This is a genomic window from Candidatus Omnitrophota bacterium, from assembly GCA_041653595.1.
Classification (GTDB): domain Bacteria; phylum Omnitrophota; class Gorgyraeia; order Pluralincolimonadales; family Pluralincolimonadaceae; genus Pluralincolimonas.
Genome location: JBAZFB010000003.1, coordinates 1 through 57,671 on the forward strand (window position 1 = coordinate 1; position 57,671 = coordinate 57,671).

At 53.6% G+C, this 57,671-nt stretch carries 63 protein-coding genes (1 of these 63 running past the window's edge); 58 read left to right on the forward strand and 5 right to left on the reverse strand.

Annotation, left to right across the window (positions count from 1 at the left end):
- The 32 genes from WC317_01885 to WC317_02040 all read left to right on the forward strand — a co-directional run.
- The coding region (locus tag WC317_01885; GenBank protein MFA5338880.1) for an FtsW/RodA/SpoVE family cell cycle protein at window positions 1-454 on the forward strand (454 nt) is incomplete at its 5' end.
- Window positions 438-1,565, forward strand: coding sequence for an undecaprenyldiphospho-muramoylpentapeptide beta-N-acetylglucosaminyltransferase (gene murG / locus WC317_01890; GenBank protein MFA5338881.1), 1,128 nt, complete (start codon window positions 438-440; stop codon window positions 1,563-1,565). The genes WC317_01885 and murG, both read left to right, overlap by 17 nt.
- Window positions 1,566-1,683: 118 nt before the next feature.
- Window positions 1,684-3,084 (forward strand): UDP-N-acetylmuramate--L-alanine ligase, encoded by a 1,401-nt coding sequence (gene murC, locus WC317_01895; protein MFA5338882.1) that lies wholly within the window; start codon window positions 1,684-1,686, stop codon window positions 3,082-3,084.
- 35 nt (window positions 3,085-3,119) lie between these two features.
- Window positions 3,120-3,959: a UDP-N-acetylmuramate dehydrogenase gene (murB, locus tag WC317_01900; GenBank protein ID MFA5338883.1), complete on the forward strand. Its 840-nt coding sequence runs from the start codon at window positions 3,120-3,122 to the stop codon at window positions 3,957-3,959.
- A complete protein-coding gene (locus WC317_01905; protein MFA5338884.1) occupies window positions 3,959-4,861 on the forward strand; it encodes a D-alanine--D-alanine ligase in 903 nt (300 codons plus the stop codon). The genes murB and WC317_01905 overlap by 1 nt, the downstream gene beginning before the upstream one ends.
- Before the next feature lies 1 nt (window position 4,862).
- On the forward strand, window positions 4,863-5,660 hold the full coding sequence (locus WC317_01910; GenBank protein MFA5338885.1) for a cell division protein FtsQ/DivIB: 798 nt from the start codon (window positions 4,863-4,865) through the stop codon (window positions 5,658-5,660).
- Window positions 5,657-6,913: a cell division protein FtsA gene (gene ftsA, locus WC317_01915; protein MFA5338886.1), complete on the forward strand. Its 1,257-nt coding sequence runs from the start codon at window positions 5,657-5,659 to the stop codon at window positions 6,911-6,913. Before WC317_01910 ends, ftsA begins: the two co-directional genes overlap by 4 nt.
- A 3-nt stretch (window positions 6,914-6,916) precedes the next feature.
- The gene (locus tag WC317_01920; protein ID MFA5338887.1) at window positions 6,917-7,594 is read left to right on the forward strand and encodes a YggS family pyridoxal phosphate-dependent enzyme; all 678 of its coding nucleotides are present in this window, start codon (window positions 6,917-6,919) and stop codon (window positions 7,592-7,594) included.
- On the forward strand, window positions 7,575-8,399 hold the full coding sequence (gene proC, locus WC317_01925; protein MFA5338888.1) for a pyrroline-5-carboxylate reductase: 825 nt from the start codon (window positions 7,575-7,577) through the stop codon (window positions 8,397-8,399). The genes WC317_01920 and proC overlap by 20 nt, the downstream gene beginning before the upstream one ends.
- 12 nt (window positions 8,400-8,411) lie before the next feature.
- Window positions 8,412-8,702: a YggT family protein gene (locus WC317_01930; protein ID MFA5338889.1), complete on the forward strand. Its 291-nt coding sequence runs from the start codon at window positions 8,412-8,414 to the stop codon at window positions 8,700-8,702.
- 30 nt (window positions 8,703-8,732) lie between these two features.
- Complete coding sequence (locus tag WC317_01935) at window positions 8,733-9,560, forward strand: purine-nucleoside phosphorylase (GenBank protein MFA5338890.1); 828 nt, start codon at window positions 8,733-8,735, stop codon at window positions 9,558-9,560.
- Window positions 9,557-12,334 carry an isoleucine--tRNA ligase gene (ileS, locus tag WC317_01940; protein ID MFA5338891.1) on the forward strand — a complete coding sequence of 926 codons (2,778 nt, stop codon included), beginning with the start codon at window positions 9,557-9,559 and terminating at the stop codon, window positions 12,332-12,334. Before WC317_01935 ends, ileS begins: the two co-directional genes overlap by 4 nt.
- A gap of 1 nt (window position 12,335) precedes the next feature.
- Complete coding sequence (locus tag WC317_01945) at window positions 12,336-12,731, forward strand: TraR/DksA family transcriptional regulator (protein ID MFA5338892.1); 396 nt, start codon at window positions 12,336-12,338, stop codon at window positions 12,729-12,731.
- Entirely contained in the window at window positions 12,731-13,195 is a 465-nt protein-coding gene (gene lspA / locus WC317_01950; protein ID MFA5338893.1) for a signal peptidase II, read from the forward strand. The genes WC317_01945 and lspA overlap by 1 nt, the downstream gene beginning before the upstream one ends.
- The gene (gene lgt / locus WC317_01955) at window positions 13,176-13,898 is read left to right on the forward strand and encodes a prolipoprotein diacylglyceryl transferase (protein MFA5338894.1); all 723 of its coding nucleotides are present in this window, start codon (window positions 13,176-13,178) and stop codon (window positions 13,896-13,898) included. Before lspA ends, lgt begins: the two co-directional genes overlap by 20 nt.
- A complete protein-coding gene (locus WC317_01960; GenBank protein MFA5338895.1) occupies window positions 13,874-14,785 on the forward strand; it encodes an RluA family pseudouridine synthase in 912 nt (303 codons plus the stop codon). Before lgt ends, WC317_01960 begins: the two co-directional genes overlap by 25 nt.
- Before the next feature lie 51 nt (window positions 14,786-14,836).
- Window positions 14,837-15,607: a hypothetical protein gene (locus WC317_01965; protein MFA5338896.1), complete on the forward strand. Its 771-nt coding sequence runs from the start codon at window positions 14,837-14,839 to the stop codon at window positions 15,605-15,607.
- Window position 15,608: 1 nt separating this feature from the next.
- Window positions 15,609-16,895, forward strand: coding sequence for a 3-phosphoshikimate 1-carboxyvinyltransferase (gene aroA / locus WC317_01970; GenBank protein ID MFA5338897.1), 1,287 nt, complete (start codon window positions 15,609-15,611; stop codon window positions 16,893-16,895).
- A 76-nt stretch (window positions 16,896-16,971) separates the two neighbouring features.
- Window positions 16,972-18,048 (forward strand): rod shape-determining protein, encoded by a 1,077-nt coding sequence (locus WC317_01975; GenBank protein MFA5338898.1) that lies wholly within the window; start codon window positions 16,972-16,974, stop codon window positions 18,046-18,048.
- A gap of 5 nt (window positions 18,049-18,053) precedes the next feature.
- Entirely contained in the window at window positions 18,054-18,833 is a 780-nt protein-coding gene (gene mreC, locus WC317_01980; protein ID MFA5338899.1) for a rod shape-determining protein MreC, read from the forward strand.
- The gene (mreD, locus tag WC317_01985; GenBank protein MFA5338900.1) at window positions 18,830-19,360 is read left to right on the forward strand and encodes a rod shape-determining protein MreD; all 531 of its coding nucleotides are present in this window, start codon (window positions 18,830-18,832) and stop codon (window positions 19,358-19,360) included. The genes mreC and mreD overlap by 4 nt, the downstream gene beginning before the upstream one ends.
- A gap of 9 nt (window positions 19,361-19,369) precedes the next feature.
- Window positions 19,370-21,094, forward strand: coding sequence for a penicillin-binding protein 2 (mrdA, locus tag WC317_01990; protein MFA5338901.1), 1,725 nt, complete (start codon window positions 19,370-19,372; stop codon window positions 21,092-21,094).
- Complete coding sequence (rodA, locus tag WC317_01995; protein ID MFA5338902.1) at window positions 21,091-22,197, forward strand: rod shape-determining protein RodA; 1,107 nt, start codon at window positions 21,091-21,093, stop codon at window positions 22,195-22,197. Before mrdA ends, rodA begins: the two co-directional genes overlap by 4 nt.
- Window positions 22,197-23,831: a radical SAM protein gene (locus WC317_02000; GenBank protein ID MFA5338903.1), complete on the forward strand. Its 1,635-nt coding sequence runs from the start codon at window positions 22,197-22,199 to the stop codon at window positions 23,829-23,831. The genes rodA and WC317_02000 overlap by 1 nt, the downstream gene beginning before the upstream one ends.
- 68 nt (window positions 23,832-23,899) lie before the next feature.
- Entirely contained in the window at window positions 23,900-25,339 is a 1,440-nt protein-coding gene (locus WC317_02005; GenBank protein MFA5338904.1) for a diguanylate cyclase, read from the forward strand.
- A 15-nt stretch (window positions 25,340-25,354) separates the two neighbouring features.
- Window positions 25,355-26,422, forward strand: a complete 1,068-nt coding sequence (locus WC317_02010) for a type IV pilus twitching motility protein PilT (protein MFA5338905.1) — start codon at window positions 25,355-25,357, stop codon at window positions 26,420-26,422.
- A gap of 6 nt (window positions 26,423-26,428) precedes the next feature.
- A complete protein-coding gene (locus WC317_02015) occupies window positions 26,429-26,875 on the forward strand; it encodes a hypothetical protein (GenBank protein MFA5338906.1) in 447 nt (148 codons plus the stop codon).
- Window positions 26,876-26,891: 16 nt separating this feature from the next.
- Window positions 26,892-28,595, forward strand: a complete 1,704-nt coding sequence (locus WC317_02020) for an ATPase, T2SS/T4P/T4SS family (GenBank protein ID MFA5338907.1) — start codon at window positions 26,892-26,894, stop codon at window positions 28,593-28,595.
- 3 nt (window positions 28,596-28,598) lie between these two features.
- The gene (locus tag WC317_02025; GenBank protein ID MFA5338908.1) at window positions 28,599-30,344 is read left to right on the forward strand and encodes a GspE/PulE family protein; all 1,746 of its coding nucleotides are present in this window, start codon (window positions 28,599-28,601) and stop codon (window positions 30,342-30,344) included.
- A complete protein-coding gene (locus WC317_02030; GenBank protein MFA5338909.1) occupies window positions 30,345-31,553 on the forward strand; it encodes a type II secretion system F family protein in 1,209 nt (402 codons plus the stop codon).
- Between the two features lie 86 nt (window positions 31,554-31,639).
- Window positions 31,640-32,071, forward strand: a complete 432-nt coding sequence (locus tag WC317_02035; GenBank protein MFA5338910.1) for a prepilin-type N-terminal cleavage/methylation domain-containing protein — start codon at window positions 31,640-31,642, stop codon at window positions 32,069-32,071.
- Window positions 32,072-32,146: 75 nt separating this feature from the next.
- Window positions 32,147-32,569, forward strand: coding sequence for a type II secretion system protein (locus WC317_02040; protein MFA5338911.1), 423 nt, complete (start codon window positions 32,147-32,149; stop codon window positions 32,567-32,569).
- A 14-nt stretch (window positions 32,570-32,583) separates the two neighbouring features.
- Here the strand turns inward: WC317_02040 and WC317_02045 are convergent, their stop codons facing one another.
- The 4 genes from WC317_02045 to WC317_02060 are packed head-to-tail and all read right to left on the reverse strand — an operon-like array spanning window position 32,584 to window position 35,412.
- Window positions 32,584-33,015, reverse strand: coding sequence for a hypothetical protein (locus WC317_02045; GenBank protein ID MFA5338912.1), 432 nt, complete (start codon window positions 33,013-33,015; stop codon window positions 32,584-32,586).
- On the reverse strand, window positions 33,012-34,331 hold the full coding sequence (locus WC317_02050; protein ID MFA5338913.1) for a hypothetical protein: 1,320 nt from the start codon (window positions 34,329-34,331) through the stop codon (window positions 33,012-33,014). The genes WC317_02045 and WC317_02050 overlap by 4 nt, the downstream gene beginning before the upstream one ends.
- 2 nt (window positions 34,332-34,333) lie before the next feature.
- Window positions 34,334-34,936, reverse strand: a complete 603-nt coding sequence (locus tag WC317_02055) for a hypothetical protein (protein ID MFA5338914.1) — start codon at window positions 34,934-34,936, stop codon at window positions 34,334-34,336.
- Window positions 34,933-35,412: a prepilin-type N-terminal cleavage/methylation domain-containing protein gene (locus WC317_02060; protein MFA5338915.1), complete on the reverse strand. Its 480-nt coding sequence runs from the start codon at window positions 35,410-35,412 to the stop codon at window positions 34,933-34,935. The genes WC317_02055 and WC317_02060 overlap by 4 nt, the downstream gene beginning before the upstream one ends.
- A gap of 155 nt (window positions 35,413-35,567) precedes the next feature.
- On the opposite strand from WC317_02060, the gene WC317_02065 reads away from it, so the two are divergent.
- The 11 genes from WC317_02065 to WC317_02115 all read left to right on the forward strand — a co-directional run bounded on the left by WC317_02065 (window position 35,568) and on the right by WC317_02115 (window position 43,684).
- Complete coding sequence (locus WC317_02065; protein MFA5338916.1) at window positions 35,568-36,026, forward strand: prepilin-type N-terminal cleavage/methylation domain-containing protein; 459 nt, start codon at window positions 35,568-35,570, stop codon at window positions 36,024-36,026.
- A gap of 3 nt (window positions 36,027-36,029) precedes the next feature.
- On the forward strand, window positions 36,030-36,956 hold the full coding sequence (pilM, locus tag WC317_02070; GenBank protein ID MFA5338917.1) for a pilus assembly protein PilM: 927 nt from the start codon (window positions 36,030-36,032) through the stop codon (window positions 36,954-36,956).
- Window positions 36,957-36,959: 3 nt separating this feature from the next.
- Entirely contained in the window at window positions 36,960-37,574 is a 615-nt protein-coding gene (locus WC317_02075; protein ID MFA5338918.1) for a hypothetical protein, read from the forward strand.
- A 4-nt stretch (window positions 37,575-37,578) separates the two neighbouring features.
- Window positions 37,579-38,223 carry a type 4a pilus biogenesis protein PilO gene (gene pilO, locus WC317_02080; GenBank protein ID MFA5338919.1) on the forward strand — a complete coding sequence of 215 codons (645 nt, stop codon included), beginning with the start codon at window positions 37,579-37,581 and terminating at the stop codon, window positions 38,221-38,223.
- Window positions 38,220-38,576, forward strand: coding sequence for a hypothetical protein (locus WC317_02085; protein MFA5338920.1), 357 nt, complete (start codon window positions 38,220-38,222; stop codon window positions 38,574-38,576). Before pilO ends, WC317_02085 begins: the two co-directional genes overlap by 4 nt.
- A 1-nt stretch (window position 38,577) precedes the next feature.
- Window positions 38,578-40,344 carry a secretin and TonB N-terminal domain-containing protein gene (locus tag WC317_02090; GenBank protein ID MFA5338921.1) on the forward strand — a complete coding sequence of 589 codons (1,767 nt, stop codon included), beginning with the start codon at window positions 38,578-38,580 and terminating at the stop codon, window positions 40,342-40,344.
- A 20-nt stretch (window positions 40,345-40,364) separates the two neighbouring features.
- The gene (locus WC317_02095) at window positions 40,365-40,646 is read left to right on the forward strand and encodes a hypothetical protein (GenBank protein ID MFA5338922.1); all 282 of its coding nucleotides are present in this window, start codon (window positions 40,365-40,367) and stop codon (window positions 40,644-40,646) included.
- Window positions 40,639-40,941, forward strand: coding sequence for a TIGR03936 family radical SAM-associated protein (locus WC317_02100; GenBank protein ID MFA5338923.1), 303 nt, complete (start codon window positions 40,639-40,641; stop codon window positions 40,939-40,941). The genes WC317_02095 and WC317_02100 overlap by 8 nt, the downstream gene beginning before the upstream one ends.
- Window positions 40,941-42,434, forward strand: coding sequence for an Rne/Rng family ribonuclease (locus tag WC317_02105; GenBank protein MFA5338924.1), 1,494 nt, complete (start codon window positions 40,941-40,943; stop codon window positions 42,432-42,434). The genes WC317_02100 and WC317_02105 overlap by 1 nt, the downstream gene beginning before the upstream one ends.
- Before the next feature lie 133 nt (window positions 42,435-42,567).
- Window positions 42,568-43,089, forward strand: a complete 522-nt coding sequence (locus tag WC317_02110) for an O-acetyl-ADP-ribose deacetylase (GenBank protein ID MFA5338925.1) — start codon at window positions 42,568-42,570, stop codon at window positions 43,087-43,089.
- Between the two features lie 31 nt (window positions 43,090-43,120).
- Complete coding sequence (locus WC317_02115) at window positions 43,121-43,684, forward strand: hypothetical protein (protein ID MFA5338926.1); 564 nt, start codon at window positions 43,121-43,123, stop codon at window positions 43,682-43,684.
- A gap of 193 nt (window positions 43,685-43,877) precedes the next feature.
- On the opposite strand, the gene WC317_02120 is transcribed toward WC317_02115, so the two are convergent.
- Window positions 43,878-44,744 (reverse strand): hypothetical protein, encoded by an 867-nt coding sequence (locus tag WC317_02120; protein MFA5338927.1) that lies wholly within the window; start codon window positions 44,742-44,744, stop codon window positions 43,878-43,880.
- Window positions 44,745-45,219: 475 nt separating this feature from the next.
- Between WC317_02120 and rplU the strand changes: the two genes are divergently transcribed.
- From rplU to pdxA, 15 genes are all read left to right on the forward strand, one after another.
- Window positions 45,220-45,534 (forward strand): 50S ribosomal protein L21, encoded by a 315-nt coding sequence (gene rplU, locus WC317_02125; protein ID MFA5338928.1) that lies wholly within the window; start codon window positions 45,220-45,222, stop codon window positions 45,532-45,534.
- 9 nt (window positions 45,535-45,543) lie between these two features.
- Entirely contained in the window at window positions 45,544-45,783 is a 240-nt protein-coding gene (gene rpmA / locus WC317_02130; GenBank protein MFA5338929.1) for a 50S ribosomal protein L27, read from the forward strand.
- Window positions 45,784-45,804: 21 nt separating this feature from the next.
- The gene (gene obgE / locus WC317_02135) at window positions 45,805-46,773 is read left to right on the forward strand and encodes a GTPase ObgE (GenBank protein MFA5338930.1); all 969 of its coding nucleotides are present in this window, start codon (window positions 45,805-45,807) and stop codon (window positions 46,771-46,773) included.
- A complete protein-coding gene (proB, locus tag WC317_02140) occupies window positions 46,770-47,567 on the forward strand; it encodes a glutamate 5-kinase (GenBank protein MFA5338931.1) in 798 nt (265 codons plus the stop codon). The genes obgE and proB overlap by 4 nt, the downstream gene beginning before the upstream one ends.
- Window positions 47,568-48,827, forward strand: a complete 1,260-nt coding sequence (locus WC317_02145) for a glutamate-5-semialdehyde dehydrogenase (protein ID MFA5338932.1) — start codon at window positions 47,568-47,570, stop codon at window positions 48,825-48,827.
- Between the two features lie 4 nt (window positions 48,828-48,831).
- A complete protein-coding gene (nadD, locus tag WC317_02150) occupies window positions 48,832-49,401 on the forward strand; it encodes a nicotinate-nucleotide adenylyltransferase (protein ID MFA5338933.1) in 570 nt (189 codons plus the stop codon).
- A 12-nt stretch (window positions 49,402-49,413) separates the two neighbouring features.
- Window positions 49,414-50,379 (forward strand): magnesium/cobalt transporter CorA, encoded by a 966-nt coding sequence (gene corA, locus WC317_02155; protein ID MFA5338934.1) that lies wholly within the window; start codon window positions 49,414-49,416, stop codon window positions 50,377-50,379.
- A complete protein-coding gene (locus tag WC317_02160; protein MFA5338935.1) occupies window positions 50,370-51,380 on the forward strand; it encodes a hemolysin family protein in 1,011 nt (336 codons plus the stop codon). Before corA ends, WC317_02160 begins: the two co-directional genes overlap by 10 nt.
- Window positions 51,381-51,499: 119 nt before the next feature.
- Window positions 51,500-51,640 carry a DUF5679 domain-containing protein gene (locus WC317_02165; GenBank protein ID MFA5338936.1) on the forward strand — a complete coding sequence of 47 codons (141 nt, stop codon included), beginning with the start codon at window positions 51,500-51,502 and terminating at the stop codon, window positions 51,638-51,640.
- Window positions 51,630-51,983: a ribosome silencing factor gene (gene rsfS / locus WC317_02170; protein ID MFA5338937.1), complete on the forward strand. Its 354-nt coding sequence runs from the start codon at window positions 51,630-51,632 to the stop codon at window positions 51,981-51,983. Before WC317_02165 ends, rsfS begins: the two co-directional genes overlap by 11 nt.
- Window positions 51,984-52,043: 60 nt before the next feature.
- Window positions 52,044-53,708, forward strand: coding sequence for an arginine--tRNA ligase (argS, locus tag WC317_02175; GenBank protein MFA5338938.1), 1,665 nt, complete (start codon window positions 52,044-52,046; stop codon window positions 53,706-53,708).
- A 24-nt stretch (window positions 53,709-53,732) separates the two neighbouring features.
- Window positions 53,733-55,655, forward strand: a complete 1,923-nt coding sequence (gene mfd, locus WC317_02180) for a transcription-repair coupling factor (protein ID MFA5338939.1) — start codon at window positions 53,733-53,735, stop codon at window positions 55,653-55,655.
- A 49-nt stretch (window positions 55,656-55,704) separates the two neighbouring features.
- Window positions 55,705-56,538, forward strand: a complete 834-nt coding sequence (locus WC317_02185; protein MFA5338940.1) for a peptidylprolyl isomerase — start codon at window positions 55,705-55,707, stop codon at window positions 56,536-56,538.
- Window positions 56,535-57,494, forward strand: a complete 960-nt coding sequence (locus WC317_02190) for a peptidylprolyl isomerase (protein ID MFA5338941.1) — start codon at window positions 56,535-56,537, stop codon at window positions 57,492-57,494. The genes WC317_02185 and WC317_02190 overlap by 4 nt, the downstream gene beginning before the upstream one ends.
- On the forward strand, window positions 57,472-57,671 hold the 5' end (the start) of the coding sequence (gene pdxA, locus WC317_02195) for a 4-hydroxythreonine-4-phosphate dehydrogenase PdxA (GenBank protein MFA5338942.1). The gene runs 805 nt beyond the window's last position; only the first 200 of its 1,005 coding nucleotides appear in the window; it begins with the start codon at window positions 57,472-57,474; the stop codon falls past the right edge of the window. Before WC317_02190 ends, pdxA begins: the two co-directional genes overlap by 23 nt.

Sequence of the window (57,671 nt, forward strand, 5' to 3'; positions counted from 1 at the left end):
CCCGCAAGGCGTCGGGTTCCAGATAATCCAGTCTTATATAGCGCTCGGGTCCGGCGGCCCGTTCGGGGTCGGGCTCGGCCAGTCGCGGCAGAAATTGCTCTATCTCCCGGGTGCGCATACGGATTTTATATTTTCCATAATCGGGGAGGAGCTGGGCCTCATAGGCGCCGGCGCGGTGATAATCCTCTTCGCGCTCTTCATCTGGCTGGGTTTCAGGATAGCGCTTAGGGCGAGGGACCTCTTCGGGCACCTGGTCGCGCTGGGGGTCGTCTCGATCATCGGGCTCGAGGCGGTCATCAATATCGCCGTCGCTACCGGTTCTATGCCGACTAAGGGACTGCCGCTGCCGTTCATAAGCTACGGAGGCTCGTCGCTCGTCTTCGACATGATCGGAGTGGCGCTTCTGCTCAATATTGCCAAATACAGCGAGAGCCCTTATGAGAAAGAAGAATAGTTATATGAATCCCGGTCATAAACATTATATAAACGGGATGAAGATACTTATCGCGTGCGGAGGGACAGGAGGGCATATCTTCCCAGGGTTGAGCCTTGCCCAGGAGATAAAGGAGAGGGGGGCCGGCGAGGTCCTGCTCGTCGGGACGGACCATCCCCTCGAGATGAGACTCTTCGGGTCGTTCGATATTCCCTACAGGCTTATGCCCGTGGCGAAACTATCTGCGAACCCGGTAAAGTTCCTGAAATTCCTCGCGCGGTTCACCTCGGCTTGCCTGAGGTCCGGCAAGTTGTTATTTGATTATAAGCCCGATATCGTGGTCGGTTTCGGCGGATATGCTTCATTCCCGATATGCAAATTCGCCGCGCTCATGGGAAAACCGCTTTTTCTGCACGAGCAGAATTGCGAGGCCGGGATGGCGAACAAGATATTGGCGCTTCTGGCGAGGCGCGTCGCGGTGAGTTTCAAGGAGACGGAAAAGGCCTTCGGGAGGAAAGCGGTATTTACCGGCAACCCCATACGCAAGAAACTCCTGATGACAAAAAGAGAGGACGCGCGAAGGTTTTATAAGTTCAGCCCGGACAAATTCACGGTACTTATCCTCGGAGGGAGCCAGGGCGCGCAGAAGATAAACATGATAGTAGGGGATATGCTGGGGACCTTGAGCGATGAAGAAAAAAAGCAGGTTAACATACTGCATATCGCCGGGATGAAGAATATCGATGATGTTCGGAAAAAATACGAAGGGAGCGGCGTTGACGGCTGCGTATGCGATTTCGTCGGGGATATAGGATACGCGTACGCGATGGCGGACCTCATCGTCTCTCGCGCCGGGGCTACGGCGCTCTTTGAGATCGCGGCCCTTGGCAAACCATCGATAATGGTCCCTTACAGGTTCGCCGGCGGACACCAGTACCATAACGCCGCCGCGCTCGAGAAGACAGGCGGGACGGTCATCATGGACGAGCTCGGCCTCACGCCCCAGATGCTGAAGGACAAGATATTTGAGTTGAAGGACGACAAGGCGAAACTTAAGATGATGTCGGATGCCGCCAAAAGGTTTGCTGTACCCGATGCGGCTAAGCGTCTTGCCGATTGTATCATACCTTGAAATTTAGCGTCTTGCGAAGAGCCGGTTTATGACGCAGTAGGTATTAGATGAAGCGAGTAATAAATAAGGCCGAGCGAGACTTAAATTTCAAGGGATAAAACAATATTATAAGGTGATCATGAAACTAAAAGGTAAGAAGCACATTCATTTTATCGGCATCGGCGGCATCGGGATGAGCGCTATCGCTTTCGTCCTGCTAAAGAAGGGCCATAAGGTCTCCGGCTCGGACGTCAGGCGTTCGCGCATCATCGAGAAGCTCGAATCTCTCGGCGGCAAATTCCACGACGGCCATCACGAGAAGAACATAGAGGGCGCCGATATCGTCGTATTCTCGTCATCGATCACTCCGGAGAACCCGGAGCTAAAGGCCGCGCGCAATAAAAAGATAACGACGCTCCACCGCGCCGATATGCTTGCCCTGATAATGAACGGCAGGAAAGGGATCGCGGTTACCGGCGCCCACGGCAAGACGACGACATCATCGCTCATCGCCCATATCTTATACAGGGCGGGGCTCGACCCGACCGCGATCCTCGGCGGCGAGGTGAAATCACTGGAGGGCAACGCGAGGGTAGGAAAGGGCGGGCATTTTGTGGTGGAGGCGGACGAGAGCGACGGCTCGTTCGTCCACCTGAAACCGCTCTACGGGGTCATCACGAATATCGACGCCGAACACCTCGATTATTACAGGAACATGGGGGAGATAATATCCTGGTATTTGAAATTCATCGAGAAGATCAAGCCGGGCGGGAAACTCTTCGCATGCGGCGACTGCGATAACTTGAAGCGGGCGCTCCGCGGTTATCCCAAGGAGGTCGTCACCTTCGGCCTTTCGGCCGGCGGCGATATATTTCCCGGGAAGATAAAGATGCACGACTCGCATTCCGAGTTCGAGATAATCTACCGCGGCAAGAACCTGGGGCGGGCCGCGATAAATATCCCGGGGATACATAACATCTCGAACGCAATGGCCGCGTTCGCCGTGGCGCTGGAGCTGGGCCTTGATTTCGGGACGATAAAGAAGGCGGTCGAGGATTTTACCGGCGCCGCGCGGAGGTTCCAGGTCAAGTATTCCGGAAACGGGATAAAGGTGATAGACGATTACGCGCACCATCCGGCCGAGATAAAGGCGACTATATTGGCTGCTAAGAACTGGAAACCCGCGCGGCTTATAGCGGTCTTCCAGCCGCACCGCTTCTCCAGGACCAAGTACCTGAAGGACAGGTTCGGGAACTGTTTCGATATGGCCGACCGGCTGATACTTACGGATATTTACGCGGCGTCTGAGGACGAGCTCGATAATGTCTCCGGAAAAAGTATCTACGAGGAAGTGAAAAAGCACGGCCACAAGGACGTCATATACCTGCCCAAGAAAGAATTAAAAGAATATCTCTTGAGGGATATAAAACGCGGTGATATGGTCCTGATGATGGGCGCCGGGGATATTACCTCGATAGCCGGGGAGATGGCGCAGGAGCTTTCGAAAAAGAGAGGCAAGATATCAAGAAAGAACCCTTAGGCTTCATAAAGGGCTCGGTCAAGCTCGACGAGCCGATGGACCGCCATACGACATTCAAGATAGGCGGGCCGGCGGATATTTTTGTCTGTCCGGAGGACGTCGACGACCTGCTGGTTATCCTGCGCTACGCCGTTTCGCATAAAGCGGATTATTTCATGATCGGCGGGGGCAGCAAGCTCCTGGTCGGGGACAAGGGCATCCGGGGGTTTGTCGTCTCTTTAGGATCGCCGTCCTTCAGCGGGATAGAATTCGACGGGGATACGGCCATCGCGGGCTGCGGGATAAAGACCCACGAGCTTATAACGAAGGCCGCGGAGAAGGACCTGGGAGGCCTTGAGTTCCTCGCCGGGATACCCGGGACGCTCGGCGGCGCCATCACGATGAACGCCGGGTGGCCGTCAAGGGCGATAGGGGATCTCGTCGAGGAGATAACCGCGCTCAAGGACCTCGAGAAGGTGAAACTGGGCAAAGAGAGCCTTAAATTCTCGTACCGTTCCTCTAACCTCGACGGTTTGGTCCTGGTTTCGGCCAGGCTCAAGCTGGAAAAGAAGGCCAAGGATAAGATAGAGGCCGAAACGAAGAAAAACCTGGAGAAAAAAAGAAAAACGCAGGAGCTCGGCTATCCCAGCGTGGGGAGTATCTTTCTCAACCCGTCTGGAAGTTCGCCGGCCTGGGAGCTTATAGATAAGTGCGGCTTGAGAGGAAAATCGGTAGGGGGCGCTGCGGTCTCGGAGAAGCACGCGAACTTCATCATAAACAGGGGAAATGCCTCGGCCTCCGACGTCAGGAAATTAATAGATGAGATACAAAAAATAGTTTTTAAAGAACATCAAATTATGTTAAAATTAGAGACTAAATTAATAGGAGAGTTTTAATGGATAAGGTGGGGTCGAGGATAGGAGTCCTGATGGGCGGGCCATCCGCCGAGAGGGACGTCTCGCTGCGCTCGGGAAGGGCCATAACAGACGCTTTGTTGAGCAAGGGCTACAACGCGATCCCTATGGAGATATGGCTCCCGACGAGAGACGAACTGAGGTCGGCGGGTATCGACGTCGCCTTCATCGCCCTACACGGGACATTCGGCGAGGACGGACAGATACAGACGATATTAGAGGACCTCAGGATACCCTATACCGGCTCGAAAGTAAAAGCGAGCCAGCTCGGCATGGATAAGATCGCCTCGCGTAAGTTGTTCAAAAAAGCCGGGCTCAACATCCCGGGATACCACGTGATCGAGAACGGGACCAGGCCGAAACTGAAATTCCCGGCGCCGGTCGTCGTCAAGCCCTCGGCGCAGGGCTCTTCGGTCGGGGTTTCTATAATAGACAAGGTCGAGGAGCTGGACGGCGCCATTAAGGAAGCGTTCAAGTTCGGCGAACAGGTGCTCCTCGAGGAGTTCATACACGGAAAAGAGCTTACCGTGGGGATAGTCGACGACAAGCCGCTGCCCGTGATACAAGTCGTCCCGAAAAGGCGTTATTACGATGAGGTCGCCAAATATACGGCCGGGATGACCGACTATCTCTGTCCCGCGCCCATATCCGAAGGAGAGGCGAGGCTCGCGCAGGACGCCGGCATCAAGGCGCATAACGCCCTCGGCTGCAGGTCTTTTTCCAGGGTCGATATGATACTTGACGACGGGGGGAAGATAGTCGTCCTCGAGGTAAATACGATACCGGGAATGACCCAGCTCAGCCTCCTGCCGAAGGCCGCGAAGGCGAGAGGGATGGATTTTCCGTTGTTGTGCGAGAAGATGCTCGAATCGGCTTTTAAATAATATGGCGAGAAAAAGGAAATCAGGCTCGGAAGCCTCAAAGCAGTTCGGCGGTTTCATGAAACGCAACAGGGTTGCGGTCACCGCCATTGTGGTATTGGCGCTCGCGGTGATAGCAGCCGGCCTGTGGCTAAAGGATTTTCTCTGCGCCGCGCCGTCTTTTGAGGTAAAAAAGGTCGAGATAGTAAAACCTGGCGGCGAAGGGAACTTATATATACAAAAGGAATATTTTAACCTCGAATTTCCCGTCAATTTTTTCACGGTGGATACCGCGGCGCTCGCCGGCAAGATAAAAGCGGCGCACCCCGAATTCCAGATAGTGGTGATAACCAAGTTCCTGCCCAACCGCATCATCGCGAATATAAAGGACAGGGAGGCGGTGGCGAGGATAAGGTTTGGGAGGGTCCTGCCGGTGGATTTCGACTGCGTCATCGTCTCGGATACAGGCAGCCTCGATTCGCTCCCCCTTATTACCGGCCTTGAGTCCCGGCTCGCGGACCCCAAAGCGGGCACGAGGGTGAAGTCGAGGAGGCTCAACACCGCCCTCGATATCCTCCGTCGCATCTATTCGAGGAAGGAGTTCGCGAGATCGGCGGTCACGTCCGTCGATATGACATATCCGGAAAAGGCTTTTTTCGTGATGGACGGGATGACGATAGTGGTCGGCAATAATGATCTCGACAGGAAGCTAGATTCGCTGGCCGCGGCGCTGAGCAATCCAAAGGTGGACAGGTCGAAGATCAATTCGATGGACCTCAGGTTCACCGATGCCGCGGTGACGTTTAAACCGGAAAAGAAATGAAGAAGATATTAGCCGGACTGGATATAAGCGAGGATTTCGTGACCTGCTCGGTCTGTTCGACCGAGGAGAAGGATACCTTGTCGCTGTTGGGATCCGCCTCGGTGCCGTCGAGGGGGATGGATAACGGCGCGATATCGGATATAAGCGAGGTAGCTTTGTCGGTCGCCTCAGCCGTCGAAAAAGCGGAGGCCTCGGCGAAGACAAAGATCGTATCCCTCGTGACTAACTGCGACGGCGCGAGCCTGCGCGTCTATAACACCAAGGGGAGCGTGACCGTCGCCGAGAAAGAGAATGAGATAAGCAGGCACGAGGTCGAGCGGGTGACCGAGGCCGCCAGGACGATAGCGCTTCCCTTCGACAGGGAGATAGTCCATTCGATAACGCGCGATTTTATCCTCGACGGCCAGGACGGGATCAAGGACCCGACCGGGATGTTCGGCACGCGGCTTGAGGCGGACATGGAATTCGTGACTGCCCTGGTGACCAACCTCCACAATGTCAGGAGATCGATAAATACGGCGGGTTTTGAGATCAGGGATATAATCCTCTCGGGCATAGCGGCCGGGCACGCGATACTTGAAGAACTCGAGAAGGAATTGGGCGTAATATTCATTTTCATCTCCTATTCCGCCACGCATATGATCGTGTATAACGGCGGCGAGATCAAATCGATCGAGATAATACCGGCCGGCAGCGGCGGGATGGCCGGGCTCATCGCCGATAATTTCAAGATACCACGCGAGTACGCGGCAGACCTGTTGAAACGTGAGATATCCCTTGATAAGCCCGCGGCCGTTGAACCGGCCGCGCAGGGGAGCGCTTCGCCGGAGGGGGACAAGCTGGTCCTGAGGCTGGGCGGTTCGAGCCGCTCCCTTTCGAGGAAGGCCCTCGCCGAGGCGGTAAGGCCGGAGGCCGAGGGGCTGATAAAAGAGATAGGCGGAAAGCTGAAGGATATGCGTGCCGCCAAGGAAGCCGCGATGGGATGCGTGGTCGCCGGCGACCTGACCTCGCTGGGAGGTTTCCTTGAGATGCTGGAATTATCGCTCAGCATGCCGGTGAAGATGGGGCTCGTCAAGGGTGTTACCGGCGGGGATATGGCGCGGGCCGGCGCCGGACAGATAGCCTCGGTCGGGCTGGTAAAATACTGGGCCAGGGAAGGCGCGAAGAGAAAGGTCCGGAAGAATATCTTCGGGAACACGCCTTTAGGTAAGCTCGTCGACAGGGTAAACCGGATATTCAGCGAGTATTTCTAAAAGATGATCCCTGAAAATATACAGGCCATAAAGGAGCGTATCCGCCTCGCGGCCGGGAAGATAGGGAAGAACGACCGGGATATCACGCTCGTCTGCGTGACCAAGGCCGTAGGCGTCCCGCAGATAGAAGAGGCCCTTGCCGCGGGAGTTACGGATATAGGCGAAAGCTATGTGCAGGCCGCGGAGATAAAATTTAAGGCGATAGAATACAGGGCAAAGTGGCACCTTATCGGCCACCTGCAGACAAATAAGGTCAAGGAGGCGGTGAGGATGTTCGATCTCATCCACTCGGTGGATTCCCTGAAACTGGCCGAGGAGATATCGAGACGGTCGGCCGGGCTCCTGGACCCGAAGAAGGTATTGATAGAGGTCAAGACTTCGGAGGAGGCGACAAAATACGGGGTATTGCCGGAGCAGTCGCTTCCCCTTATAGAAAAGATAGCCGTATTACCCCATATAAAGGTCATGGGCCTGATGACGATGGCGCCGTTCACTGAGAACCCGGAGGATTCGAGGCCGTATTTTGAGAGGTTGAAGAAATTGTCCCTGCTTATCTTGACGAAAAGGATCAGGAATGTGGACATGAGGTATCTCTCGATGGGCATGACCCAGGATTTCGAGGTAGCGATAGAGGAAGGCGCGAATATAATAAGGATAGGGCATGCGATATTTGGCGGATAAAAGAATAGGCGTCATCGGCCTGGGGAATATGGGTGGGGCGATAATAAACGGCCTCCTCTTATCCGGCGCCGTCAGAAGGACGGGTATTACAGGTTTTGATAACGACCGGGCCAAACGCGTGGTTGCCGTTAAGAAATATGGAATATTGGCAACCGGATCCATATCGGAGACCGTAGCGCACAGCGATATCGTCATCTTCGCGGTCAAGCCGCAAAATATCGGCGAGGTATTAGAAGAGGTATCTTTTTACGGCAAGGGCCGGTTATATATCTCGATCGCGGCCGGGATAAATACCCGCAGGATAGAGAAGGCCCTTGCGCGCATACGAAGGCCCCGCGTCATAAGGGTGATGCCGAATACGCCGGCGCTTGTAGGCGAGGGCATCACGGCTGTTTGCAGAGGCAGATACGCGACTGCCGGAGACCTGAAGGCCGCGGACAAGATATTTTCGAGCGTTGGGGATACGGTAGATTTAAACGAGAAATATTTTGACCTCGTCACCGCGGTATCGGGAAGCGGCCCGGCCTATTTCTTTTACCTCAAAGAGGCGCTCATAGAATCTGCTGTCAGCCTCGGGATGGACAGGGCTACGGCAAAAAAGCTCGTATCGAAGACCGCCCTCGGCGCGGCGCGGCTGCTTATAGAATCGGGGCATGAGCCGCAGGTCCTGCGCCGGAGCGTGACGTCAAAGGGCGGCACTACCGAACAGGCGATAAAAGTATTCGACCGCGCGGGGATGAAGAGTATAGTCGGAAAGGCCGTGACCGCCGCGGCGCGCCGTTCAAAAGAATTATCGGGGGAATAAGGGATGTTCGTATTGAGCAATCTGATATTCTGGGCCGCGCGCCTGCTTGAGATCCTGCTAAATATATTATGTATCCTGATATTTTTCCGGGCGGTCATAAGCTGGGTCAATCCCGACCCGTTCAACCCGCTTGTGCAGTTCCTGAACAGGTCCACCGACCCGATACTGGCGCCTATAAGGAGGTTCATCCCCCCGTTGGGGTCCATGGACATCTCGCCGTGGATAGCGACGATAGTCCTCTATTCCGTAAATAAATATTTTCTGGTGCCGACACTTCTGGAACTGGCGATGAGGTTAAGGTAATAGCCGCATCCCGGAAATAAGGAGAGACAAATGCACGAGCTGAAGACAAAGATCGAAGATACGATCAAATTCATAAAGGTCGAGTTGAAAGAGACACCGAAGATCGACATCGCCATAATCCTGGGGACCGGCCTGGGCAACCTCGCCGAGAAGATAAAAGAGAAGAGGAGCATAGAATATTGGAAGATACCCAATTTCCCGGTATCTACGGTCAAGGGGCACAAAGGCGAGCTCGTATTCGGCAAGATAGGCGACAAGAATGTCGTCGCGATGGAAGGCAGGTTCCACTATTATGAGGGGTACCCGCTGGACCAGGTCACTTATCCGGTCAGGGTGGTAAAGGCGCTCGGCGCTAAGATACTCGTCGTCTCTAATGCCGCGGGCGGTATGAACCCGGCTTACAAGGCCGGAGACCTCATGGCGATAGCCGACCACATAAATTTTACCGGGGTAAATCCCCTGATAGGGCCGAATGACGAATCGCTCGGCCCTAGGTTCCCGGATTTCTGCGACCTTTACGACCCGAAGCTTATCGCCTTGGCCGAAGAGATCGCGAAGGAAGAGAAGATCAGGATGCATAAGGGCGTATATGTAGGCATCACCGGCCCGAACCTCGAGACGCGCGCGGAGTATAAGTTCTTCCAGATGATCGGCGCCGACGCGGTAGGGATGTCGACCGTTCCGGAAGTCATCGTGGCCAGGCACGCGGGGTTGCGCATATTCGGCATAAGCGTCATCACCGACGTCTGCCTCCCTGAGACGCTCAAACCATGCAATATAGATGAGATAATAAAGACGGCGAACGAGGCCGAACCGAAACTCACGAAATTGATATATACCCTGATAGAGAGAATATGAATTATAAAGACACGCTGAACCTGCCCAAGACGGATTTCCCGATGAAGGCCGACCTCCCGAAGAGGGAGCCGGAGATGCTGAAATCCTGGCAGGATAATGATATCTACGGCCGGATAAGGAAGAAATTCGCCGGCAAGCCGAAGTATATCCTGCACGACGGGCCGCCGTATGCCAACGGCGATATCCATATCGGCCACGCCTTGAACAAGACACTTAAGGACATAGTCGTCAAATATAAGACGATGCGCGGCTTCGATTCGCCCTATGTCCCGGGATGGGACTGCCACGGGCTTCCGGTCGAGCACGCCTTATTTAAAGAGCTCAAGATATCAAAGGGGCAGATAGGCCAGCTTGAATTCCGTAAGAAGGCCGCGGATTACGCGCTCAGGTTTGTCGGGACGCAGAAAGAGCAGTTCAAGCGCCTCGGGGTGTTCGGCGACTGGGACGACCCGTACCTCACGCTCAAGCCCGAGTATGTCGCCGGGATCATACGCTCGTTCGGGAAACTTGTCGAAGGCGGTTATGTCTATAAGGGGGTAAAGCCGGTCAACTGGTGCGTGCGCTGCGAAACAGCGCTCGCCGAGGCAGAGGTGGAATACGCGGACCATACCTCGCCGTCGATATTCGTGAAGTTCAAGGTCATAGACAGGAGATTCCCGGACGGAAAACATTTCCTGGTGATCTGGACGACGACTCCCTGGACCCTGGTCGCGAATGTCGCGGTCGCGGTCCATCCCGCCCTCGACTACGTGACGGTCGAGGCCGGCGGAGAGCACTATATACTCGCGAAGGACCTTCTTGAGTCCGTCGCGGCCAAGGCAGGTTTTAAAGATCATAAAGTCATCTCGACCATAAAAGGCAAGGACCTCGAAGGCCTCCTGTATAAACACCCGTTCATTGAGAGGGAAGGGAAGGTAGTCCTCGCGGACTACGTCTCTAACGAGGAGGGCGCCGGATGCGTACACACCGCGCCGGGCCACGGGATGGAAGATTACCTTACGGGACAAAAATACGGCCTGCCGACGATAATGCCCGTAGACGAGAGGGGATTATTCGACAAGACCGCCGGCGAATTCGCCGGGATGCATGTCTTCAAGGCGAACGGCGCGATACTGGAGAGGCTGATGAAGGACGGCAACCTCCTGTATTCGGGGACGATCGCGCATTCTTATCCGCATTGCTGGAGGTGCAAGGAGCCGGTCATATTCAGGGCGACGGTCCAGTGGTTCATAAATGTAGACCATAACGCGCTGAGGAAACAGACGCTCGAAGAGATAAAGCGCGTGAGATGGGTCCCTTCTATCGGCGAGAACAGGATATCGGCGATGATAGAGAACCGGCCGGACTGGTGCCTCTCGCGCCAGAGGTACTGGGGCGTGCCGATACCGGCATTCTACTGCGAATCGTGCAAGAAACCGGTGCTCGATCCCGGCCTGATAAACCATATCGCTGACCTTATGGAAAAAGAAGGTTCGAACGTATGGTTCAGCAAGGCCGCCGAGGAGCTGATGCCCGCGGCGTTCGAGTGCCCGGAGTGCAAAGGCAAAAAATTCAGGAAGGAAGAGGATATACTCGACGTCTGGTTCGACTCCGGCGTCAGCCACCAATCCGTATTGAGGAAAAGGAAAGAACTCGCCTTCCCGGCAGACCTTTACCTGGAGGGGAGCGACCAGCACCGCGGGTGGTTCCAGGCCGCGGTACTTACCTCTATGCCAATAGAGCATAAGCCGCCGTTTAGGAGCGTCCTAACGCACGGTTTCGTCGTCGACGGCGATGGGAGGAAGATGTCGAAATCCCTGGGCAACGTAATCTCGCCGCAGGACGTGATAAAGACGCACGGCGCCGACGTCCTGAGGATGTGGGTCGCGTCGTGCGATTACTACGAGGATATAAGGATATCGAAAGAGATAATAGAGCGCACTTCCGAGGCGTACCGCAAGATCAGGAACACGGCTCGCTTTATACTGGGGAACCTTTTCGATTTCGACCCGGGCAAAGACAGGCTCGCGCATAAAGACCTCCTTGAGATAGATAAATGGGCGGTCTCGAAGGCCTTCTCGCTGGTCCATGAGATAGAAGGTTATTATGACGCCTTCGAGTTCCACAAGGTCTTCCGCGCCCTGTACAGCTTTTGCACCGTTGAGCTTTCCAGTTTTTATCTTGACGTTTCAAAGGACAGGTTGTATACTTATGCGCCGAACTCGAAAGAGCGGAGGTCGTGCCAGACCGTGATCTATGAGATAGTGATGGCCCTGGCGAAAACGCTCGCGCCGGTGGCGCCGTTTACGGCCGATGAGATATGGCAGAAGGCCAGGAGGGATGACCCGGAATCAAGCGTCCACGCTTCGCTTTGGCCCGAGGCCCGCGAGGGGTATATCGACAAGTCCCTCGAGGAGAGATGGGAGAAGATATTCGTCCTTCGTCCTTATATAATGAAGGCGATAGAGGAGAAGAGGGCCAAGGGCGTGATAGGCGATTCGATGGAAGCCTCGGTCACGCTGTATATAAAGGATACCGGTAAATACAAGTTCCTGCATGATTTCGCAAGAGAGCTCGCGGGAGTATTCCTGGTCTCGGATTTCAGGCTCGAGGAAGCAGGCAGCATGCCGGCAGGAAAAGACGGATTGCTCGAGGCCGAAGGGCTGGGCATTTACGTGGATAAGTCAGCCGGAGGCAAATGTGGCCGCTGCTGGACGTATAAAAAAGAGGTCGGAAGCGACCCTGAACATCCGGAGCTTTGCGGGCGCTGCTCAAAAGTATTAAAAGGAGAATAATATGATGAAGATTGACAGGGAAGAACTCGAAAAATATAAGAAGATGCTCCTGAAGAAGAAAGAGGAGATGCTGAAAGAGGTCCGCGGCGTCCAGAAAGATTCCTTGAATACGTCGCAGAGGGACGCCTCGGGAGACCTGTCGGCATACACTTTCCACATGGCCGATGTCGCTACCGACAGTTTCGACAGGGAGTTTTCCCTCGGCATCGCGACAAACGTCCAGCAAAAGATACTCTACGCTATAGAAGAGGCGCTCAAGCGCATCGAGGATAAGGCCTTCGGCATATGCACCGAATGCGAGAAGCAGATACCCAAGCAGCGCCTTACTGCCATGCCCTGGGCCGCCCTATGCCTCGAGTGCCAGGCTAAAGAGGATCCGCAGAAGAAGATAATCTAATGCACTCCTTTCTGAGGAAAGGACTGGCGCCTTTTATTATCGCCGCCTCGGTCGTCATCATAGACCAGGTTACCAAGGCGGTAGCGGCAGCGAAATTGACCTCCGTTGGTTCACTCCCCGCGATCGGCACGATCGTAAATTTTACCCTTGTCAAGAATACCGGCGCCGCTTTCGGGCTCTTCAGGTACCAGACCGTAGTTTTAGTTGTCATTTCCGTCATAGCGATAGCGTTTACCATTTTCTATCTGGCAAAGAAGAAACCCGCCCTATACCTGCCGTTCTCGCTCATACTCGGAGGCGCGGCAGGGAACCTGATAGACAGGCTTCGTTTCGGTTATGTAATTGATTTTATAGATGTGCATTTCTGGCCGGTCTTCAATGTCGCGGACTCCTGCATAACGATAGGGGCGGTATTGCTCTTCGTGGTAATTTTGAGAGGCAAGGATGCATCCGGTACTGTTTAAGATAGGTTCCTATCCCGTATATTCCTACGGCGCGATGCTCGCGCTGGCTTTCCTCGTCTGCTCATTTCTCGCCAAAAGGCGCGCCGCCGCGATCGGCATGGACGGCGAGAAGGTCCTTGACCTCATGATCACCCTTATCGTATCCGGCGTCATCGGCGGCAGGCTTATGTTCGTACTTTTGGACCTAGATTATTTCAGGTCAAGGCCCCTGGATATATTCAAACTCTGGGAAGGCGGGCTCGCCTGGTACGGCGGCCTCATCCTGGCGGTCATAAGCGGTGCGGTCTTCCTGCGAATGCATAAGATGCCTTTACTGAAGACGGCAGACCTTATAATCCCGTATATCGCCCTGGGCCAGGCGATCGGCCGCATAGGATGTTTCCTGAACGGCTGCTGCTACGGAAAGGCTACGGCGCTGCCTATCGGCGTGGTCTTCAACGCGGAACAGGGCGCGGTCCTTCCGACGCAGCTCTTCGAGTCAGTTGCTATGTTCATCGTCTATCTTATCTTAAGGAGGCGCGTCCCGTCTAACGGGAGGACGCTTTTCCTGTATCTTATCCTCTATTCTGTTTTCAGGTTTTTCATTGAGTTCCTGCGCGGCGACAATATGCTCGCCGTAATGGGATTGACCTTTTCTCAGGCCGTATCAATAGCCATCTTCGCCGCGGCGGTGATATTATGGAAAATTATACCTTCGAAGTAGGGCCGGAGGCGGCCTCCGCGCGCCTCGACCAATACCTCGTCTCGGTATTGCCTAAGACGGTCTCGCGCTCCCACCTGAAAAAACTTATAGGCGCCGGGTGCATTCTCGTTAACGGCAAACCGGCCAAACCGCACCATAAGGTCAAGCCGGGCGAGAAGATAGAGGTCTCGTTCGAGGAGCCGGCCTCCCCGGAGTTGAAGGCCGAGGATATAGCCCTCAATATAATATACGAAGACGACGACATAATAGTTATAAACAAGCAGCCGGGCATCGCAGTCCATCCCGCGCCCGGCTCGCGTACCGGCACGATAGTCAACGCCCTGCTTAACCACTGCAGGAAACTTTCCGACTTGAACGAGGGCAGGCCGGGGATAGTCCATCGCCTCGACAAGGACACGTCCGGCGTGATGGTCGCGGCGAAAAATAATGCCAGCCACGCGGAACTCGCGAGACAGTTCAAGGACCGCGCCGTAAAGAAGAATTACCTGGCCCTGGTCAAGGGCGTCGTCGAGCTGGACAACGGCGTCGTGGACCTGCCGATCGGCAGGCACCCGAGCAACCGGCAGAAGATGGCGGTCAGGTACGATTCGGAGCGGAAAGCCGTCACGGAATATAAGGTAATAAAGAGGTTCGACGGTTTCACCCTCGTCAAGCTGGACTTGAAGACAGGCAGGACGCACCAGATACGCGTCCATATGGCGTATATCGGCCATCCCGTGCTGGGCGATGAGAAATACGGCTCGAAAGGGAATTTCCCCAGGCAGGCGCTCCATTCATATTATCTCAGGCTGCGCCACCCTAAGGACGGCAGGGAGATGGAGTTCAAGGCAGACATCCCGGACGATATGAGGAAAATGATGGGGGCCGATTTTTTTCTTGCGTTTTAAAACCTTATTATATATAATAAGTTACAGTAGAACCCCAAAAAGGAGGAACAAATGAAATCGTTCCGGCTTATCGTCATACTATTAGCTATCCTATGCGTAGTTTTTCTGGTATTTTCTTTCGTTACTTTCAGCGGGCTCCAGTCCGAAAAGAAGACCCGAATCGCGACCGAGAATTCCCTCAAAGATTTGCAGGCCAACAAGGAAGACCTTCAGAAGCAGCTCGACGACCAGAAGAAGCTTAAGACCGATCTCGAGTCACAACTTGCCGAACTGAAGGGTAAGGTCACCTCATTGCAGGATAAGGCCGAGAAGCTGGCCGCCCAGATCGCGGAAGAAAAGAAAGGCAAAGAGGAAGCCCTCGCCAAGTTGAGCGATAAAGATAAAGAGATAGAGGAAGTAAAGACGAACTGGGAGAGCGAGAAGACTTCCCGCGCCGCAGTCCAGGAACAGTTCGACAAACTTCAGAAGGAATACGCCTCGGCCCAGAAGAAACTGGGTGATCTGCAGGCCACCAACCAGGGCCTCTTGAAACAGGTAGAGGACCTCCAGGCGAAAAAGGAAGTGGATCTTGAAAGGATAGTGGTCAAGCCCGGCGTTGAGGCCGAAGGCAAAGTCCTCGTCGTAAATAAGGAATTCAATTTTATAGTCGTCGCCGCGGGCAACAATAAAGGCATCACTCCGGGCGTGACATTCGGTGTCTACAGGAACAATAAGCTTGTCGCCAAGGCCACAGTCGAGAAGGTCTACGAGACGATGTCGGCCGCCAACATACTGCCTGACAGCGGTGAGATAAAAGAGGGCGACATAGCGAAAGCTATGTAACTTGAGCTCCGCCACTATAAGACCCGCCAAAAGATTACGCGGTTCCCTGGCTTTACCCGGCGATAAGTCCATCTCCCACAGGGCCGTTATGCTCGCCTCGCTCGCTAACGGCACGAGCGTCATAAAGAATATACTCCATTCAGACGATACCCTCACCACGATAGAGGCGTTCCGCGCCCTCGGCATCGATATTAAAGAAAGTCCTGATGAAATAACCATAATAGGCCGCGGCATTAAAGGCCTCAAAGAGCCGGCAGCCCCGATTTTCATGCGCAATTCCGGCACGTCGATGCGCCTGCTCCTCGGCATCCTGGCAGGCCAGCCTTTCGCGGCGACCTTGACCGCTGATAAGGGATTGGCCGCGCGGCCGATGCGCCGCGTCACCGAGCCGCTCTCGATGATGGGCGCTAAATTCGAGGGTAAGAACAATGCCGATTACGCGCCGATAACCGTCCGCGGCGGCAAATTAAATCCCATAGATTACGTCTCTCCGGTCGCGAGCGCGCAGGTAAAATCCGCTATCCTCCTCGCCGGGCTTTACGCCGGCAGGAAGACCTCTGTCACCGAGCCGTCGAAGTCGAGGGACCATACGGAGCGAATGCTCAAGGCGTTCGGCGCGCGTGTTTCCGCAGAGGGGCTGAAGGTATCGGTCGAGGGCGGGGCGAATTTGCGAGCGCAGGATATAGATGTCCCCGGAGATATATCCGGCGCCGCGTTCTTCATGGTCGCCGCGACGATAGTAAAAGATTCGGCAGTGACCCTCAAATCGGTCGGTGTCAATCCCACGAGGACCGGGATAATAGATATCCTCAATAAGATGGGCGCGAAGATCTCGATAGAAAATGCGAGGGAGATAGCTTCAGAGCCGGTCGCCGACATAACCATAGAGAGCGCTGAGCTGCGCGGCGCGACGATAGAGGGAGACCTCATCCCGCGCTCGATAGATGAATTGCCCGTTGTCATGGTCGCGGCCGCTTACGCCAGTGGCACGACTATAATAAAAGGCGCGCAGGAACTCAAGGTCAAGGAGACCGACAGGATAAGTTCTATGGCCGCGAACTTGAAGAACATGGGCGCGAAGTTCAACCTGAAGGGCGACGATATAGTAATAGAAGGCACGGGTTTGCTCAAGGGAATAACCGCGATGAGCTTCGGCGACCACAGGACCGCGATGTCCATGGCAGTCGCCGGCCTCGCGGCAAAGGGCGATACCATTATCGACGACACCGCCTGCATCGCCAAGTCATATCCCAACTTCCTCAAAGACTTAAATTCACTTTTGGCGTAGGTCCGTAAGCTAAATTGCCGTTGACATTTATGCAGTGGTTTGGTATCCTCTTATGATACTGGGAGGGTGGGTCAGAATGAACATTTTCGATGTCTTGAAGAGGGGATTTAACAACATCTCCGGCATGTTCTCCAACGACATGGGCATCGACCTTGGCACCGCGAGCACGCTCGTTTACGTAAAAGGCCAAGGGATAGTGCTTTGCGAACCTTCGGTCGTCGCCATACAGAAGGGGACTAACCACGTCCTGGCGGTTGGCGAAGAGGCGAAGCGGATGTTAGGCCGCACCCCCGGTTCGATAGTGGCCATAAGGCCGATGAAAGACGGAGTTATCGCTGATTTCGAAATAACGGAGGCGATGCTCCGTTATTTTATTAATAAGGTCCACAACAGGCGAGTTTTGGTCAGGCCGCGCATGGTCATCGCCATACCTTCCGGCATTACCGAAGTCGAGAAGCGCGCGGTCAAGGATTCTGCCGAGAGGGCAGGCGCCCGCGAGGTATACCTCGTCGAGGAGCCGATAGCCGCCGCGATAGGCGTCGGGCTTCCGATACAGGAACCCGCCGGCAATATGATAATCGATATCGGAGGCGGTACAACGGAAATGGCGGTAGTTTCGCTCTCGGACGTCGTATACTCGAAATCGATCCGCATAGGCGGCGACGAGATGGACGACGCGATAATACAGCACCTGAAAAAGACTTATAACCTCATGATCGGCGAACGCACCGCCGAGGAGATAAAGATAAAGATAGGTTCCGCTTATCCTCTCGAAGAGGAGATGACGATGGAAGTCCGCGGCCGCGACCTGGTCGCCGGCCTCCCGAAGACGGTCACGATCTCTTCCGAGGAAGTGAGGGAAGCCCTTGCCGAGCCGATCGCCGCGATAGTGGAGGCGGTCAGGATAACCCTCGAGCGCACACCGCCGGAGCTTTCCGCAGACTTGATAGAGCGCGGGATGGTCCTGGCCGGAGGCGGCGGGTTGCTGAGGGGGCTGGACAAACTCCTTTCGGAACAGACCGGCCTTCCCGTGCATATAGCGGAGGACCCGATAACCGCGGTCGCCCTCGGGACAGGGATGGTCTTAAGCGAAATAAAATATCTCAAAAAAGTTACGGTTACTACCGCTTCTAAGTCCCCTGAATCACAGTAAACGATGTGAAAAAATTCCAGAACAAACCTTTAACTGTCGTAGCCGCAGTATCCCTTGTCATTATCCTGCTGATAGCGTTTGAGTCCCTCACGAACAGAACGACCCTGGGCCTCCATTCCATCCTGCAGGTCCCCGCGCAGATAGCCTCCGCCGTATTCGAGACAGGGTTCGAGCTCCTGCATTTCAAAAGTATAGCCAATGAAAATAAAAGGTTAAAGCGCGATGTCGCGGCGCTGGGTTCGCGCGCGGCCGCGCTCGATGAGGCCGTCTCCGAGAACAGGAGGCTCAAGGGCCTGCTCTCAATGAAGGATAAGATCGGCAGGCGCTCCGTGGCCGCCAAAGTGACGGGACTCGACATCTCTAACTGGGCCGAGAGCCTGATAATAAACAAGGGCGTAAAAGACGGTATTAAGGAAGATATGGCCGCGCTGGCCGACGGGGTCGTGATCGGGAAGGTCACAGCCGTCGGCAGGGCGAGTTCCCGCGTATCCCTGGTCAGCGATCCTGAGATAAGGGTCGCGGTCGTATCGCAAAGAGGAAGGGCGAGCGGCCTGATGTACGGCATCGCGCACGGCAGGTGCATAATGAAGTTCATCCCGAAGGCCGCGGACATAAAAGCCGGCGACACGGTGGTGACTTCAGGCACTAGCGGCGTATACCCGCAGGGTTTCCTCGTGGGGAAAGTCATAGACGTAAAAATGGAATTTAACATGATATACCAGTTCGCGGTCATAGAGCCGGCGATAAACCCGATGGCGGTTGAGGAGGTATTGACGGTAGAATGAGTTGGCCGCGGATCATCATAACGCTCGTCATTATTTCGGTCCTTGAGGCGGGAAGCCGCAATTACATAAAACTCCTCGGCGCAAACCCGGAACTTGTCCTTATAGGCGTGTTATTTTTTTCGCTTAATTCCGATAAAGAGAAGGGCGCGGTATGCGGCTTCGCCGGCGGGCTCCTGGAGATGGTATTCTCCGGGGCGCATCCGCTGATATTGGTACTTTACGGCGCGATAGGCTACGCCGCAGGTTTATATAAAGAAGCGCTTTACAGGCATCTGGCGTCGGCGCAGATGATAATCGCCGCTATCGCGGTCGTCTCTTCGACCCTTATTTACGGCCTGCTTATCTCTTCGGCCGGTTTTCCTTACTATAAGGCGGTCATCTTCATTACCATACCCGTTGCGATATACACTTCGTTATTGGCGCCTCCGGTCTTCAGGGTCCTCGAGTTCTTCATGCCGTCGATAGAGACGGACTATAAAGAGATAGTCTTCAAGAAAAAGGTATTTGAGGGCAGGCGGCCTCAATAGGTCATAAATATGCGCGGCAGGATCTATTCGATAATAGTAGATGTCTTGTTCCTGGTCATACTGGCGGGGTTGGCCTATCTCCAGATATTGAGATGGCCGCTCTACCATGACCTCTCCAGGAAGAACCACATAAGGCTGATACCGATGCCCGGCCTGCGCGGAACTATCTACGACAGGAACGGCCTCGCCATAGTCGATAACCGCCTTTCTTTCGACGTGGTCATCATCCCGCAGGAGGTGGAGAATGTCGATACGACATACGGCCGTCTCTCCCTGGCCCTGGGCATTTCGAGGTCCCGCATCGAATCGATCGTGAAAAAGGATTATACCGCGCCGTTCGCGCCGATAACCATCGCCGGCGACGTCGATAAGGACCTCGCTTTCCGCCTCGAGGAGAAGAAACAGGAGCTTCCCGGCGTGCTGGTCCTGCCGAGGACCCTTCGCTGGTATATTTACGGGGAGAGGACGTCGCACATGATCGGTTACTTAAGCCTCATAAACAAGAAAGAGCTTGAGAGGCTCGGCGATTACGGATATTCAATAAGCGACCTTGTCGGCCGCGACGGCATCGAGCGGGCCTATGACAAATACCTGAAAGGCGAGGACGGAGGCACGCAGCTGGAGGTGGACGCCACCGGCAGGCTGGTTAAGATCCTCGGGAGCAAGAACCAGAAGAAGGGCACGGATATCACCCTGACCGTCGACGCGAAACTGCAGGCCTACGCGGCCGACTGTCTCGAAGGGGTCAAAGGGTCGGTCGTCATAATGGACCCGCGCAATGGGGAGATTTTAGCCATGGTTTCATCCCCGTCATTCGACTCGAATATATTCGTCGAGCGCGGCAAGGGCGAACAGGCGGTCAATTACATGAGGTCGGGCTCGCATCCGATGCTCAACCGGGCGATAAACGGCCAGTATCCCGCGGGTTCTATCTTCAAGATAATAATGTCTGATGCCGGACTCGAGACGAAAACGATAACCGAACACTCGACTTTTACCTGCAGCGGGAAGTTTTTCCTCGGGAGGGCCGAATTCGACTGCTGGAAGGAAGGAGGGCACGGACCGCAGGACCTGCGCGACGCGATAACGCATTCATGCAACGTTTATTTCTACAATTTAGGGCACAAGCTGGGGCCGAATGTGATCTCCGAATACTCCCAGAAGTTCGGCCTCGGGAAACCTACGGGAATAGATATTGCAGGCGAGAGCGCCGGACTTGTGCCGAGCCCAGCCTGGAAAAAGGCGAGGAGGGGACAGAACTGGTATGAGGGCGAGACGATCAATTATGCCATAGGCCAGGGGGACCTCCTGGTGACGCCGCTGCAGATGGTCGAGGTCGTTTCCGTGTTCGCGACCGAGGGCAACGCCCCGAGACCGCATCTTATAAAGAAGATCGGCAATGCCGATGTCCAGGTACCGAAGCCGAAGACGATACCGGTCTCAAAGGCCGCGATCGGGACCATAAAGTCCGCGATGGTGAACGTCGTCGCCTCGGATACCGGGACAGGACAGAGGGCGAGGATAGAGGGGATAAAGGTAGCGGCGAAGACAGGCACCGCGCAGACGCCTAACGGCGAACCGCACGCGTGGTTCTTGGGTTTCGCGCCCGCCGGCGATCCGAAAATAGCTTTTGTGGTGATGGTCGAACACGGCGGCCACGGAGGCGTGACCGCAGCCGACATAGCGAAGAAGATACTTGATTTCGCGAAGGATAACACGGAAATATTCAAATGAAGAACGGCTATAAGTTAAAAGGCGAATTCGATTACGGGCTCGTGCTCATAACAGCGGTCATCCTGCTCATGGGGCTCTTCGTCATCTACAGCGCCTCGTACCAGAAACTCGTCTCTTCGAACGCGAACCTCGCGATGAGGCAGGTCAATTCCGCGGCGCTCGGCCTCGTCATCGCCGCGGCGATATTCAGGATAGGTTACCAGAGGATAATAGATTTCAGTTATTATATATTCGGCCTTAACATACTGTTCCTGGTCCTTGTCCTCGTCCCGGGCATCGGCGATGTCCGCTACGGGGCGAGGCGGTGGATAGAGTTCGGCTCATTCGCATTCCAGCCGTCGGAGTTCGCGAAGGTGACTTTCATATTCGCGCTGGCGAAGTATCTCGGGGACATAAAGGAAGGGATAGCAGAACTGAAAGCGCTCATCATTCCTTTCGCTATGGCGGTGGTCCCGATACTCCTCATATTCAAGGAGCCTGACCTCGGCACGGCTTTGATATTCATCCCGATCCTGCTCACCATGCTGCTTATCGCCGGGGCGCGGCCGAAATACCTTCTTTTTATGATCGGCGCGGGCCTGGCGTGCGCGCCGTTTTTATGGTTCATCCTGAAGGATTACCAGAGGGCGCGGCTTTTAGTCTTCCTGAACCCGAATCTCGATCCTCTCGGCGCCGGATACACGATCATACAATCCAAGATAGCGATAGGCTCGGGAGGGATCTTCGGGAAGGGGTGGCTTTCCGGGACGCAGAACCAGCTGAATTTCCTGCCTGAACGCCACACGGATTTCATCTTCTCGGTAGTGGGTGAGGAGTGGGGGTTCATCGGGGGCGCCCTGCTCTTGTTCCTTTTTTACAGGTTCGTCGGCAAGGGGATAAGGATAGCCGAAACGACAAGCGACACATACGGCAAAGCCCTCGCCTACGGGATCACCACGATGTTCGCGGTGCATGTGATAGTTAATATCGGCATGGTCTGCGGCATAATGCCTGTCGTCGGCCTGCCGCTTCCTTTCGTATCATACGGCGGTTCCTTCCTCATTATGTCCCTCGCCTGCGTCGGCATTCTCGAGAATATAAAAAACAAACGCAAGGTGTTCTGATGCTGACCGACGAGATGCTCCTCGGCGTGAGAAAACCCGCCCGGTACACGGGCGGCGAATGGAACAGCGTCGTAAAAGGGGATAAAGGGATAGATTGCAGGGTCGCCTTATGCTTTCCCGACCTCTACGAGGTCGGGATGAGCCATCTGGGGTTGAAGATACTCTACTCCATCCTGAACGACAGGGGCGATGTCGCGTGCGAACGCTCATTCGCTCCCTGGCACGATATGGAAAAGGTCATGAGAGAGAAGGGGATACCGCTCTTCTCGCTCGAGACGAGACGCCCGCTCGGCAAATTCGACATAGTCGGCTTCTCCCTCCAGTACGAGTTGAGTTATACGAATATACTCAACATGCTCGACCTCTCCGGCATACCGATTTTTTCGAAAGACCGCGACAACTCCGCTCCTCTCGTAGTGGGCGGCGGGCCGTGCGCGTTCAATCCCGAACCGCTCGCGGATTTCTTCGATTGTTTCATCATCGGCGAGGCCGAAGAGGCCCTCCCTGAGGTGGTCGACGCCGTGATAGAAAATAAAAAAACCGGGCAGGGCAGGCGCCGGTTGCTGGAGAGGCTTGCCGCGCTCGAGGGCGTCTATGTCCCGTCAATCCCGGGTGAGGTGAAAAAAAGATTCGTCGCCGATCTCGATTCCGCGCCTTTCCCGGAAAAGCCGGTAGTCCCTTTCATAGATATCGTCCATGACAGGATACAGATAGAGATAATGCGCGGCTGCAGGAGGTCGTGCAATTTCTGCCAGGCGTGCGCGATCTACGGGCCTAACCGTTTCCGTTCCCCGGAAAAGATACTCTCGCTGGCCGAGAATATCTATAAAAATACGGGTTATGACGAGATATCTCTCGTCTCTCTCTCGTCCGGGGACCATCCGCAGATAATGGAAATAGTGGCATCCCTTACGAAGGCCTTTAAAGAGAGGGCGGTGAGCATCTCGTTCCCGTCCATCAGGGTCGAGGAAATGACGAGCCGCCTCCCGCTCGAGCTCGCGTCGGGAAGGCGAACCGGGCTTACCTTCGCGCCCGAGGTCGGCAGCGACAAGATGCGCAAAGTGATCAATAAGAATATACCGCCTGAGGCGCTTAAGGAATGCGCCTACCAGGCCTTCAAGAATAATTGGCGCAGGATAAAGCTCTATTTCATGATCGGCCTGCCCAGAGAGGAAGACAGCGACCTCGACGCTATCGTCGACCTGGCCAGGGAGGTCTCCGAGACCAAAAAGAAGGTTGACGGGAGGGCCGCGGATATTAACGCCGCGGTATCGGTATTCATCCCGAAGCCGCATACGAGATTCGAGCGTGAGGCGATGTTGCCGGTTGATGAGGTATACAGGAGGCAGAGGTATATCAGGGAGAAGGCGAGGCGCACAAGGGTGAAATTTGTTTTTCATGACCCGAAGATGAGCTACCTGGAGTCGGTCTTCGCGCGCGGAGACAGGGATCTCTCCGGGGCGCTTTATCTTGCCTGGAAAAGCGGGTGCAGGTTCGACAGCTGGAAGGAAAATTTCGATCTCGAAAAGTGGCTGCCGGTTTTCAGGGAGGCCGGCATAGACCCGGATCGTTATTCATTGAGAGAGCGGGGGTTAGACGAAGAACTTCCCTGGGGATTCATCGCGCTGCGATAATTATGTTTGACACCTAATTTAGGAACAGGTATACTTTTTATAATAAATTACGAAGGGAGATGATAAAGATGGCAGGAATTATCAAAAAACTGTCGCTTATACCCGCCGGCCTCCGTTACAAGTTGACCGTAGTTTTCGTGTTGATGTCCTTCATCCCGCTTGCCATCTGTGTCTATCTCGCGTACAATTTTATTTATTTCCCGTTCCTCCAGCCCAATATAGACCTGGATTTTACGACGAAAAACGTCTCGCTCGTCATAGGCTTAACTATCCTTATCGCCTTGCTAGGTTTCAAGATCATCTGGGACATCGCCTCGCCGATAATCGATATGGCCATCAAAGCCAGGGGCATCGCTAACGGCGATTACTCAAGGAGCATAGAAGTCAAGAGCGAGGACGAGGTGGGGGAACTCGGCATTACCCTTAACACGCTCACCCGCCGTATACGCGAGAATATGGACGAACTCCGCTCCTACGGGGAGAGGACAAAAGAGATAAACGTTGAGATAAACAAGAAGGTCCTGATCATGTCGGGCCTCCTGCAGGTCAGCAACCTGATCTCGCAGGGCGCTTCGCTTGATGAGATCCTCAAGATAGCCATTGAAAAGATAAGCCAGGCCGAGGAAGATTCATCAGCGTTCCTGATGCTTACCGAGGAGAAGAACACCCTCATAATGAAGGAAAACGAGAACCTGAGCGGGAGCTTGAATTCGCTCAGGGTCAAGATAGGCACCGGCCTCCTCGGGAAGCTCGTCGCCGAGAACAAGATGTCCACCATAGACCGGCGTTCGCGGATGACGCCTGACATCGAGGAATTTCTTAAGGTCTTCAGTGTCAAGAATTGCCTCCTGTGTCCCATCGTCGCGCACGGACACGGCTTCGGGATCGTAGGGTTATGCAATACGGTTGCGGATTATGAGTTCAGGGAAGAGGATACCGAGCTTATAAAACTTTTCGGGAAACAGATGGCTATAGCCGTGGAGAACGAGATACTGACCGCCAAGGCGAAGGAACTGGCCATCAAGGATGAGCTCACCGGCCTCTATAACGAGAAGTTCATCATCTCCCGCCTCGAGGAAGAGATCAAGCGCGCGGCATTATACCAGAGGCCGTGTTCGTTCCTTATTTTCAATATCGACGACCTTAATTTATACAGGGACATAAACGGGGAACTGGCGGCCGAGGATACCATAAAGAAGATCGGCAAGATAATAGAATCGAACATCACCGAGGTCGACAGGGTAGGCAGGTTGAGCGGCGATACGTTCGCGGTGATACTGCCGGAGAAGAACAAGAAACAGGCGAATACTGCGGCGGAAGTCCTCAAGCAGCGCGTCGAAGCCTTCGGCATCGCCGGCGGCAAAGGTTATCCGCGCAACTTCGTGACGGTGAGCGGCGGCGTGAGCGAGAACCCCATAGACGGCGTGAGCGCCGAAGACCTGATAAAAAAAGCGACTTTAGCATTGAACGAAGCCAAATCAAAAGGAAAGAATACGATCGTCTCTTAATCCTAAGGAGGTCCCATGGTAAATGTCCAGATAGAGACACTGCTTAAATTGATGGTCCAGAAGGGGGCGTCCGACCTGCATATCTCCGTGTTTTCCCCGCCCCAGCTTAGGATAGACGAGCAGTTGGTGCCGACCGAATTCGGCACTCTCGCGGCCGAGGACACCAAGAGGCTGGCTTACAGCATGCTCAAGCCGCAGCACATAGAGAAGTTCGAACGTGAGCTTGAACTTGATATCTCGTTCGGCATAGAGGGGCTTGGGCGCTTCAGGGTCAATGTCTTCCTCCAAAGGGGATATGTCGGCGCTGCGGTAAGGCTCCTTCCACTCCACATAATGAGTTTCGAGGAGTGCGGCCTCCCGCTCAATGTCGTCGAGGACCTCTGCAAAAGGCCCAAGGGGCTCGTCCTCGTCACAGGCGCCACCGGAAGCGGCAAGTCCACGACCCTCGCCTCGATGGTCGACAAGATAAATTCGGAGAGGAATTGCCATATCGTGATAGTGGAGGACCCGATCGAGTATGTCCATAAGAACAAAAAAGCGCTGGTCGACCAGCGCGAAGTCGGGCCGGACACGCAATCGTTCGCGCAATCGCTGAAGCATGTCCTGAGGCAGGACCCGAACGTCATCCTCATCGGCGAGATGCGCGACCTCGAGACGATCGAGGCCGCGCTGGATATCGCCGAGACGGGCCATCTCGTCCTTTCCACGCTCCACACTTCGGACGCGGTCCAGACGATAAACAGGGTCATAGACGTCTTCCCCTCTCATCAGCAGCAGCAGGTCAAGATACAGCTCTCATTTGTACTGCTCGGCGTCCTCGCCCAGCAGCTCATACCGAAGGCCGGCGGCCGCGGCAGGGTCCTGGCGACCGAGGTATTGATCGCCACACCCGCGGTGAGGAGCCTTATACGCGAGGCTAAAACGCACCAATTGTATTCCGTGATACAGACGAGCCAGAAAGAGGGCATGAGGACGATGAACCAGACGCTCTTCGAACTTTATAACAAGAAATTGATAAGCTACGAAGACGCGATACTCCGAAGCACTGATCCGGACGATCTTGACAGGTTATTCAGGAAATAGGGGCATATGGCGTCGGTAAAGCGCGTAATAACTAAAACAATAGGACAGCTCCTCCTGGAAAAAGGCGTGATAAAACAGGCGCATCTCGACGAGGCCTTGAAGATCCAGAAGGAGAAGGGCGGGCTTTTGGGCCAGATCCTGGCCGGGCTGGGATATGTAACTGAAGAGCAAATAGCCCAAGCCATCACGGTCCAGTACGGGTTCCCGTACCTTCCGCTGGCTAATTACGAGATGGACGAGTCGGCGATAAAGATGGTGCCGGAGAACGTCGCCCGCCAGTATTGCCTTATCCCGATAGATAAGATCGGCAATACCGTGACCATCGCGATGGCCGATCCCCTTAACATCCAGGCCGTAGAGGACATAGAGATGGTGACCGGCTGCTCGATACAGATATTCGTTTCTACGGCGACCGACATAAAGCAGGCGATAGACAAATTCTACAAAAAATAGGAGACCCTGACAGCCGATGCCATCTGGGATCAAGGAACGGCTAAGCGAGTTACTGATAAAAAAGGGGGCTATAACCGAAGAGAAATTAAACCAGGCCCTTCAAGCCCAGAAAGAGAAGGGCGGTTCGCTGGGAGACATCCTTGTCTCTTTGGGGGCCATAACCCAGAGGGACCTTTTAGCGATACTAAGCCAGGAACTCGGCATCCCGCCGATATCCCTTTCCAAATTCAAGATCGACCCTGAAATAACGAAGTTCATCCCGAAAAAGATCGCCGCCAATTACCAGATCATGCCTATATCGAAGATGGGCAATGTCCTGACCGTCGCGATGGCGGACCCGCTTAATGTCTTCGCGCTCGACGACATAAGGAATGTCACGGGTATGGATATCACGCCCATCATAACCACACAGGACGATGTGAAGGCCGCGATAGAGCAGCATTACGGCAGCGCGGCGACATCCACCATCGAAGCGCTGGTAAAGGAGACGAATATAGAGCTCATCTCTTCCAGGAGAATAGAGGATGAGTCTGTCGAGGTGATGGGCGCGGTCGCCGATACGCCTGTGGTAAAACTTACGAACGCCATTGTCCTGGACGCGACAAAAGCGCGGGCGAGCGATATCCTGATAGAACCGATGGAAGACCACCTGCGCGTCAGGTATAAGATCGACGGGATATTCAGGGAAGCGCAGTCGCTTCCAAGGTCGATACAATCGGGCATAATATCCAGGATAAAAGTCATGTCGAACCTCAATATCGCCGAGCGGCGCCTGCCACAGGACGGCAGGTTCAAGATAAAGGTGCAGGAGAGGGAGGTCGACTTCAGGGTCTCGACAGTCCCGACCGCGTTCGGCGAAAAAGTGGCGCTCAGGATCCTCGATAAATCCCAGGCCATGCTCGATGTGGATAAGCTGGGTTTCGAGAAGGAACCCCTCGACGAGCTCAAGAAGGCCTCGAGGAGGCCCCACGGGATGATACTCGTCTGCGGCCCGGCGGGTTCCGGCAAGACGACTACGCTCTACTCGGTCATCAAGCATATAGACGCCCCGGAAAAGAATTTTGTCACCGTAGAAGACCCGGTCGAATACCTGCTCCCCGGGATAAACCAGGTCAATATAAACCCGAATATCGGGTTGACATACGCGGCCACTCTCCGTTCGATATTGCGCCAGGACCCGAACGTCATAATGGTCGGCGAGATAAGGGACCTCGAGACCGTCGACATCGCGATAAAGGCCGCGCTGACCGGACACCTCGTCCTGAGCACGCTGCATACCAACACGGCGACCGGAGTCATCATGAGGCTGATGAACATGGGCGTTGAGCCGTTCCTCATCAGTTCGTCGGTGGTCCTTGTCGCGGCCCAACGGCTTGTCAGGAAGGTCTGCCCGCGCTGTAAGGAAGTCCAGGAAATCCACAAGACATTACTCGAAAAACTTAAGATAAAGGCGCCGGAGAATGTGAAGTTCTACAAGGGCAAGGGTTGCGATCATTGTTTCAAGACCGGGTTCAGGGGAAGGGTAGGCCTTATAGAAGCGGTAGCCATAAACGCGGAGTTGAGGGAATTGATCGCCAAGAGGGCGCACGAGAGCACCGTATACGAAGCGGCGCGCCGCGCCGGGCTCGTAACTTTAAGGGAGAGCGGGTTAAGGAAGGTATTTGACGGCACCACGACCCTCGAGGAAGTAGTGCGCGTGACCCTCGGAGAGCAGGATTAAGCCATGGCCCAGAGCATAAGGGATAAATTAGCCGAAGTCCTCGTGAAGAAGGGCTCCATTTCGAAAGAAAAACTGGACGAGGCGATAAAAGCCCAGAAGGCGCATGGCGGCAGCCTGAGCAAGATCCTTGTGCAGAAGGGCCTCGCCAACGAGAATGACCTCCTCGCGATATTCAGCCAGGAACTTAATATTACCCCGATAAACCTGGCGAAATACAAAATAGACAAGGAGATCATCTCGCTCGTGCCGGAGAAGATCGCGCGGCTTTACCACCTTATCCCCGTCTCGAAGATCGGCAACCGCATGACGGTAGCCATGTCCGATCCGCTCGATATATTCGCCCTCGACGACCTGAAGATCCTCACCAAATACGAGATAGACCCTGTTATAGCGACCGACAAGGATATAATCGCGGCGATCGCAAGCTATTACGGGGAAGAGGTGTTCTCTATAGATAAGCTGGTAAAAGATGCCAAAGGCGAAGAATTGCAGCTCCTTTCGTCCGAAGACGCGGAGCGGTTCGATGTCTCTACCCTCGCCATAGAGAGCCAGAAGGCGCCGATACTCAAGATGGTCGACGTCATTATAAGCGAGGCGCTCAAGCGCCGCGCCTCTGACATACATGTCGAGCCGATGGAGACCGACATGCGCCTGCGCTACCGTATCGACGGCGCCCTCACGGAATTCTCGCACCTGCCGAAATCGAACCAGAACGCGGTGCTTACCAGGATCAAGATAATGTCGGATATGGATATCACCGAATGGCGCCTCCCGCAGGACGGCAGGTTCAAGGTGAGGATGGAGGAGAGGGAGATAGATTTCCGCGTCTCTACCCTGCCGCTGGTCCACGGCGAGAAGGTCGTCCTGAGGGTCCTTGATAAATCGAGCATAAAAGTTTCCCCTGAAAAGCTGGGCTTCCTTCCCAAGACCCTGGAGGAATTGAGGGAAGCCATCTCCAGGCCTTACGGGATGTTCCTGGTGACCGGCCCGACAGGGAGCGGCAAGTCCACGACCCTTTATTCCATCCTTAATATATTGAATACGCCGGAAAAGAATATCGTCACTATAGAAGACCCGATCGAATATGAGCTCATGGGGATAACCCAGGTGCAGGTCAAGCCGGAGATAGGCCTTACCTTCGCGGGCGGCCTGCGCGCTTTCCTGCGCCAGGCGCCGGATATCGTGATGGTCGGGGAGATCCGCGATTTCGAGACCGCGGATATCGCCATCAAGGCGTCGCTTACCGGACAACTGCTCCTTTCGACACTGCACACTAACGACGCGCCGAGCGCCATAACGAGGCTTATAGATATGGGCGTCGAGCCGTTTTTGGTCGCCTCCAGCGTGGTATTCATATGCGCGCAGAGGCTGATGAAGAGGGTATGCGCGAATTGCAAGGAGAAGATCGATATCCCGAAGGAGATGCTGGACAAACTAGGGTTTAAGGAAGGGGCCAAGGCCCCTGGCGGGTCCAAGGGCCCTGACGGGTCCAAGGCGATTTTTTATAAGGGGAAAGGGTGCGCCAAGTGCAACAATACCGGCTATTACGGCAGGTTCGCCATCCTCGAGAACCTAACTGTAGACGACAAGATAAAAGAGATGATACTTGACAGGGTGCAGAGCGATAAGATAAAAGAATATGCTATGAAGGAAAAGGGGATGCTCACCCTGCGCGCGGCGGCGCTCGAAAACCTGGCTTTGGGGAATACCACGGTTGAGGAAGTCTTGAGGGTAACGTCGGAGGAATAAGTGCCACAATTTAAATATGTCGCTAAGGATAAGGACGGCAGGACCGTATCCGGTTCCATGGAAGCGCCCAGCAGCATCGCCCTGGTAGATACGCTCAGGCAGAAAGAATATGTGATAATCTCGCTGGGCGAGGCGAAGGAAGCGGCTAGGGGCCGGGCCTTCGGCGGCGCGAAGATAAAGCTCGACGATCTGGTCGTCTTCTCCAGGCAGCTCGCTACCATGGTCGCCGCGGGCATCCCGCTCGTCGGAGCCCTTGACGCGCTCCAGGAGCAGATGGAGAGCAAGGGTTTCAAGAACGTCGTAAAGAAGGTCCGCGATAATGTCGAGGGCGGGTTAAGCCTCTCCGAGGCCCTGAGCAAACAGCCGAATGTATTTTCTCCTTTTTTCATAAACATGGTCAGGGCAGGCGAGTCGAGCGGAAACCTGGATGAGATACTCGACAGGGTCGCCATCTATATGGAAAAGACGATCGCCCTGATAAGGAAAGTAAAATCAAGTCTCATATATCCGGCGGTTGTAGTGACAATGGCGATCCTTATCACGACTTTCCTGATAGTCAAAGTAGTCCCGACGTTCGAGAGCATATTCGCCACAATCGGCGTAACGCTGCCTCTGCCTACGCTTATACTGATAAAGATCTCCCATATCGTGAGGGGCTACCTGCTTTTCGTTATCATAGGATTGGTGATAGGTTCCATATCGCTTTCGCAGGTGGTCAAGACCGATAAAGGAAGGCTCGCATTCGATACCTTCTTATTGAAGATACCGGTCATCGGGCCGTTATTAAGAAAGGTGGCCATCGCGAGGTTCGCGCGCACGCTTTCGACGTTACAGAAGAGCGGCGTCTCGATATTGACGGCGCTTGAAATAGTAGGGAAGACCTCGGGTAACAGGGTAATAGAAGCGGCGGTCCTGAAGACCAAGATGAGCATCAAGGAAGGCGAGTCTATAGCGCAGCCGCTCACGGCAAGCAAAGTTTTCCCGCCTATGGTAACGAGGATGATCTCGGTCGGAGAACAGACCGGCAAACTCGAGGAGATGCTCGGGAAGGTCGCCGACTTCTACGAGAGCGAAGTCGACGCCGCAGTATCCGGTTTGACGAGCCTGATAGAGCCGCTGATAATCGCTTTCCTCGGGATCGTGGTAGGCGGCATCGTCGTGTCGATGTTCCTTCCGATAGTGAAGCTTATCCAGGTCGTCGGCAAATAGAACGCTTGACAGAGATTTCTTTTGTGTTATACTTTAGTTAGAAAGTGACGCATGTCCCAATCTAGGAAGAAAGGAGGGGAAATAAAATGAGAACGCTAGTAGGAAGAAAAGGTTTTACGCTCGTTGAGATCATGATCGTAGTTGCCATTATAGCTCTTTTAGCAGCCATAGCGATACCCAACTTACTACGTGCTAGACTCAACGCCAACGAAGCAGCAGCTATAAGCTCACTCCGTACGATAAGTACGGCATGTGAAAGTTTCAGAGCCGCCCAGAGCCCGGTGTCTTATCCGGCTAACCTGGCAGCTTTAGGCGCTGCTGTTCCCCCGTACATCGACACTACATTGGCCGGTGGTACAAAGCAGGGATATACGTTTACCTATGCATTAGTAAACGTGAACCAGTATACCTGCACGGGCGCGCCTGTAACGGCGAACGTTACCGGTACGAGGACATTCTTTGTTGACGAGTCGGGCGTAATAAGATTGACGAACGCCGCGGGCAACCCGATCGAATAATGCTCAGGGCGTAAAGTATGCGAAAAGGCGAGGAGTAAAATCCTCGCCTTTTTGTTAAACAGCATGGAGAAAAATTTGGATCTCAGAAAAGGGTTTACGCTTGTCGAGATAATGATAGTCGTGGCCATACTGGTCACGCTGGCGGTCATCGCGATACCCGGTTTCTTGAGGGCGCGGGTCATCGCGAATGAATCGTCGGCTATAGGCTCGATGAGGACGATAAGCACCGGATGCGAGAGTTACCGGAGCATGCAGAACCCGCCAACGTATCCTCCGGACCTCGCGACCTTGAGCACCGAAACTCCCCCGTATATAGATACTACCTTGGGAAGCGGGACGAAGCAGGGATATAATTTCAATTACACCCTGGTTGGCCCGAACCAGTTTACCTGCGCGGCGACGCCCGTAACCGTGAATATATCAGGCGTCAGGACTTTTTTTGTGGATGAGTCAGGCGTGATAAGGGTAAACGACGCGTCAGGCATCCCCGTCGAATAAGGACCCCGCACTTCTCAGTATGCGACTATACCTTGCCTTTGCATCTTCTGCAATACTTCCGGCGGAGGCATCTTAGACGGTTTCTTCGGCAGGTCAGGGGATGGTTCATAGACCTTCGGCGCATTTCCCGCCCCGCCTCTCAAACCGTTATCGGGATTTTGCGTATTTTCGGCTAAAGCCCCGGGTGCAGCGGATGTCGACGGTGTCGATGCCGCCGGTTTCGCGGACGGAGTGTTTACGGACTGCGAAACCGGATATCCGGCGTTCTCCTGTGCCGGCGGCAGTTCGTATTTTCCCGCCTGAAGGAGGACCTGCTCTTCCGGTTTGGCTTCAGGAGCCGCAGTCACGGCCGGCTTTGGCTGAGGCCTGCCGAGCGAGAGGATGATAATTATTACCAGGATGCATAAGGATAATATTATGGCTATTTGTGTTTTTGATATCTTCATCGTTCCCTCCACGCTATCCCTATGTACTTTTTAGTATCCGGGAAATAAGGGGGCGGCGCGTCGCGCAGCCGCCTGTCGTAGACGTAATTTTTCGAAAAACCGCTGCTTTTGGTGCTTGTATTTATATTGAAACTTCCTACGGGCCCTCGCTGGTTCTGGGTTATTCCGCCGTATATGTTCAAGGTGTTTTTCATGCTCGAGGTCCAATCTTCCAGGTAGAAGGAGTCGGCCATGGCCATTACGGCCGCCTGGATAGTAAGGTTCCCGTTTGTCGGGCACGCGCTTTGCTTGATCACGACATCGCCTTCGGCTATGAGCCCCAGCGTGTCGGTCGAGTTCGGGTTCGTCTGCGGATTGCTGTTATATTGTACGTTTCCCGTGATAATGATGTCATCGTTTGTTCCTATGGAGAGACGGCCGTTCAATGTCCCGGATACCTTGGCATATCCGTATTCGCTGATATGGCCCCACCTATCCAGCTTGTTCTCTACGTATATAGCCCCGTTTGCCGGTACGGCCATATTGGTATTATTGTAACCGCCGGTCGCGTTCGTCACGTTCATCGTGCCGTTGGCGTTCAAAGTTATCGTAGTGTTCCCCGTAAAGACACGGCCGCCGGATGCGGCTGCGCTGCGAAGGGGCGCCGTATCATCATGGTCAGGCATTTCTATAATATCGGCGTTGAAATCAACCGGCTGGGCAAAATACGGGTTATCATCGCCGGGATGCATGTAATTTATACTCGGGCCGTGTTGTTCGGTCGGATGGAGGTCTATAAGGTCGGGGAATTGGGGGTCGCCCGAAATATTGAAGCTGTCGTTAGTGTGTACGGGACCGTCCAGCGAGTCGACCGTTACGAACCATACATCAAGCGGGCCGTAACTCTCGGTATTTGTAAACCAGATATTCTTGGCGAAAGTATCGCGCTGGACTTCGTAATATACCGTGCGGGTGGAGTCCCCGGATGTCCCTACCGATACTATCTCGTATTTCTTCGGCCAGTTCGTGGGATTGCTGGCGTTCGGGACGACCGTTACGGAGTATGCCCCGGTAGTCAGGACAGGTTTCGGCACGCCCGTTATCGTGGGGTTAACGATGGGAGCCGTGCCGGCAGGCGGGGCAGGTTGGGCTTTCAGCCAAGCAAAGCCGTAATCGATCCCCGTCTCAGCCGCGGCGAACGCCGCCAAAGAATCCTTTTCTCTTTGCGCTGTCCTCATCTCCGCCACGCTGCGGGCCACATAGGCCGCGATGAGGATAAGGATCACAGCGACTACCGAATAAGCCACGATCAGTATAAACCCTTTTTTGTGTCCCATTTTTAGTCCCTCAATAAGACGGCGCTGGTTAAAGTCATCGGGATCTGCCTTCTCTCCGCAGTGGTCTTCGTCGTCTGCAACGTTATCAAGAGCGTCGCGAGCGAGTATTCCTGGCCGTCGTTCAGTGTATAAGAATCATTCTGCAGGCGGAACGTGAGGCCGGTCACATTGTTCGCAAGCACTTTGGCGGTATTGTTCTGGAGCCTTATCAGCTGGTTATTATTTACGTAATAAGAGATAGGAGCGGACAAGTTTGGCGTGCCTGCATTAGTTATCACGGAACCGTAGGCGCCGTAATTATTATTGCCGGCAACGACGGTCACGACCCGTAAGACGATAGAATTATAGTTAACACCTGTATTTTCCGCGTATTTCGCGCCCGCCATATTAGCCAGGGAGGCCAAATTGGCCTGCCGCAATTCCCTTGTCATGTACATGATGCCTTTCCTCGCTTCCTGGGTGGCCTGTATCTCCGCGTCTCCCGAATGCCAGGCCGCGCCTCCTATAACAAGGAAACGCGCAAGGATCCCGCCGATAATGACCACTATGCCTATGGTCACCATCAATTCGACCAGGCTTAATCCTTTACGAGGCCCTGCGTTCATCTGTCCGTTACCACCTCTGAGATAATAGCAGGCGATCTCAAATAACCGTTCGCGTCCGCCTGCTCCGTGCCGTCGCGTATGCCGTTAAGCGCTATCCCGCCGCCGCTGCCGTTATCCGCCCCGATTATCCTTCCGCCTTTTTGCCGCCAGGAGACGGAGATGATCACTCTTTTGAGATCCGTGGTATTGGGAATGGCGTCGACGTAGACCACGCCTTTGGCATTCTGGGCGGCGAAACCCTGTATATCGAACGTGTTATAGTCGTAATGATTGACTATGTTTAGCTTCTGGTAACGTATCTCTTCAAGTTTCTGCTGGATCGCGTTCGTCGCTAAAGTCATGTTCCTTGCCGTCTCGCTCAGGTTAAAACAGAGGACATATGCCCCCAAAAGCCCGCCTATCGCGACTAGCATTATCGCGGCCGAAAACATGACTTCCATCAGTGTAAAACCGGATTTCGCGGAACGAAACAACATCTTACCATCCCTCCAATTAGAAGTTTACTATAATGCCGGGTCAATATCAAGACTTTTGCAACGTCCCGCCGCAGCGGGGCTCTCAAGAGGGGATTCTCGTAAAAATTGGCAATTTTTCTTGACTTTTTTGCTCAAAAAATATAAACTAAAACTCAATGAAAGAAGAAAAACTATCATATCGCGGCTTTACTCTCGTTGAAGTAATGATAGTTATCGCCATTATAGCCACTTTGGCGGCCATCGCCATTCCTGTCTTTCTCACATCCCGCATAAACGCGAACGAGGCATCGGCTATAGTATCGTGCCGGACGATCGGATCGGCCTGCAACAGCTATTACGCGAATTCCAACCCCCATACTTTTCCGGCTGCCCTGGATAACCTGGCCGCGCCGGATTCCGATCCGCCTTACCTGGATTCGGTCCTGGGCGTGACCAAGCAGAAACAGGGTTACAGGTTCAATTATACTTTCATCGACGCGGAAAATTTCGAGCTGAACGCGGAACCGACAACTCCCGGGAGGACGGGGAACAGGTATTTTTTCACGGACAGCACGGGCATAATAAGAGCAAAGAGCGGGGGTCAGGCGGGCGAGTCCGATCCCCCGATAGAGTAGGATATGAAAGAGATTAAATTCCCGTTCTTGAATTTTAACAGGACAAAGGTCAAGGTCGGCATAGATATAGGCACTTCTTCCGTAAAGGTATTGGCCCTCTCGCGGCAAAAAACAGGCGGGTTCCAGCTTGATTTTTTCGCCGTCCAGTCTATCGACGGGGACCGCTCGAAAGAGAATGTAGTCGAAACGATAAAGCGCGCCGTCGCTCCTTCGGAGACTAAGGTCCAGGGGGTGACGATCGCCGTTTCAGGGCAGGGAGTAGTCGTGCGCCAGGTGCTCTTCCCGAAGATGAGCGAGGGTGAATTGAAGTCCGCCTTGCAGTTCGAGGCCGAAAAGCATATCCCGTTCAACATAAGTGAGGTCTATATAGACGCGCAGGTGATCGACCAGAACGCCGAAGGCAACAAGATGAAGGTCCTCATCGTGGCTTCGAAGAAAGACCTCGTCGACGAGTACCTGGGTTATGTCAGCGGGGCGGAGTTGACGGCCGAGGCCATAGATTGCGACGCTATCGCCGTGACGAACGCTTTCATGTTCAATAATCCCGGGTTGGGCAAGGATAAGACGGTCGCCCTCCTGAATATCGGCGCGAGCATGACCAACGTCTGCATACTCAAGAACGAGACGCTCAATTTTACCCGCGATATCCCGGTGGACGTGAAAAGCGCGGATACGCTCGAGAACCAGGTCAGGCTCTCGTTCGACTATTATGAGAACCAGTTCGGCAAAGGGATAGACGGGATATACGTGAGCGGCGGCGGCGCGAAAGAGACGGCGCTGCTGCAGCGTTTCTCCCAGGCTTTCGGGTTTGAGGTCTCGGCCTGGGACCCGGTAAAAAACCTGGCGGTCTCCCCTAAAATAGATACGCAGGCCCTTAAGGATGCCTCCGGCCAACTGGCCGTCTGCGTCGGGCTCGCGATAAGAAGGTAGACGATGATAGAAATAAATCTTTTGCCGCCGCATCTGAAAGGCAGGAAGAGGGAGCCGATGAAGCTGCCTTCGCTGCCCGTCATACCGGTCGCCGCCGGCATCGTCATCTTCCTGTTTGCCGTGCAGGTCCTGTTATGGGTCTTTATCCAGGTAAAGGCCGTTTCCCGCGATTCCCTCAAAAAGAAGGCCGCCTCTATCGCCGCGTCGAATAAAGAGGCTATCAACATCGACAATACCCTGAGGGAGATATCCTCAAAGGTCGCAATTGTCGATAAGCTGTCCGGCTCGAGGTTCGGGCTGGCGAAGATGCTTAATGATATTTCCGATTCGATGACATCGGGCGTCTGGTTGAGGAGCATCGATATCAAGAAGGGCGAATCGCCCGCAGAGCCCGGCATCCTGAGGGAGGTGCTGGTGATAGAGGGTTCAAGCGTCATCTCCGGGGGCACCGACGAGTACACGATAGGCAAATTCGTCAATTCACTGAAAGAGAACGCGTCCTTCTCGTCGGATTTCGACAATATCGAGATCGCGAAGGAGGAGCGTAAAAAGATACAAAATACCGAGATAATGGATTTTATCGTCATGTGCCATTTTAAGAAGGGGAAGGGGTTATAAATATATGCCCGCGCCTTTTAACATACCGCGCATCCCAAAGGCCGACCTTGAGAAGATAGCGCTTATAGGGATAGCGGGTTTTATAGTTGTGTTCAGCCTGATCCAGTTCCTGATGATCCCCTCTTTCCGCAAGTTAAGCGGGTTGAGGAAAGATATCATCAAGGAAACAGAGACCCTGAAAAAAGATGAGGCGCTCATAGCGAGCAAATCCCAGCTGCAGGCCCGGTTGACGGCGGCGCAGGAAAAACTCAAGGTTTATGAGAACGCCATGCCCCGTTACAGCGAAATGCCGGGTATCCTGCAGAAGATCGCGGAGGTCGCTTACGAAAATAAGGTCAAGATAATAAAGGTCGAGCCTCTCCGCACGGAGAAAGCCGAGCCGGCAAAAACCAAGGCTCCGCAGGCGAAACCCGGGGCAAAACCCGAGGCGAAAAAACCCGCCTCTATATATATGGAGATCCCTATACAGGTAGAGGTAAAAGGAGGCTATCACGCCATAGGCCAGTTCATAAACGGCGTCGAGACTGCCGTAAATATCATGTCGATAGGGGATATAGAGGTCAAGGCGAACCCCGAGGATATGCAGAACCATAACGCCAGGCTACTGATAGTCGCTTATGTCCTGCGCGAGGAGACCCAATCGAAATGAGGAACGCGGCATTCATAGGGCTTTTGATCCTTATCGCGTTCGCGCCGTATGCCCCGGGGAACGAAAATTTCAAGTACGACCCCAAAAATAAACGCGACCCGTTCAGGCCCCTTGTCGACAGGGACGGCAACATACTTCCCGAAATGAGGGCGGTCACGGCCAATGTCGAACTGACCCTTGAGGGGATAGTCTGGTCCAGGAACGGGGATTCATACGCTATCGTAGGCGGTTCGGTCGTCAGGGCCGGGGATATCCTGGGAGATTATAAGGTCAAAAATATAGAGAAGACGCGGGTGATCCTCGAAAGAGGCGGCGAAGAATCAGTCATAAATTTGAGAGGCGAGGAGGAATAACATGTCCAAGCGCGAAAAGATCTCAGTCGTAGGCGTCGTGTTTTTGAGCGCGTTTTTTTACGGGTCCGCGTGCGGGCAGGAGCCGCCGGCCGCGCCGACCGCGGAAGCCGTTCCGCCGCCGGCCGCGGTAGAGCAGCCTGTCGCCGCGCAGCCTGTCGCCGTTTTGCAGCAGGAGACCGCGGAGGAGAAGAGCACCGTGACCCTTGATTTTAAGGATGCCGATATACAGAATGTCCTCCGGGTGCTGGCTTACAAGAGCGGCGTAAATATCGTTACGGGCAAGGAGGTCGCGGGGACCATCACTATACGGCTTGTGGATGTGCCGTGGGAACAGGCGCTGGACGTTATCCTCAACACATACGGTTTCGCGTATGAACGCGAAGGCAACATCATCACGGTCTCGACCGTTGACGCCCTGAAGGAACGCAGGGAGAAGAAGAAGGAATTGACCGAGATAGAGGGCGTCACCAGCAAGGTCTTCAATTTACAGTATCTCGACGCGCAGGACGCCAAGAAGATGCTCGAGCCGCAGTTGTCGCCGCAGGGCAAGATATCGGTCCTTGAGGTGACCGGGCAGAAAGGGTGGAAGATCGGCGTGCCGCAAGCCGGCGGCCAGTCGACGGATGAAGGCAAAGAGAGAAGGGAAAGGGAAAACTCCAGGTCGCGCTCGCTGGTGGTGACCGATACGTTGACCTATCTTGACAGGATGTCTAAGATATTAAAAGAGATGGATGTCAAGCCCGTCCAGATCCTTATAGAGGCGAGGATAATGGAGGTCAGCAAGAACGTCCTGAGGGATATAGGGATGGAGTGGAGCACCGGGTCAAGGCTGCAGAACCACCAGGCTTTGACTACGGCAGGGGCCCTTAACGGCGGGGTCAAAGTGAAGTTCGGCAGCGCTTCTAAGACGACAGGCACGATATCGGGAAGCAATTATTCGCAATCGGAGCCTACCGACCCTCTCGGTTACCAGCCTTCGAATTTCAACCCGCTTGCCACGAACCTCAACCCTTATAACGCGGGGCTCCAGCTGCTCTACCAGAAACTCTTCGGGACGCAGATGGAAGCTATGGTCCACGCGCTTGAGGAAGACGTGAGGACCAATACGCTGTCCGCGCCTAAGATACTGACGCTTTCCGGCCAGGAAGCGATCATCCTTATAGGCACGAAGTATCCCATAGTCGAGAGCAGTGTTTCGGGCACTTCAGGTACCGCGACAGAGAACCTGGCTTATTACCAGGATATAGGCGTCCAGCTTTATGTAGTCCCCCAGGTAAGCGGTGACGAAAAATTCATCAACATGATAGTCCATCCGGTCATTTCCGAGAGGACGGCGCTCACCGTCGGGTTGAATGATTACCCGGTCATAGACACGAGAGAGACGGAGACCCAGATCTTGATGGCGGACGGCGAAACGATAGTAATCGGCGGCCTTCTCAGGAACGTAAAGTCAAAGAGCAGGATAGGGATACCGATATTGGGAGATATCCCGGTAATCGGCAACCTCTTTTCGCGGGCGACCAACAATACCGATAAAATAGACCTCCTTATATTCATAACGGCAAGGGTTGTAAGGCCGGGAGAGTTCACCGACCAGGAGATGGCGATGGTCAAGCAGGCCTTGGAGGCCGGGCAGGCCAATGTCACCCCCGCAGCCGAGCCGGAGAAGAAGGAGAAGAAGAAGGAAGACAAGAAGAAAGAGAAACCGGCCGCGCCGGTGGCCGCGGAAGGATTCAGCAAGTCTAACAGGGGTTATTTAAGCAAATAATGCGCTACAAGGAGGAAGCAGTGAAAAGGGTTTTTTTCGCGTTAATTCTTATGTCGGTGATCATTCTCCCGTTGGCGGCGCAGGATAACAAGAGCTCCGATTTTGACGCCGCTTTCCAGGACGCCACACAGATGTCGCCGGCCGGGAACGAAGGGGCCAGAGGCACGGACATACTCATCAGGGATACCACCAGCGTCCTGCACAGGGAGCAGATGGCGATACTCGACGAACTCGCGAAGCTGCGCAAGGAGATCGCCGACCTGAAGAAAGACATCAAGACCATAAAGGGCCAGGTTGAATAATTACCGGGTCGTATTCGCCAAGAAAGAGCAGATGAAGTTCATCTCGCATCTCGATCTCGCCCGGCTTTTCCAGCGGGCGGCCCGCCGCGCCGGCATATCCCTCATGATCTCGCAGGGGTTCAGCCCGAGGCCAAAGATAAGTTTTAAACGCGCGTTGAAGCTCGGCGTGGAGAGCGAGGCCGAGGAAGCGGTATTCCATCTCAAGGATATGATATCGAAAGAGGATTTCGGTAACAGATTGCAGGCGCAATTGCCTGGAGGGATAGTCATTAAAAATATAGAGGAAATAAATTAATGGGAAAAGAAATTTTAATCAACATCGAGCCGCAGGAGACAAGGCTCGCGGTGCTCGAGAACAAGGTCCTCGAGGAGTTTTCGGTCGAGAGGCTGGGCGAGAAGAGGCTCGTCGGCAATGTCATCAAGGGCAGGGTGAACTCTGTCGTGCCGGCGGTCAAGGCCGCGTTCGTCGGACTCGGGTTGGAGAAGAACGGTTATCTATATCTCGCGGATATCGTCGGTATAGGAATGGATTTCGAATCGATCGACAAGGAAGAGGAAGTGGTAAGGCCTCCCAGGGGCATACAGCCGCACCAGTCGATAGACCAGCTGGTAAAAAAAGGACAGGAAGTCCTCGTCCAGGTGACTAAGGAGCCGTTCGGCACGAAGGGCGCGCGCCTCACTACCCATATCTCATTACCCGGCCGCTATATAGTTTTATTGCCGTACGACAGGCACCTCGGGATCTCGCGCCGCATATCGGACGATAAGGAACGCGCGCGGCTTAAGGATATATTGAGGGGGCTTGAAGTCCCGAAGGAGATGGGCGTCATAATCAGGACCGCGGGCATCGGGCAATCCAAGCGGGAACTCGGCAGGGACCTCAAATATCTCTTGGGCATCTGGAGGAAGATAAAATTCGGCGCGGCGAAGAAACAGGCGCCGGCCCAGCTGCATGAGGAATATGACCTGGTGCTCAGGGTCGCGCGGGATTACCTTACCGAGGACGTCGAGAAACTTATAATAGACAACCGCGACGAATACAGGAAGATACAGCATTTCCTTAGCGCGGTCGCCCCTCACCTCAGGCCTAAAGTCGAACTTTATGAAGGCGACATCCCGCTTTACGACAGGAAGGGCATAGAGAAGGACGTCGAGAAATTATTCGAGCGCAAAGTCCCGCTGAGATGCGGCGGTTATATCGTCATCGAGCCGACCGAAGGGCTCGTCGCGATAGACGTCAACAGCGGGAAGTTCACCGAGAAGAAGAGCCTCGAGGAGACGGCCTTCGCCGTGAATATGGAAGCCGCCCGCGAAGTCGCGCGCCAGATTCGCCTACGCGACCTCGGCGGCATTATCGTGATCGATTTCATCGACATGATGCAGGCCGGCAAGAGGCGCAAGGTCTTCGAGGCGCTCACTGACTCGTTGAAGCGTGACAAGGCGAAGACCGACGTCTCACCGCTCTCAGAGATCTGCCTCGTCGAGATGACGCGCCAGAGGATGCGCCGCAGCGTCGAGAGCATGTCATTCCGCGAATGCCCGTATTGCCAGGGCAGGGGCCTCATCAAATCCGTATCAACGGTATCCATCCAGGCATTAAGGAAAGTCAAAAAATATCTTAAGGAGACGAAGAAGAAACAGGTCGAACTCCTCGTGAACCCCGAGGTCACCTCGCGCCTCTTCAACGAGGACCGCCAGGCGATAGAATCGATCGAGCGCGTCTTCCACGCCAAGATCATCATCAAGGCCGACCCGCTGCTCCATGTCGAAGAGATAAAACTTATCTAAATCTAATCTTGAAATTTAAGTCTCGCTCGGCCTTACTTTATTACTCGGGCCGATATATCGGCCCTGCGTCATAAACCGGCTCTTCGCGAGACTTAAATTTCAAGGTAAACATCAAGATAAACAAAATCCGAGTATGTCCACCAAGATAGAAATTGTTCAAGGCGATGTCACGACATTGGCTGTTGACGCTATCGTCAACGCCGCGAACAAGACATTGCTCGGCGGCGGGGGAGTAGACGGCGCGATACACCGAGCAGCCGGCCCGAAACTCCTCGCCGAATGCGCCACCCTCGGCGGATGCGAGACAGGCGGGGCGAAGATAACAAAGGGCTATAACCTCCCGGCGAAACACGTGATACACACGGTCGGCCCTGTCTGGCGCGACGGCAAGCACAACGAGCCGGAACTGCTCACCTCATGCTACCTCAACTCGCTGAACCTCGCCAAGGAGCACGGCCTCAAAACCATCGCTTTTCCGTCCATCTCCACCGGGGTCTACAGGTTTCCCATCGAATTAGCCGCTCCCATCGCCCTCATGACCACGCAGGATTTCATCACCCAAAACCCCGGCGTTCTGGAGAAGATTATTTTTGTCCTTTTTTCTTCCCAGGATTTTAATATATATGATACTATATTAGAAAAGGATACGGCTTGAACGGATTGTCCAAGCTATATACTTACATTAAATGAAAAATTTAATTTTTATATTAATAATTCCACTATTACGCGCTTTGATTTATTATAACCACGCTTCTTATCTTCATACAGCTTTGCAATGGCATGATAAGTGGCTTGATGGGAAAACAGACGATGCAACAGTTAAAGAAAAAGAGGTTTCTCAGAAAGCTCAAAAATGGATTCAGGCAAATATTTTAGAAATTAAACATCGAGTGATCAACATAGGGGTTGAAGATCCAGCTTTTACTGCTATGGAACCAGTAGGATTAGGTTTTGGACAACAGAGAAATTATAGCGGTTTAGATAATTTACTTTTCTTAAATGTAAAAATACTTGGACCCGCTCGAAATGCCATATTGCAGGCGGAAGGAACGTACAAAACACAAGCAATGCTTAGTTTCAGTCCATTATATTGGATAGAAATGATAATTTTTCTCCCAAGAGAAATTATTAAAATGGCGGGATTTAAAGAAATTTCAAGGAAGTTTCAACCGATTGTAAATACGGTACAATTAGTTTATTGGTTAGTAATGATTTTTTATACCGTAAATTTGATAATTAAAAATAAATAAGGCGGGAAAGAGGTCAAGTTCTAAAGTGACATGTCCTCGATAAGATTTCTTGCTTGACAGAGGTTGAAAATATGGGTACTATGAGGTATACTTAAAATGGATTGGAAGAAGGGGTATAAAATGAAACCGACAAATGGTGGATAATTAGAAGTTTTCTTAGCCATAGAAAAAAAGGAACCGAGAGGTTCCTTTTTTATTTGGATAGGTAAGATTCATATTCTTCAATGTCCTTGGGTTTTAATATCCCCGCGCTAAGTAAATCTCCTTTATATGCATTCAATATTTCCTTAGCCTCTTTTTTAATTAAAGGGTCTTTTACAGCATATTGTTTTACTACATAAGGAAAATTTTCAACTAAATGCATGACATGATATTTTTTTCCTATAGTGAGAGAAATTCTAGCATATTTTAAAGCTTCATCGTATTTAGCATGATTTCCACTTTCTGCGTAATAATATGACAGATTTCCGCAAATAGTTCCCCATAAGATTTGGTCATCTTTACTTCTTGGTTTTGCCTCTGTGCATGCTTTCTTAAAGAATATAAGAGCTTTTTCGGTTAATTCAATGGCTCGGTCATTTACTTTTTGTTCCCATCTGCTCAGTCCGTCATTTCTATAGAGTATCGCTAAGGCTATATTCATTTCCCTCGAGTTTTCTAGGATATCGGTCTTAATTTTCTTAAATTCAGTACTACTGTCTGCCCAATCCTTGATTTGTTTATTTAAAAGCATAGGAATAACGAACTTCCAGCCTAGAAAACCGAACAGCGTAATAAAAAGCGTAATAAGCGCTCCCGTGAAGGTATATGTCCATTGTATTGAGGAAAAAACACCGTTAGAGGCTTTAAAATTTCTCTCGGCCAATTCGCAATATAGTTTGGCGTTAATTGAATCAATAGTAGTTGCATTCGGGTTAGATATATAAGTTTGATTTTTAGATTGATGGGTAAGATTGTTAATCGGGTAGAAAAGCTGTTTAGTAATAACTATATCTTTTATTAATAATAACAATAGGCTCCCTAAGATTAGCAACATTACAAAAAACTTAAGTATTTTCATTTGTACTCCTTTGTAAATATTATAGGATACTAAATTAAGAAAATCAAATAGTAAGTAGGGACGCTACGGAAGGGGATATTTTTGTCTGTAAGGTGATGCTAAGGACGGAGATTTTGGATTGGGAAATTCGAGCGGGCTGGGCTGCTAAAGTTTGCCATGACGACCAGGCAATCCGGTGAGCGAAGAGGCGATTAGTTGCGTAGGTCTTTATTTAGTTCAAGCGGGTGACTGCCGACGGAGCCCTTGCCCGCGAACCGAGTGAGCGGGCGAGGTGCTCGGCAGGCAGGACCCGCCTGACTCGGTTTCCCTTGCCTAAACGGTTGTACTTTTTGCGGCAATCCGCAAAAAGTACTGCGCAGGCTTCGGGATGATTTTCCACGTGAAAGACTGGAAAATCAATTGACACTTTTGCCATTTTAAGGTATAATCTCCCGAAATCCGTAATTCCCAATAAAATAAGAGAAGGAGTATCTCTATGTACGCCGTAATAATGACAGGCGGGAAGCAATATAAGGTCGAAAAAGGCGCCACCATCACGGTTGAGCGCCTGACGCATCCCGAAAAAGACAATGAAGTTACGATAAAAGACGTGCTCATGGTCCACGATGGGAAGGAAGTCAAGTTCGGCAGGCCTTTCCTCAAGGACGCCAAGGTGGTCTGCGAAGTCGTATCCGACTTCAGGGGCAAGAAGCTGATGTCCTATAAGTACAGGAGACGGAAGGACTCGCACTGGAAGAAGGGCCACCGCCAGGAGTTGACGAAACTTAAGATAAAAGAGATAAAGGTTTAGGAGGAGACAATGGCTCATCATAAAGGACAAGGTTCAACCAGAAACGGCCGCGACAGCAATTCCCAGAGGTTAGGGTTAAAAGCTTCAGGCGGGCAGAAGGTCACAGCCGGAAGCATTATAATAAGGCAGCGCGGGACCCCGTTTAAAGCGGGCATCAATGTCGGCAAGGGCAAAGACGACACGCTTTTCGCCTTAAAAGACGGAATAGTAACTTTCAAGTCCAAAACCGTAAGTATCCTGCCACAATAAAATAAGAAGCCGAAAGCCAAGGTGTTTGTAGATACCGCGAAGATCGAGGTCAAAGCAGGCCACGGCGGTGACGGTTGCTCGAGTTTGTATAAGGACAGGTATTCCCGTTACCCGGTCATGAACGGCGGGCCGGGCGGCAACGGCGGCAACGTCGTAATACGCGCGAACGAGAACATACACACCCTCCTGGACTTCCAATTCCGCAGGCATTTCAAGGCCCACAAAGGCGAGAACGGCTCATCCAATAACAGGAACGGAAAGACCGGGGAGGACTGCGTCATCGAGGTCCCGGTCGGGACGATCGTCGCGGATTTTGAGAAGGGATATACCTTAAGGGACCTGACCGCCTCAGGAGAGAGTTTTATCGTCGCCAAAGGCGGCCACGGCGGGCGCGGCAACGCCTGCAAGAAACCCGCTACACCCGGCGAGCCTGGCGAAGAGAGATTGCTCTCGCTCGAGCTGAAACTGATAGCCGATTGCGGGCTTCTCGGTTTTCCGAACGCCGGCAAATCGTCGCTCATCTCGTCTATATCAAAAGCCAAGCCGAAGATCGCGGCGTACCCGTTCACTACATTAGCGCCGGTGCTCGGCATAGTCGAATATGATGACGGCCGCCATTTCAAGATAGCCGATATCCCGGGCCTGATCGAAGGCGCGCATGAAGGCAAAGGCCTCGGCCATAAATTCCTTAAACATATCGACCGCACGAAGGTACTGGTGCATATCATCGACATGGCCGGGGTGGACGGCAGGGACCCGCTCGAGGATTACAAAATATTAAATAACGAATTGAAGCAGTACGGCGTAAGCGCGGAGAAGAAACCGCAGGTCCTGGTCGCCAACAAGATGGATATTCCCGCGGCAAAAGAGAACCTAAAAAGGTTTAAAGAAAAAATAAAAAAGGATATAATACCTATATCGGCCAAGACCGGCGACGGCACAAAGGAACTGGTAGAGATGATCGTAAAAAAACTGGATGAGATAAGATGAGGGAAAAATATCTTTCAAATTTGAAACTCGTAGTCGTCAAGGTCGGGACTTCGACATTGACGTCTAAGACCTCGCCCATGGACAAGAACGCCATAAAGAGCATCTCCAAGCAGGTCTGCGAACTGCGCGATAAGGGGATAAAGGTCGTCCTCGTAAGCTCGGGCGCTATCGGCGCGGGCATGCACCTTCTGGGGCTTAAGTCCCGTCCGAAGACACTCGAACACCTCCAGGCGGCCGCGGCGATAGGCCAGGCCCAGCTTATGAAGGCATATGACGAGTATTTCAAGGGCCACGGCCGCAAGGTCGCGCAGGTGCTCCTGACGCGCGACGACCTCGAGGAGAAGAAGAGATACACGAGCGTAAAGAACACGATACACACCATTCTCGAATACGGCGCCGTCCCTATCATCAACGAGAACGACACAGTCTCGGTCGACGAGATAAAATTCGGCGATAACGACACGCTCGCGAGCCTCGTGGCGAAATTGCTCGGGGCGGATCTGCTTATACTCCTTTCCGACGTCGACGGCCTCTACTGCCACATGGAAAATAAGGAAGTCATCGATGTGGTCGAGGAAATAGACGGCGGCGTAGAAAAACTCGCCAGCGGCACCGACAAGGAGACATGCGTCGGCGGGATGTCGACTAAGATAAAGGCCGCGAAGACGGCCACCGAAGCCGGCATTCCCATGGTCATCGCCAACGGGAAGACCGAAGATATACTCACGAAGGTCGTCAACAGGGAAAAAGTCGGCACGATCTTTGTTCCGAAGCATAAGAGGAGCCAGTCCTAGATGAGCGGTTTGAAAAACGATATAGTTGCTATTGCCCGGGGCGCGAAGAAGGCGTCTTTCCTTATGGGCCAGATTTCGTCCGCGGTAAAAGAGAAGGCCCTGCTCGCGATGGCAGACGGGCTCGAGGAGAACAAGTCCGCGGTATTTGCCGCGAATAAGAAAGACGTGAAAGCCGCGAAGTCGAAAAAACTTAGCGCCGCCTTCATCGACCGGCTCACATTGGACGAGAAGCGCATAAAGGCGATGGCCGATTCTTTGCGCCAGGTCGCGGTCCAGCACGATCCTATCGGCGAGGTCATAAAGATGTGGACGCGCCCGAACGGGTTATGGATCGGGAAATTAAGGGTGCCGCTCGGCGTGATCGGCGTCATATATGAATCGCGCCCGAATGTCACGGCCGATTGTATAGGATTATGCCTCAAGGCCGGCAACTGCGCGATACTGCGCGGCGGAAGCGAGGCTATAAATTCCAATATCGCCATCTTCGATATCCTTAACGGCGCGGCAAAAGAGAACGGTATACCTGACGGGGCTATCAGCCTGGTGAAGACGACCGACAGGAAGGCCGTCCGCATACTCCTGACTTTAAGCGATCACGTCGACCTGATAATACCCCGCGGCGGCGAGAGCCTGATAAGGGAAGTCGCCCAACATTCGAAGATCCCCGTCCTCAAGCACTATAAGGGGATATGCCACGTCTACGTGGACGAGGACGCGGACCTCAATATGGCCGAGAGGATATGTTTCAATGCCAAGGTCCAGAGGCCTTCGGTCTGCAACGCGATGGAGACCCTCCTGGTAAGCGAGGACGTCGCGGCGAGGTTTTTGCCTTCGATGGCAAAGAAATACAAAGAGGCGGGCGTCGAGATAAGGGGCTGCCCTATGACCCGGAGGATCGTCAAAGGGATAAAGGCCGCGACCGAGAAGGATTGGTCGACCGAATACCTCGGCCTGATAATTTCGATAAAGGTCGTCAAAGGCCCGCATGAGGCGGTCGAGCATATAAACAAATACGGCACTAAACTCTCGGACGCCATCGTGACCGAGAATTACCATAACGCGGTCGAGTTCCTCCGCAAGGTCGACTCGGCTGCGGTCTATGTCAACGCCTCGACGCGTTTTACCGACGGCGGAGAGTTCGGGTTCGGCGCCGAGATAGGCATCTCGACCGACAAGTTCCACGCCCGCGGCCCGGTCGGGGTAGAGGAACTCACAAGTTACAAATATATAATCTACGGCGACGGACAGATAAGGGAGTGACATCATGCGTATAGGCATACTCGGCGGCACGTTCAATCCCATCCACGTCGGCCATCTCGTACTGGCCGAAGAGGCGAGGGAGAAGCTCAGCCTCGATAAGGTGATATTCGTCCCGGCGTATATACCGCCTCACAAGAAGGACGAGGAGCTCGCCGAGCCGAACGACAGGTTCAAGATGGTCGAGCTGGCGCTGAGGGGCAATTCGGATTTCGAGGTATCGTCGTTCGAGATCGACGCGAAGACGACTTCTTATTCGGTGGAGACACTGAAGGCCTTCAAGCAGAAATACGGCGAGGAGGCCAAGCTCTTCTTCATAACCGGCGCGGATTCGCTGGGCGAGATATATTCATGGAAAGAGATCGACCAGATATTCAAGCTTTCGAATTTCATCGTGGCCAACCGCCCGGGATACGACATAGCGAACGTCCCGAGCGGCACCGACGTCGTCACGATAACCTCCCTGGAGATATCATCCTCGCTTATAAGGAAGAAGCTAAGGGAAGGCAAGTCGATAAGGTATCTTGTCGCCGAACCCGTAAGGGAATATATAATAGCCCGAAGGCTTTACAGATAACGGAGGAAGACGATGAGGAACTATTACGTTACGCCTGAAGGCCAGCTCCGCAAGGATATACCCGTAGAGGAATTCCGCCAGGCCCTGGCGGCGGAGAAATCGCTGCTTTGGGTGGATATGGAAGGCCTCGAGGACAGCGATATTGAGGTCCTGATGGACGTATTCGGCCTCCACCCGCTGACCATAGAGGACTGCATAATGGTCAACGCCAGGCCGAAGGTCGAGGATTTCCAGAGCTACCTTTTCCTGGTCACCCAGGGCGTAAGGGTGAACGAGGAGACGAGGAAGATAGAAATGTTCGAGGTGGATTTTTGCCTCGGGAAGAACTATCTTATAACCGTCCATACCGACCCGATCAGGCCGGTAACCCTTAACCTCGAGAGGGTCGATAAAGGTTCGCCTATAATAAAAAGGGGCGGAGATTTTCTCATGTGCTCCATACTGGAGTCGCTCGCCGACAGCTATTATCCCCTCGTCGACCAGTTTGACAAGCGCGTCGATGAGATGGAGGCGGAGCTCTTCAAGGACCCTACGACGAAGACCTTCAACCAGATATACAGGCTCAAGAACGACACGATGCTCCTGCGCCGGACGATAGGCCCGCAGGCCGACATCTTCTCCATCATTACGCGCGGGGACTTCCCGCTCATCCAGCCCGCCAATTACGTATATTACAGGAACGTCTTCGACCACCTCGTGAGGATAAACGATATCGTCGGCACCTCGCGCGATATCGTCACCGGCGCGCTCGAGGCATACGTATCCATCGTCTCGAACAGGCTGAACGAAGTAATGAAGGTCCTGACTCTCCTGGCCACGGTGATGATGCCGTTCATAGTCATCCCGAGCATCTACGGCATGAACCTGAAGTTCCTGCCTTTTTCGCAGCATGAGAACGGCCTCTTCTTCATACTGGCATTCACCCTCGCGTTGACTATAATCATGGTTTTATACCTGAAGAATAAGAGATGGTTATAATAAACGAGCTTAAGTTATTCTGGCCGCTCATGATAGCGATAGGGGTCCTGTTGGTCCTGTCGGCTTTCTTTTCTATGTCGGAGACGGCGCTCATATCCTTGAACAAGATACGTTTGCGCCATTTAGTGTCAAAGGGCAACAAGAAGGCGAAACTGGTATATGCCCTCGTCTCCAATCCCGACCGCTTCATCACATCGATACTTGTGGGGAACAATATCGTTAATACCGCGATATCAGTCCTCATCGCCTTTGTGCTCATACATATATTCGGGGAGGACATGGGAATGGTGCTCGCTACCGTGATAGGCGCGACCATCATCGTAGTCTTCGGCGAGATCATCCCTAAGGTCTTCGCGGTCCAGCGCGCCGAGAGGACCTCCCTTGAGCTCGCCGTCCCGCTGAAGTTCGTCCTCGCGGTCCTGGCGCCTGTTGCCCGCGTCTTTTACGGCCTCGGCAACGGCATAATCAAGGTCTTCGGCGGGGAGCCGCAGAGGGGCCCTCTCATCACCGAGGAAGAGATAAGGCTCATGATAGAGCTGGGCAAGGAAGAGGGCGTCCTCGGCGATGAGGAGCGCAAGATGCTCCACAGGATATTCGAGTTCGGCGATACGCTCGTCAGCGAAGTCATGATCCCGAAAGAAAAGATAATAGGAATAGACGTCGATGCCTCGGCCGAGGAGCTGCTTGACCTATTGGTCGAAGAGGGCCACGCGAGGGTTCCGGCATATAAGGGCTCGGTAGACAATATCGAGGGGATCATCTACGCGCGGGACCTGCTTTATATCTGGCAGAACAAGGGCCTGGTCATAATACCGGACCTGCTTCACCCGCCGTATTTCATTCCGAAGAACAAACGTGTCAGCGACCTGCTTAAGGATTTCCAGCGGATGCGGATACAGATGGCGATAGTCGTGGACGACAAGAAACAGACGATCGGCCTCATAACCCTGGAAGACCTTATAGAGGAGATAGTGGGGGAGATAGACGAGTCACTGGAATGAAAGGTGCCCGCTTCGTGGCGGGTCATCTTTATCCCGCACCTTACAAAAGGTGCGGGGTTGACAGCGATTTAGAGGTGTGGTAGACTAGAGTCATTCCAAAACCTTACAGGAGGTGCTAGATGGAAGGTTATTGCGTTAAATGCAAGAAGAAGCAGGAAATGAAAGACACAATGAAGCAGAAGATGAAGAATGGCCGTGAAGCGATGAAGGGCAAATGCCCGGTCTGCGGCACGGGAATGTACAGGATACTTGGAAAGTAAGACAGAGCCCAGATCAAAAGCTGTACTGATAGCTGAGACCGCAAAAGAGAAGAAGGCCGAAGACATAGTATTGTTGGACGTGAGCAGGGTGTCCGCGTTCTGCGATTATTTCATAATCATGACTGCGAACAACACCCGCCAGGTCAAGGCTATATCGGATGAGATAGAAGGTAAGCTGGAGGAGGAAGGTTACCTGCTCTGGCACAGGGAGGGCGAGAGGGAGTCGAGCTGGCTGTTGCTCGATTTCGGGAATTGCGTCGTCCATATCTTCGATCCGGAAGCCAGAAGGTTCTATGGCCTCGAAAGCTTATGGGGAGACGTGCCCCGCGAGAATCTCGGCTAGTATTGGATATCCTTAAATGCCACCCGCATCCCTGCGGGTGGCATTATATTTAGGAGAGGCATGGTAGAGACCCGGATACTTGAATTTCTCGATAAGAATTTAGGCGCGACGGAGAAGATCAAAGGCCTTTACGCCCGGGACCTGCTCTGTCTCGAGAATCCCAGGGACCCGGCGCACGGGGACATCTCGACGAATATCGCCTTCAGGCTGGCCAAGCCGCTGAAGACAAATCCTGCCGAGCTGGCCAAGGAGATCGCCAAGGCGCTCTCCGGCGCTCTCGCGTCTTCACCGCTCAAAGGCGAGGTCGACGCCATAGAGCCGCTCAACGGTTTTATAAACATAAGGCTTTCGGCCCCGGCGCTGCGCCAGATTCTAAAGGATATAAAGTCCGGTAAAGAGAAGTTCGGTTGTAACGATTCCGGAAAAGGAAAGAAGATACAGGTCGAGTTCGTCAGCGCGAACCCGACAGGCACGCTGAGCGTCGCGCACGCGCGCCAGGCCGCGTTCGGCGATTCGTTGGCGAATATAATCGCGGCCAACGGCCATGAAGTGACCCGGGAATATTATATAAACGACGAGGGCGTCCAGATAACAATACTCGGCCAGTCTATATACGCCAGGTACAGGCAGGAGATAGGCGACCAGTATGAATTCCCGGAGAACGGTTATAAGGGCGAGTATATAAAGGAGATGGCCGAAGAATTCCGCAAGGAGCACGGCGATAAATATAAAGCAGGGACGCCGGAGGATCTCAAGGTATTTTCGGAATGGGGCTGCGGTTATCTCCTGAATGAGATAAAAAAAGAACTGCTGGATTTCGGGGTAAAGTTCGACGTCTGGTTCAGCCAGAAGGCGCTCGGCGCGTCCGGGAAGATAGAGAAGACGCTCGAGCTCCTCAGGAAGAAGGGATTGTTATACGAAGCGGAAGGCGCGCTCTGGTTCAAGTCCACGCAATTCGGCGATGACAAGGACAGGGTAGTCAAGAAGAGCGACGGCGCGTACACATACGTGACGCCGGATATCGCCTATCACAAGGATAAATTCGAGCGGGGTTTTTCCGGGGTCATCGATATACTCGGGCCCGACCATCACGGTTATATAAACAGGATAAAGGCCGCGGTTCAGGCGCTCGGCTATCCGGCAGGCGCGGTATCTATAATAATAATACAGCTGGCGACATTATATAAGAACGGGCAGCCGGTGAAGATGTCCACGCGGGCCGGCGAGTATATAACTTTACGGGAGGTCCTCGATGAAGTCGGGAAGGACGCGGCGCGTTTCTTCTTCCTGATGAGGAAGGCGAACGCGCACCTCGATTTCGACCTCGAGCTCGCGAAGAAGCAGACGCCCGAGAACCCTGTCTATTATGTCCAGTACGCGCACGCGAGGATATGCAGCTTGCTCGCCTTGTCGAAATTACCGGAGGGCGATATCGCGGGCGCGGACCTCGAACTGCTCGGCGCGCCGGAGGAGTTGAATTTATTCAAAGAGTTGAGGCAGTTCCCGCAATCGGTGAAGCTTGCCGCGCAGGAGCTCGACCCTTACAGGATAATAACATACCTGCAGGAATTGGCGGCGTGCTTCCATAAATTCTACGAGGCGAACAAGGTCATCTCGGACGACGCGGAGCTCAGCCGCGCGAGGCTCTATCTCGTCTCATGCGTCAAGCAAACTCTCGCCAACGGCCTGACCCTGCTCGGAGTCTCCTGCCCGGCGAAGATGTAAATTTCGCAATACGGCCCCAAAATTATGTTCGAATCACTCAAATTATACAAGAACGAGGAGTTGAGCCTCGAGAAGGTGCACGGGCAGCTGGTCGAGCTGGGTTATGAGCGCCGGCCGAAGGTAGCCGAACAGGGGGACTTTGCCCAGCGCGGCGGGATCCTCGACATCTTCCCTGTGACCTTCGACGAGCCGGTGCGCCTCGAGTTCGACGCGGACAAGCTCGTCCATATAAAATCATTCGATATCGCCACCGGCACTTCTTTCCTGGACCACCAGATGGCGATCATCCTTCCGGCCAAAGGTATTGTGCCGCGAAAACTAAAGACCCGCCGCATCCCCGGCGTCGAGATCTCCGAAGACCTGCCGATAAGCAACTTCGTCGACATATCCCCGGGCGATCACGTCGTCCACGTAAAACACGGCATAGGCCGGTATAAAGGGATAGAGCGCGTAAAAGAGCCAAAGGGCGTCATCGATTATATCGTCATAGAATACGCCGAAGGCGCGAAACTTTTCGTCCCGATGCCGGAGATGAACCTCGTCCAGAAATATATAGGGTTCGAGGGCAGGCCTCCGAAACTATACAAACTCGGGACCAGGGCGTGGGCGCTGGCCAAGGCCCGCGCGCAAAAAGGCATCTATTCGCTCGCGTTGGAATACATCGAGATCCAGGCGAAGCGCGAGGCGTTGAAGGGTTTCGCCTTTTCGAAAGATACGGATTGGCAGGCGGAGCTCGAGAGGTCGTTCCAGTTCAAGGACACGCCGGCGCAGGCCAGGGCCGCGCAGGAGATAAAACGCGACATGGAAAGCCCGAAGCCGATGGACAGGCTCGTCTGCGGCGACGTGGGATACGGAAAGACCGAAGTCGCCCTGCGCGCCGCGTTCAAGGCCGTCACGGACAATAAGCAGGTCGCGATGCTCGTGCCCACGACCATCCTCGCCGAACAGCATTACGCGACATTCAAGGAGAGGATGAAGAAATACCCGGTGAATATCGAGATGCTCTCGCGTTTCAGGAGCGGGACAGAACAGGGCGCGATAATCGCCGGCGTAAAAGACGGCTCGGTCGACATTATAATAGGGACGCACCGGCTCCTCTCGCACGATGTCGCGTTCAGGGAGCTCGGCCTGGTAATAATCGACGAGGAACAGAGGTTCGGCGTAAAACACAAGGAGCGGCTGAAGAGGATGAGGCTCCTGGTCGATGTCCTGACGCTTACGGCCACGCCGATCCCGCGCACCCTTTATATGTCGCTTATGGGCATAAAGGATATGTCGGTGATCGACACCCCGCCCGAGAACAGGATACCGGTCGCGACGAAAGTCGCGGAATTCGACGAGCGGATAATAAAAGATGGGATAAAGCGCGAACTCAAACGCGGCGGCCAGGTCTTTTTCGTGAATAACAGGATACGGGGGCTGAATAAACTGGCGGAGCGGTTGAGGGAGATCGTCCCCGGGGCCAGGGTGGAGGAGGCGCACGGGCAGATGCCGGCGCACGAACTGGAGAATATAATGGTCGGGTTCATAAACGGCAGGATAGATGTGCTCGTTTCCACCGCCATAATCCAATCCGGCATCGATATCCCCAACGCGAACACGATATTCGTCAACCGCGCCGATATGTTCGGACTCGCCGACCTCTACCAGTTGAGGGGCCGGGTGGGAAGGTATATAGTCCAGGCCCATTCATATTTTCTTTATCCCAAGGGGTGGCAATTGCCCAAGGACGCCGAGGCGAGGCTTAAGGCGATCGAGGAGCATACCGAGCTCGGCTCCGGCTTCAAGATAGCGATGGAGGACCTTGAACTGCGCGGCGCCGGAAACCTTTTGGGCACGGAACAGCACGGCTTTATACAGGCGATAGGTTTTGACCTTTATTGCAGGCTGCTGAGAAGCACGATAGCCGGTCTCCGAAAGGGCTTGCCTATCCGGAGCCGGTTATGATATATTATTCTAAATACTTACCAGAGAGAAGATAATGACGGAAAGGCCTATGAAAAAAATCCATATTGCAGCGCTGCTCTTAGCCGCGGTTTTTGTGTTCCCCGGCTGCGGTAACGCGAAATCGAAGCCCCTCGCGACCGTTGACGGCAAGGCCATTACGGTCGGGGATTTCGAAAAGAGGCTCTCCAAGATGCCCGCTTACTATAAGACGCTCGCGGTCGAGCGGAAGAAGGATTTCCTCGATGATATGATAAATGAGCAGCTTATCTATAAGGAAGCGCTCAAACGGGGCATCAACAGGGAGCGCGAGGTAAAGGAGCTTTTGGACGAGGCGAAGCGTAAGATACTTATAGCTAAACTGATGGAAACGGAAGTCAAGAAGTCCGCGGTCTCCGAAGACAAGATAAAGGAGTTCTACGAGTTGCACAAGGACGATTTTGTCACGCCGCTTAAGCTGCGGGCGAGCCATATAATGGTCGATACCGAGGCCGAGGCCAACGAGGTCCTCCAGAAGCTGAAAGGCGGCGGCGATTTCGCGCAGTTGGCTAAGCAATATTCGAAGGACCCCTCGAAAGGGAGGGGCGGCGACCTGGGTTATTTCATAAAAGGGCAGCTGATGCCCGAGATAGAAGAAGTCTGCTTTAAGCTTGAGGTCGGCCAGACGAGCGATATAATCAAGACGAAATTCGGCTACCACATAATAAAACTGACCGACAGGATCGAGCCGAGGACGGTGGAACTCTCCGAGGTCAGGGACGCCATAGAAAAAGAGTTGAAGGATAGGGCCCAACAGCGGACGCTCGACGATCTTGTCAAGAACCTGAGGTCGAAAGCGCACGTCAAGATAAACGAAAAGCTGTTGGAAGCGGGGCCGGATAAATGAGGACAAGGATAAACATGTTATTGTTGGTCCTTGCATTGGGGCTTCATCCCCTGGCCCTGTGCCAGACGACCGGCGCCGTTAACAAGATACTTGCGGTCGTGAACGACGAAGTCGTAACCGAGACAGACCTTGATGCGGCCCTCGGTTCGAGCATCGAGGAGTTAAAGAAGGAATTTTCGGGAGACGAGCTTAAGGCGAAGACGGAAGAGGCGCGCAAGGAACTCCTGAAGCAGATGATAGAGGATAGGCTGATACTCCAGGAAGCGAAGAAATACAATATCGCCGTTGATGATTTTGAGGTTGAGCAAAGGCTGAAAGACGTGAAATCGCGTTTCCCCTCGGAAGACGCCTTTTATTCCGAGGTCGAGAGGTCCGGTGTCTCGACCGACATCCTGAAAAAGCGCTATAAGGAAAATATAATGATGTCCAAGCTCGTAGAGAGCCAGGTAAGGGGCAAAGTAGTCGTTACGCCTATCGAGATAGAGAGTTATTACAAAATACATTCGGCAGAACTGAAGGCGCCGGAATCGGTCCATCTCTTCGGTATCGTCATCCGTTTCGATGCGGGGATCACCGAGGACGACATCAAGCAGAAAGCGGAAGACGTGGTAAAACTCGCCAGGGAAGGCCGCGACTTCAGCGAACTGGCCAAGGTTTACTCGCAGGGCGCAAAGGCGCAGGAGGGCGGGGACTTCGGGATCGTCGAGAAAGGGCAGATGCGCGAGGATTTCGAGAAGGTCATATTCGTTTTAAAACCGGGCGAGACCAGCGACCCGGTAAAGACCGATGCGGGATATTTTATCTTCAAGGTATACGAGAAAAAAGAGAGTTATGTGCGGCCGCTCCAGGAAGCGCGCAGTGATATAGAGGATATAATATACAGGGATAAGGCCCAAAAGCGGTATAAAGACTGGATAGAGAAACTGAAACGCGATGCTTTTATACAGGTCAAATAATACTCGCAGGCAGCCGCGTCCGCGGGTCGCCGTAACCATCGGCGACCCTTTTGGCGTAGGGCCCGAGATAGTCTTAAAAACACTCGCGAACCGTAAGTTGCGTGCGCTTGCCGATTTTATTATCGTGGGCGACAGCTCGGTCATTTCCGCCGCGTTAAGGCTCCCCGGAGTCCCGGC

Coding starts and splice junctions, on each gene's coding strand:
- murG (MFA5338881.1), top strand. CDS start 438: ATGAGAAAGAAGAATAGTTATATGAATCCCGGTCATAAACATTATATA.
- murC (MFA5338882.1), top strand. CDS start 1,684: ATGAAACTAAAAGGTAAGAAGCACATTCATTTTATCGGCATCGGCGGC.
- murB (MFA5338883.1), top strand. CDS start 3,120: ATGGACCGCCATACGACATTCAAGATAGGCGGGCCGGCGGATATTTTT.
- WC317_01905 (MFA5338884.1), top strand. CDS start 3,959: ATGGATAAGGTGGGGTCGAGGATAGGAGTCCTGATGGGCGGGCCATCC.
- WC317_01910 (MFA5338885.1), top strand. CDS start 4,863: ATGGCGAGAAAAAGGAAATCAGGCTCGGAAGCCTCAAAGCAGTTCGGC.
- ftsA (MFA5338886.1), top strand. CDS start 5,657: ATGAAGAAGATATTAGCCGGACTGGATATAAGCGAGGATTTCGTGACC.
- WC317_01920 (MFA5338887.1), top strand. CDS start 6,917: ATGATCCCTGAAAATATACAGGCCATAAAGGAGCGTATCCGCCTCGCG.
- proC (MFA5338888.1), top strand. CDS start 7,575: ATGCGATATTTGGCGGATAAAAGAATAGGCGTCATCGGCCTGGGGAAT.
- WC317_01935 (MFA5338890.1), top strand. CDS start 8,733: ATGCACGAGCTGAAGACAAAGATCGAAGATACGATCAAATTCATAAAG.
- ileS (MFA5338891.1), top strand. CDS start 9,557: ATGAATTATAAAGACACGCTGAACCTGCCCAAGACGGATTTCCCGATG.
- WC317_01945 (MFA5338892.1), top strand. CDS start 12,336: ATGATGAAGATTGACAGGGAAGAACTCGAAAAATATAAGAAGATGCTC.
- lspA (MFA5338893.1), top strand. CDS start 12,731: ATGCACTCCTTTCTGAGGAAAGGACTGGCGCCTTTTATTATCGCCGCC.
- lgt (MFA5338894.1), top strand. CDS start 13,176: ATGCATCCGGTACTGTTTAAGATAGGTTCCTATCCCGTATATTCCTAC.
- WC317_01960 (MFA5338895.1), top strand. CDS start 13,874: ATGGAAAATTATACCTTCGAAGTAGGGCCGGAGGCGGCCTCCGCGCGC.
- WC317_01965 (MFA5338896.1), top strand. CDS start 14,837: ATGAAATCGTTCCGGCTTATCGTCATACTATTAGCTATCCTATGCGTA.
- WC317_01975 (MFA5338898.1), top strand. CDS start 16,972: ATGAACATTTTCGATGTCTTGAAGAGGGGATTTAACAACATCTCCGGC.
- mreD (MFA5338900.1), top strand. CDS start 18,830: ATGAGTTGGCCGCGGATCATCATAACGCTCGTCATTATTTCGGTCCTT.
- mrdA (MFA5338901.1), top strand. CDS start 19,370: ATGCGCGGCAGGATCTATTCGATAATAGTAGATGTCTTGTTCCTGGTC.
- rodA (MFA5338902.1), top strand. CDS start 21,091: ATGAAGAACGGCTATAAGTTAAAAGGCGAATTCGATTACGGGCTCGTG.
- WC317_02000 (MFA5338903.1), top strand. CDS start 22,197: ATGCTGACCGACGAGATGCTCCTCGGCGTGAGAAAACCCGCCCGGTAC.
- WC317_02005 (MFA5338904.1), top strand. CDS start 23,900: ATGGCAGGAATTATCAAAAAACTGTCGCTTATACCCGCCGGCCTCCGT.
- WC317_02010 (MFA5338905.1), top strand. CDS start 25,355: ATGGTAAATGTCCAGATAGAGACACTGCTTAAATTGATGGTCCAGAAG.
- WC317_02015 (MFA5338906.1), top strand. CDS start 26,429: ATGGCGTCGGTAAAGCGCGTAATAACTAAAACAATAGGACAGCTCCTC.
- WC317_02020 (MFA5338907.1), top strand. CDS start 26,892: ATGCCATCTGGGATCAAGGAACGGCTAAGCGAGTTACTGATAAAAAAG.
- WC317_02025 (MFA5338908.1), top strand. CDS start 28,599: ATGGCCCAGAGCATAAGGGATAAATTAGCCGAAGTCCTCGTGAAGAAG.
- WC317_02035 (MFA5338910.1), top strand. CDS start 31,640: ATGAGAACGCTAGTAGGAAGAAAAGGTTTTACGCTCGTTGAGATCATG.
- WC317_02045 (MFA5338912.1), bottom strand. CDS start 33,015: ATGAAGATATCAAAAACACAAATAGCCATAATATTATCCTTATGCATC.
- WC317_02050 (MFA5338913.1), bottom strand. CDS start 34,331: ATGGGACACAAAAAAGGGTTTATACTGATCGTGGCTTATTCGGTAGTC.
- WC317_02055 (MFA5338914.1), bottom strand. CDS start 34,936: ATGAACGCAGGGCCTCGTAAAGGATTAAGCCTGGTCGAATTGATGGTG.
- WC317_02060 (MFA5338915.1), bottom strand. CDS start 35,412: ATGTTGTTTCGTTCCGCGAAATCCGGTTTTACACTGATGGAAGTCATG.
- WC317_02065 (MFA5338916.1), top strand. CDS start 35,568: ATGAAAGAAGAAAAACTATCATATCGCGGCTTTACTCTCGTTGAAGTA.
- pilM (MFA5338917.1), top strand. CDS start 36,030: ATGAAAGAGATTAAATTCCCGTTCTTGAATTTTAACAGGACAAAGGTC.
- WC317_02075 (MFA5338918.1), top strand. CDS start 36,960: ATGATAGAAATAAATCTTTTGCCGCCGCATCTGAAAGGCAGGAAGAGG.
- pilO (MFA5338919.1), top strand. CDS start 37,579: ATGCCCGCGCCTTTTAACATACCGCGCATCCCAAAGGCCGACCTTGAG.
- WC317_02085 (MFA5338920.1), top strand. CDS start 38,220: ATGAGGAACGCGGCATTCATAGGGCTTTTGATCCTTATCGCGTTCGCG.
- WC317_02090 (MFA5338921.1), top strand. CDS start 38,578: ATGTCCAAGCGCGAAAAGATCTCAGTCGTAGGCGTCGTGTTTTTGAGC.
- WC317_02105 (MFA5338924.1), top strand. CDS start 40,941: ATGGGAAAAGAAATTTTAATCAACATCGAGCCGCAGGAGACAAGGCTC.
- WC317_02110 (MFA5338925.1), top strand. CDS start 42,568: ATGTCCACCAAGATAGAAATTGTTCAAGGCGATGTCACGACATTGGCT.
- WC317_02115 (MFA5338926.1), top strand. CDS start 43,121: ATGAAAAATTTAATTTTTATATTAATAATTCCACTATTACGCGCTTTG.
- WC317_02120 (MFA5338927.1), bottom strand. CDS start 44,744: ATGAAAATACTTAAGTTTTTTGTAATGTTGCTAATCTTAGGGAGCCTA.
- rplU (MFA5338928.1), top strand. CDS start 45,220: ATGTACGCCGTAATAATGACAGGCGGGAAGCAATATAAGGTCGAAAAA.
- rpmA (MFA5338929.1), top strand. CDS start 45,544: ATGGCTCATCATAAAGGACAAGGTTCAACCAGAAACGGCCGCGACAGC.
- proB (MFA5338931.1), top strand. CDS start 46,770: ATGAGGGAAAAATATCTTTCAAATTTGAAACTCGTAGTCGTCAAGGTC.
- WC317_02145 (MFA5338932.1), top strand. CDS start 47,568: ATGAGCGGTTTGAAAAACGATATAGTTGCTATTGCCCGGGGCGCGAAG.
- nadD (MFA5338933.1), top strand. CDS start 48,832: ATGCGTATAGGCATACTCGGCGGCACGTTCAATCCCATCCACGTCGGC.
- corA (MFA5338934.1), top strand. CDS start 49,414: ATGAGGAACTATTACGTTACGCCTGAAGGCCAGCTCCGCAAGGATATA.
- WC317_02160 (MFA5338935.1), top strand. CDS start 50,370: ATGGTTATAATAAACGAGCTTAAGTTATTCTGGCCGCTCATGATAGCG.
- WC317_02165 (MFA5338936.1), top strand. CDS start 51,500: ATGGAAGGTTATTGCGTTAAATGCAAGAAGAAGCAGGAAATGAAAGAC.
- argS (MFA5338938.1), top strand. CDS start 52,044: ATGGTAGAGACCCGGATACTTGAATTTCTCGATAAGAATTTAGGCGCG.
- mfd (MFA5338939.1), top strand. CDS start 53,733: ATGTTCGAATCACTCAAATTATACAAGAACGAGGAGTTGAGCCTCGAG.
- WC317_02185 (MFA5338940.1), top strand. CDS start 55,705: ATGAAAAAAATCCATATTGCAGCGCTGCTCTTAGCCGCGGTTTTTGTG.
- WC317_02190 (MFA5338941.1), top strand. CDS start 56,535: ATGAGGACAAGGATAAACATGTTATTGTTGGTCCTTGCATTGGGGCTT.